Below are 49,414 nucleotides of genomic sequence, written 5' to 3'. Positions count from 1 at the left end.
GGAGCCGGGAACTGGAAGACCCCGGCGCCTGATGGGGCCCGTCACGCCGAAAGGCGGGGCGGGCTTCTTTGCCTGCGGGCCCGTTGACGTTCCGGAGGGCAGCTTAGCCGGCGGGTCGCTTTCCGGTTCCCGGGTCCAGGTCGGCCCGCGATCACCCGGACGCTGCAGTTCGTAACGAATGGTGGGCCTTATAGGGCGGCGCATTCCACGCACACCGGTCCGTGAGCCCCCCTCGTGGTCGAGTTGGATTTGGGGCCAGCCGAGGAAGCACTCGGTGCAGGTGAACTCATTGTCTTAGATCGGTAGGACCACGACGTCGAGTGCTTCGTCGACGAGGCAGGCGTCGAGTTCAAAGCTGTCGGCTGAGTCGCCGTCATAGAGGTCGGCCGCAAGGCCCGTGGCCTTCGTTGCACGAGCGTCGATCGAGACGACGTTGTCGCCGGCTTCGGGGATGTTGCTCGGCGCGTCGTCATCGGCACCCATCGGGATCTCCTCGGGTCCGGGGACATGGTCCGGCTGTCAGCCCGCCGCAACTCTAAGGGGCACGGTTCCCGTGTGAACCCCTGCCTGAGCGACTCAACGACGTGGTGTCGCTCGCGCTGGGTCGCAGAACTAAGAAGTACAGCCCGAGTTCTATGGAGGTGGCGGGGCAGAAGAGGATCTTCATCGCCGTGTGACCGCGGTCATGCCGACCGCTGCTCGGGGCGAGTGGGTCAGGCGGCCACTGTGTTTGCGACGCGGCTACGGAGGGCGATGAGGGCGTCTCGGAGTCGCGTTTTCATGGTGCCGACGGGGACTCCAGCTTGGAACGCAGCTTCCGTGTTGGTCAGGCCTTGAAAGTAGGTCAGTTCGAGGGCCTGTTGCTGGTTCGGGGTCAGGGTGCAGATCATTGCAGAGACTCGTTGATGTTCGAGGGTGATCTCGACGGTTCCTCGACGTCGTCGCGGGATGCCTCGAAGTCACGCACACCCACGGCGAGGTCGCGGTCGCGGCTCGATTGGGACGCGCGAACCCGGTCGATGGCCCGCCGGTGCGCCATCGTCAGAAGCCAGGACAGGGCTTTGCCCTTGGCGGGATCGAACCGGGACGCATGCTGCCACGCTTCCAGGTAGACGTCTTGGGTGACTTCCTAGGACTGTGCCGGGTCGATCAGAACCCGTCTCACGAGCCCGTGCAGGCGGGACGCGGTGCGCTCGTAAAACACGGTAGAGGCGTCATTGTTTCCCTCGGCGGTAAGGACGAGGAGATCGTCGTCGAATCGCTCCGTGTCGGGAGACGGTGCGGGGGCGATGCTCAAAGGGCCTCATCGGGCTGATGTTCGGTGGACACCCCAGTTGCACCCTCTCTTGACTGTAGGCGGTGACATGAACACGGGTGACCTCAGTCCGAGGGGCACGGGCCGCCCGTGAGGATTCTTCTGGCGAGCTGGCGGCTGGCTTCGTCCTTGAGATTTATTCACAGGCTTCTCCACAGCGGGAGACGGTTCTGGAGCAGTCGACCGTCGTGACGCGGCGAGAAACGGCAAGCACCGAAACCCGTACTGACCCCGTGACCCATTTCAGCCTCGAGACAGACGACTATCTCGAACAAGGCCGAGCTTTGAGCTCTGGGGCGCAAGGGGACGAGCGCCCCCGTCGCTGTGAGGTGAATGGAGCAGGCTTTTGTGACGAGCGTCTATCCCGTTAGCGCACCGCAGATCGTTTCCCGGTGGTGCCTGCCGACTCAGCGGTTCTATTCTCGCTACGAACCGCTTCTTAGCCGCCCCCTTCGCGACGAATGGAAAATGTGCCGAGCCGCTATGAGCGCGACGAGCATGTGCCTGCCGTCCGCATCGAGCACTACCGACCCCCCACACGGGACTACCCCCTGCTGCCCGGGAATCTGGAACGCGTACTGCACATGCCGCCGACCCTTGAAACACCCTCCCGCCTGAACCTCGCTGGCGACGACATCTCCTATCAGGAGCTGATCATCCGTTCCATGAAGCCCGTCGGAGGCGACGCCATCGAACAGCACGCAGAGAACCATGAGGCCGAACTCGGCTGATGACCGACTGACCCTCCTGCCGGAACGGGGGCGATCGGTCTCCTGCCCGCTGCCCGTCCTACCTTTCCGGTTCTGGCAGGGTGAGAGGCATGCCTGAAACGACACCGCCCGCCGACGAACTGATGAACGAGTTGTGGCTGCAGTCAGAGCACGCCATCCATTTGGCCCGCGCTGCCGAAGAGGCCGCCCAAGCGGTCGATCGGCTCGTCCGGACCGCGCTCGATGCCGGGGCTGAGTCGGATGTGGTCGCTGCTGCCGCGTTCATGGATGTGGAACTCATCCGCCGCATCGCTGGTGGCAGTACGACATCCGAGTACCTCCGGGAACGCGGCAACATCGACGCCGGCTCGGCGCCCGGTTCGCGGTGGGAAGAGCAGCCACCCCGATAACTGCCAACCCAACCCAGAGTCGACCGGTGGGGGACCATCCTGGTGAGCGAAGCAATAACGGGCCTGCTGACGCCGCGACTACGCGTCGAGCGTCAGACCAAGACCACGCGGAGAGACGCCTAGCTTGATAGCGCCCCTGGTACGTGGATCGGGCCGGGCGCTTGTCGTGCCCAGCCGCGGTACTTGATTGGATCCACCGAGACTGCTCCTATTCGGTTTAAAGCTCGTCTCCACTCTGGGGTCTCGAAACCCTAGGGTTGCAAGACGTCTCGTCTGTCGTTCGCTACTGTCATTTTCAGTACCCGTCTGCACGCATTTCAGCACTCGCCTGCACGCGCCCGGTTCATCGGCGTGATTACCGCGATCGCTAACAACAAGGGGGGCGTTGCAAAGACCGAAGTTACGGTCCAGCTCGCCGGCGCACTCGCTCGAATGGGGAAACGGATCCTCGTCGTGGATATGGATCCTCAAGCGAACGCCACGCGGCGCTTAGGCATCGAGTGGGATGCATCAGCGCCTATCCCGACGATGTCGGAAGTTCTGCGAGCTGATGCCGACGGCGCGGGCGCTGGTGCAGTCCTGGCCTGTGGGTGGGGGAGTCTTGAAGACCCCATTGCTGAGGCTGAGCTAATTGACGTCTTGCCGTCAAGATTCGACCTTATTAATCGAGAGACAGAGGCTGGAGTTGTCGGCGCCACGCGACGGTTGCGGCGGGCACTTTGTGGATGGACGGATGAGTACGACGCCATCCTCATCGACACTCGGCCTGATTTGGGCCACCTCGTTCAAATGAGTTTTGCTGCAGCTGACAACGTGGTGATTCCAACTGACCCCAATTACGACTCAACTGAGGGCGCCATTCGAGTCCGCGACTTCGTTGGCCGCCACGCGGTCGATCTGGTCAATCCTGGACTTTGCGTGGGGGGGAGTAGTGGTGACGCGGCGAAAGTCGACGAGTGAACACGATTTCCAACTCGAGGATTTGAAGAGCGAGTTTGGGGACCTTCTATGGAATCTTGGGGGAGTCGTCCGCCTGTCAGATGGAACGGAGATTCTTAATCCGCCGTATTTGCCGGAATGGTCTCGGTTTGCTGAAGCCGACGCTGCTGCAACCTCGCTCACGTCGTGGAATGACCGGAACAGTCGGAAGACCGTTGCCCTGTACGACGCACTCGCGAGTAAGTACGAACGTGCCTTCCTGGTGCCCGAGCGGACAGCCGCATGACTGCCCCGGTCCGCCGGCGCCGGGGAGGCGTCTCTGCGATACGGCTGGTAGCTGAACCAGAGGCAGTTAAGACAGGTGCCGATTCAGTTGAAGCGACGATGTCGCCTTCAGCCAGTGAGATGCCTGCACTTACGCCAGTAGTAAAGGCCGGTCAGCCCGCAGCTGCGCCTCAGGACGTTGTGGCTCAAGTTGAGAAGCCCATGCGGCCGCCCGAAGAGGATCGGGCCAAGGAGCAGACTTCGTTACAGCTCCGACGGGCCTTAAAGAGACGCGCGCAAACGGCTGTCCTTCGAACTGGCGGTTACGAGAACGGCTACCGATCCTTCGCTGCGTTGGTCGAGGGGGCGCTCGAGAGGGAACTTGAGCGGCTCCAGAACGAATTCAATGCAGGCCAGCCTTTCCCTGAGAACGAGGGCGGCTTCAGGATCGGGCGTCCCATGGGGTCTTGATCTGAGTGGAGCTTGTTCTCCCACTTCCACGTCTGACATTTGCCTCACCGAAAGCGCCATTACTGCGCTGACTTAGCCCAAGTCTGGATCGGCTATGGATGTATGGCTTCGTGGCGCCTTCATACGCCTGCGAGCAAAACATTTTCCCGCGATGCTCTATTAGACGATCGTATAATAGTTCTGCGCGGGCGAAGTCGCTCGCGCGTTCGGCTTGTCTTACGAAGGAGTGTTCAATGTCCGGAACTCAAATGGATGGCCGCGTTGCCATCGTGACCGGTAGCGGTCGCGGGCTCGGTCGATCGCACGCCCTGCTGCTCGGATCTCTCGGAGCGAAAGTCGTGGTCAATGACCTCGCCAGCGCTGATGAAGTGGTCGAGCTCATTCGCGCTGCCGGCGGCGACGCCGTCGCCGATAGCAGCGACATCTCGACACCCGAAGGTGCAGCCACCCTGGTAAAGGCAGCCGTCGACACCTACGGGTCTCTCGACACCGTCGTGAACAATGCGGGCGTCGGCCGCTTCACGACCATGGACGATGTGACGATCGAGGAGTACGAGCTCGTCCGAAGCTCGGGCCTGGACGGCACGTTCTACGTCACCCACGCAGCGTGGACGCACCTGAAAGCGAGCGGCCGTGGCCGTGTCGTCATCACGACCTCGGGCAATGGCCTGATCGGGGCACCGTCTTCGATCAGCTACTCCATCGCCAAGGCCGGCGTCTTTGGGCTGATGCGTGCCGCAGCGATCGACGGCGCGGAGTCGGGGATCCTCGTCAACTCCATCGGTCCGATGGCGGCGACTCCTATGTCCGTCAAGGTCGTCACCGAGGAAGTCGCCGCCCAGATGCAAGTGGATTACCCCACCGAACTCGTCTCGCCTATCGTGGCGGTTCTGGCGGGTGACGCATGCACCGTCACAGGTCACCATTTCGACGTTGGCGGAGGATGGCTCGCATCCAGTTTCGTCGGAACGACCCAGGGAATCTACGACCGCTCAATGACACCCGACAGCATCGTCGCCGACTGGTCAAAGATCCTCGACGAGGAGAACTACGTCGAGTTCCGTCAGGCCTCGGACACGATGGCTATGGTGCAAACTGCTAAAACAGGCGCATCGGTCTGAGTACGGGGAGGGAGCGCGGGAACGATGTCACAACCGGCTGACTACCGCGACCCACGCTCCCTCCGCTCGAGGGAACGCATCATCCGGGCATTACGCGCGGAGCTTCGCGCAGGACGCAGCCTCACGATCGCCGCCGTCACCGGTGAGGCGAAGGTCACTCGGCAAACCTTCTACAACAACTTCGACTCGCTCGAAGAGGCCGGCTGGTTCGCCCTGCTCGAGGACTTCAACACGCTTCTCGTCGATGACATTCAGACGAGGTGGAGCGGAGCGTCACCGGACTTCGTCGGCCTCGCGAGTCTGCGGAAGATTGTCGAGCTCCTGCGCGCAGAAAGCAGCCTGTCCCTTTTGGCCAACGGCTACCGGGACGAGGCCGGGCTCACCGGTCTTGCTGCGGTCATGCTCAGCGAGATCCGCCGCTTCCGGGCAGAGTTCGGTGACCCGGCCAGCCCCCTCGCCCAAGAAGAGGATCTCTACACGGCCACGGGCCTCTGCGGACTTTTGACGGTCGCTGCGACCGGGGACGCCTCGTCGACGTCCATCGCACGAGCTGCCTACGCGCTGCTCCCGGAATGGATGCGCCAGCCCCGCCTCTAGATCGCTCGTGTGCTCAACTGGAGACGGCCTGAAGTTGACCCATCATCTCGTCCGTGAGGGTCACGGAGCCGGCGGCCATGTTGGCCTCTAGGTGCTCGATCGACGAGGTGCCCGGGATGAGCAACGTGTTCGGGCTGTGACGAAGGAGCCATGCCAGCCCCACCTGCGCAGCGGTGACCCCCAGCTCTGCTGCGGTGGCTTGCACGGTGGGCTCGTCGGTGACCTTGCGTGCCCCGGCGAAGGCGCCTCCGAGCGGGAAGTACGGCACCCAGGCGATGCCCTCGGCCCGGCACAGCTCAACGAGCGCCTCGTCTACCCTGTCGGTGAGACTGTAAGCGTTCTGCACGCAGACGATGCCTGCCGGGATGGCCTGACAGAGGATGTCGGCGGTGACGGTGCTTAGTCCGATGGCGCCGATGAGTCCTTCGTCTCGCATGGCGACCATCTCGGCCAGCTGGTCATCCACATCCACGATCTGGTCGCTGGGTGCGCCCGTGAATCGTCCGACATCGAGGCGACGCAGGTTCACCACGGGAATGCAGTCGAGACCGAGCGCGTCGAGGTTCTGGAGGACGCTGGCTCGTAGTTGCTCGGGTCGTTGGGCGAGACGGATCGGATTCAGGCCGGGCGCGTCTGGGTCGCGACCTACCTTGCTCACGATTACGACGTCGTCTGTTGCTCCCAAGGCTTCACGGATGACCTCGTTGGAGAAGCCGGTGCCGTAGAACTGGGCGGTGTCGATATGGTCGACCCCCAGCTCCACCGCCCGGCGCACCACTTTGACGGCGGCCGCCCTGTCGCGGTGCAGTCGGTCAAGCTGCATGGCCCCGTACCCGACGCGCGTCACCGAGCGATGCCCGAGGACGGCCACCCCGCCTGGTCGAGGCGCAGCCGTCGAGTTGCCGGTCGATTCCGTCATTGTCATCCCCCGTGTATTCGGTTGTGGTGCGTGGTGTGAAGGCTTCGACCGCGACGGCGGTCGAGCGCCCTCATACCGGGAACGTGACGCCGGTGAGGTCTTCCGAGACGCTCCAGAGATGCGCTTGGAGCTTCTCGTCGTACGACTGCTTGCTGGATTTCGTGACGACGGGGTAGCCGCTCAGCTCCAGGAAGCCCTTCGGCCCGTAGTACTGCCCGCCCTTCGCAGTAGGGTCCGTGGCGGCGCGCAGCATGGGCAGGGCTCCCATCGCGGCCGACTGGCTCATCCGCGAAATGATGGGGGCGACGACCGGGTTCAGGTGCCGCTGAAGGTCCGTGTTCGCATTGCCGGGGTGTCCCGCGGTGACGATTGTGGACGTTCTGGCCTTTTCGAGTCGGCGCTCGAGTTCGTAAGCGAACAGCAGGTTGGCGAGCTTGGACTGCCCGTAGGCGCCGGCTGCGCTGTACTTGCGCTCCCACTCCAAGTCGTCGAAGTGGATCGATGCGTTCATCTTGTGCCCGTAGCTGCTGACGACGACGACGCGGGAATTCGGGGTCGCGAGAAGGTTGTCAAGCAGCAGCCCGGTCAGGGCGAAGTGGCCGAGGTGGTTGGTGCCGAACTGCAGCTCGAAACCGTCCTCGGTCACGGTCTTCGGAGGGAACATCAGGCCGGCGTTGTTGACCAGCAGGTCGATGTGCTCGAATTTCTGGTTCAGTTCTGCGGCAGCCTTCCGGATGGAAGCGAGCGATGCCAGATCGAGAGGCTGCAGCTCGACGACGGCACCGGGCGTGGCCTTGACGATCTTGTCGGCGGCCTGTCGCCCCTTGACCTGGTCGCGGACGGCGAGGACGACGCGTGCGCCGTGGGCGGCAAGGGCGGCGGCGGTTTCGTAACCGAGGCCGGAGTTGGCGCCCGTCACGATTGCGGTCTTTCCGGTCTGGTCAGGGATCTGGTCTGCAGTCCAGTTGGGCATGGCAACTCCTTGCTAGGATGAGTAAACGGGGCCATCGCCCCGGCTAGTGCCCACTATACGGAACGCACGCCCCGCTTTGTCAAGGGGTGCTGTGGATTGGAGGTCGACGTGTCGATCGAGACCACGAAGCCCCTCAGGGCGGATGCTGCGCGCAACCGCCAGCTCGTCCTCAAGGCCGCCCTCGACACCTTCGCCAGCGAGGGCCTCGGCGTCCCCCTCGACGAGATCGCACGCCGCGCGGGCGTGGGCGCGGGAACCATCTACCGCCACTTCCCAACAAAGGACGACCTCTTCCGAGCCGTCATCGGCTCGCTGCTCGCGGACATCGTCGCCGACGGCCGCGCCATGCTCCACGAGCCCGAGCCCGGAGAAGCCCTGTTCCGATTCCTGCGACTCCTGATCCTGCACTGGGGAGCCGACAACCAGGGCCTCGTCGATGCTTTTGCCACGGTGGGGCTTGACTGGGGCTCTGCCGGCCCCGTCGCCGAAGAAGAGTTCCTTGTCCTGCTCGGCGACCTTCTCCGTGCAGCACAAGACGCGGGGAACGCTCGCGCGGAGATCACACCGCTGGAGGTCAAGACCCTGATGATCGGATGCCAAGCGATGCAGGGCTACAACGCGGCCCTCGCTGAGTCGGTGACCGAAGTGGTCCTCAACGGGATGCGCCCGCGCTCGGCCTAGGCCCCTGCTTAGTACGGTCGGCACCTGGCGTTCGCCCGCGGGTGTGACGAAGGCCCCCGCTTCGGAAGTCATGTCATCTGGCACTTCCGCCGCGGGGGTCTCGCCTTTCTCGCTCGCACCCGACCGATCACAGGAGGGGGGATTCTGGAGTCAGTCAAGTGCGAGGTCTTTCGGCTGGGCTTTAGAGCCCGAGCAGCTGTTCCGCGTTCAGGTGGCTGACCTTCTCCTTCTCGAACGGACTGATCTCCAGCCCGTCGAAGAACGCCCGGCCCTGACTGTTCGGGCTGAACGGGTAGTCGACCGAGAACATGATCCGTTCGGCCCCCAAGACTTGGAGGGCGAGGAGGAACTGCGGCGAGGAGAACATTCCGCTGGTGGTGATCCAGAAGTTGGACCGGAACGTCTCTGCCACCGAGGGACCCGCGATGCCGTCGAACTTCATGGCTGGGCTCAGCCACTCGTCCGCTCGATCGATCATGTAGGGCACCATCTCCCCGAGGTGTCCGAGGATGATGTGCAGGTTCGGCAGGCTCTCAAAGATGCCGGCCGCGATCAGCCGGAGCGCGTGAAGCCCGGCCTCGGCGTGCCAACCCCAGGCGGCGGTGCTGAGCGCGTAGCCGACCGACGGGCCGAAGCCCGAGTAGAGCTCGTTACGGAGCGCTTCCGTGGGGAGTCCTGGATGCAGATACAGGGGCACGTTCAGCTCCGCGGCTTTCACCAGGAGCGGGAACAGCTCGGGGTCGTCAAGGAACTTCCCATCGGCCCGGCCGTTGAGCAAAGCGCCCTTGAAGCCGAGCTGTTTCACGGCCCGTTCCAGCTCCGTCACGGACGCGTCGACGTCGCCCACGGGCAGTGTGGCGAACGCGGCGAACCGATCCGGGTGCGCTGCGACTGCTTCCGCGGCCTGGTTATTAGCCGCCGTGGAGATGTCCACCTGTAAGGCGTGCGGGAGGGGTGCGAAGGTCGGCACGACGTGGCTGAGGACCTGCATGTCGATCCCGCTGGCGTCCATGTGTCGCAGCCTCGTGTCGGCCAGGTCGGTGAGTTCCCCTCCGGAGAGGTCGACTCCTCGCTGTCCGCCGAGGTTGATCCCGACGGTGTCGAGGAAGCGCTGTGAGACGAAATGCTCCTCGAGCGTGATGGTTCGCATGATGCGTGGTCCTAACTGGCGAAGCGGACGCTGAGGCCGCCGTCGACGTTCCAGGTGGCCCCGGTGACGAAACTCGCAGCGGGAGAGGCGAGGAACGCCACGACGGCGGAGACCTCTTCGGGTGTGCCGATGCGGCCGAGGGGATGGACCTCTTCCAGGCGCGCCCAGGCCGCTTTCGGGTCGGGGCGGGAGTTGTAGAGGTTCTCGATGGGTGGGGTGCGGATGTAGCCCGGCGAGACGGCGTTGACGCGGATGTGGTCCGCGGCAAGGTCCAGAGCCATCGAGCGGGTCAGGCCAAGGATCCCGGCCTTCGCTGCCGCGTAGGGGAACATCCCGGCGCGGGTGAGGGTGGCATGGATCGAGGAGATGTTGACGATCGCCCCACCGCCGAGCTCACGCATCTGCGGGACCGCGAACTTGGACATCAGCCACGACCCTTTCAGGTCGACGCCGAAGAACGCGTCCCAGTCCTTCTGCTCCAACTCGGCGACATCGGCGGAAGAACCGACGCCGGCGTTGTTGACCAGCACCGACACACGGCCCAGTTTGGCGGCGACCTCGGCGAGAGCCGATTCGACCTGCGCCTCGTCGGCGACGTCGGCCTGGACGTAAATGTGGTCCGGGCCGAGCTCCTGGGCGATGGGGTCGCCGGCGGCGGGGGAGCGGGTGCCGAGGATCGCGACCCGGTGGCCGGCGGCGGCAAGGTCGCGGGCGATTGCGAGCCCGATTCCCTGCGCGCCACCGGTCACGACGGCGGACCCGGTGGGGTCCGTCATGCTGCGGCCCCGGCTCGAAGCTCGGCGACGTCCAAGGGCGTCGCGGTGAACAGCGAGATGCTCATTCCTGTGGTGAGCGCATGCCATGCGGCCAGTTCCGGGGCGTCGTGCGCCACGGCGACGTGGGCGTTCAAGGTAGCGGCATCGCGCCACACCTCGACGCCGAGAAGGACACCGGGCCGGTCGTCGGCGAAGGACAGCTGGAAGTGCTCATTGCCCTCGAACTGCCTGGAGAACGCGTCGACGTCGGGCACGAGGGCCCGCATCTCGGCGTCTTTGTCGACCGGGTAGGTGTATTCCATGTGGGCGACGATCATCAGGCGCCGGCCGGGAAATCCGTCAGGGCAGCGGAGTCCTTCTGCGACTGCACGTCGGCGAGGCGGGCGGTCAGGGCGCCGGAGATGATGCCGAACGAGTCCGAGCCGAGGACGACGCGCTTCGGGGCAGGGTTCTGGTCGGCGCTGTCGATGATGGCGGCGGCGATCTTGGCGGGGTCGCCGACGGCGGGGGTGCCGCCGGTGGTGATCATGTTGCGGGCGAACGCTGCGGGAGTGGCGGCGTAGGCCTCGATCGCGGGGCCGAGCTTGGCCGAGCCGTTGCGGAACTCGGTGCGAGCTCCGCCGGGCTCGACGATGGTGACGCCGATGCCGAGGGGTGCGACCTCGATGCTGACGGCCTCAGCGAAGCCTTCGACGCCCCACTTGGTGGCGTGGTACATCGACCCGCCGGGCATGGCGGCCTGGCCACCGAAGGTGGACAGCTGGATGATGCGGCCGGCGCCCTGAGCACGGAGGTGCGGAAGCGCGGTGCGGATGATCTGGATGGAGCCGAGGAGGTTGGTGTCGATGGCGTGCTCGACCTGCTCGTCGGTGAGCTCTTCGGCGGCACCGAAGAGGCCGTAGCCGGCGTTGTTGACGATCACGTCGACCGTGCCGAGGTCGGTGAAGGCCTGGTCGACGACGGTGCGGATGTCGGCGGTGTGGGTGAGGTCGAGGGAGCCGACCCAGAAGTTCTCGCCGTACTTGTCGGTGAGGTCCTTGACGGAGTCGACGTTGCGGACGGTGCCGGCGACGCGGTCGCCGCGCTCGAGCAGCTGCTCGGTCATGGCACGGCCGAAGCCACTGTTTACTCCCGTGATGAACCAGGTGCGCTGAGGCATGTTGTTTCCCTTTTCTCGGATGACACTGTCTTGGATGAAGGCGGCGGCTCCGCCCTCTGGCCTAAGTGTTCGGCCGAACTGAGAAGTTAGCGATTGCCCTGGTTAGACCTGCCCTGACAGGGATACCCAGAGATCCCCTGAAGTGCTTACGGTTGCGCTATGACCTCGAATTTGATCGGCGACTACCTTCGCGCACGGCGCGAACAGGTCCGCCCCGAAGACGTAGGCCTGGTGGACAACGGCCGACGCCGCGTCAGGGGCCTTCGCCGTGACGAGCTGGCGATGCTCGCCGGCATCAGCACGGAGTACTACACCCGCCTTGAACAAGGCCGCGACCAGCACCCCTCGACCCAGGTGCTCGACGCCGTCTCTCGCGCTTTGAACCTGGATGAAGACGGCCGCACACACCTGTACCTGTTGGCGAGCCCGAAGCCTGGAAAGAGCCGCGTGGTGCGCCGCGCCGAGCGGGTGCGCCCGAGCGTGCAGCAGCTCCTCGACTCGTGGACCGACACGGCGGCGTACGTGCACGACCCGCTGCTGAACGTCGTCGCTTCCAACGCCCTGGCGCGTGCGCTGTCGCCGATGTTCGACCCCGGCGAGAACGTGCTGAAGTCGACGTTCCTTGACTCAGCGGTGCACGAGCTGCTGCCCGACTGGGAGACCAAGGTCGTGACGCTTGTGGCGGCACTTCGCGCGATGGTCGGCCCCGACGTCGAAGACGTCCGCCTCACCGAACTCGTGGGAGAGCTTTCGGTGAAGAGTCCCGTGTTCGCGCGGCTGTGGTCGCGGCACGACGTGCGCCCCCAGTCCGGCGACGGGCAGCACATCATGCAGCACGAAAGCGTCGGCGAGCTGAAACTCACCTACGACAAGTTCCAAGTCGGCGGGACCGAAGGCCAGACCCTCGTCATCTACCACGCCGACCCCGGCAGCGGCACCTCCCAGGCCCTCCGCTTGCTGTCGACTCTTGCCGCCGATGCCGAAGCACCGGCAGACCCGACCAGAAGCCCTGCCAGGGCTGAAGAGCAACCCAACTAGCGCACGCTCCGTCGCGCTGACGTCGTGCACCACGGGCTCGAGCTCGTGGTGCACGACAGATTTCGGCGCGCCATCAAAGCACTGCTCGAAGAGAGGCACACCTCATGGCCACCTGGCCAGCCGAACAATTCCAGGCGATCACCCGGCACCGCGAGATCCAGATCCAGCCCTTCGGCGGATCCGATGCCCCGGTGTCATCGACGACCACCTGGATGGTGGCCGTCGATGGAGCCTTGTACGCGCGGGCGTACCGAGGCCAGGGATCCCGTTGGTACCAACGCGCGTTGTCGCGAGGCCTCGGCCGGATCAGCGCCGGGGAGCAGCGCTACGACGTCTCGTTCATCCGAATGGACCAGTCGTTGAACAAGGAGATCGACAGCGCCTACCGAAAGAAATACCGATTCAGGTTGCATCTACGAACGACGCTGAGCGCCACGATGCAAGCTGCGACAGTTCGCATCGACCCTCGGTAGGAAGCCTCCTCGTCCCACGTTGCCGGACGGACAGTCTCGACAGCCCGCGCGAGCGCCGACTCGCATTCGAGCTGCCAGCACTCTGGGGTCGCCGGTGTCTTCGCGACCTCAGACCATGACGGTCATGCCGCCGTCGACCACCAGGTTGCTGCCCGTGATGTAGCCCGCTTCGTCCGAGAGCAGGAAGATCGCTGCACCGACGACATCGTTGGGCTCGCCGGCCCGCCGGACGAAGGTCTTCTCTGCCATCGACTCCAGGGGGTTCGGGCTGCTGCTCATGATCTCTGCAATCGGAGGCGATGCGATCAGGCCGGGAGTCAGGGTGTTGACGCGAATATGAGACGCGGCGCCTTCAGCGGCGAGTTGCCTGGTCAACGCCAGCACGGCGCCCTTGGTTGCGGAGTGTGCCGCCTGGGGTAGATCTCGTGAGCCGATGAGGCCTGCCTGAGAGGCGACGTTGAGGATCGCGCCGCCGCCGCGAGACACGAGGTGAGGCCACACGGCCTGCGTGCAGTGCCAGACAATGTCGAGCTCGTTGTGGATCGTGTAGTTGTAGTCCTCGACCGACATCACCGGGAACGGCACGAACCGCGGCGCACTGGCGTTGTTATAGAGCAGATCGATGCCACCGAACGCCTCGACAGCACTTGCCACCCACTCCTGAGCTCCCTCAGGCGTGGACAGGTCTACGGGTGCGAGGGACTTCATCGTGTAGCCGGCCGCCTCGACCAAGCGCACGGTCTCGTCCGCGTTCTCCTGACTCCGGCCGGAGCCGACTACCAGTGCTCCCTCCCGGGCGAACGCGAGGGCCGCAGCGCGGCCCAAGCCACCCCCGGTGCCCGAGATAAGAGCGACTTTTCCTTCCAACCGTTCAGACATGATGATGCCTTCCGTTCGCGAAACGGGGCGGTTGCCCCGTTTACCGAACTATACGGGTCGTGCGCCCCGTTTTGTCAAGGACGGGTTCTGCTAGGAGCCATCTGAAGGGATGGAGGCATGCATCGAACGGCCGCCCCACAAGGACACAGCAGGGCGTGCCGGGCTTCAGTTGCTTAGGTTCGGCGAAAGCCCTCGATGATGTACTCCACGAGGCGGTCGGCTTGGTCGCGCTGGGTCGGGCGTCCTGCCACGACCGCGATGCCGGCGAGGGCTGCCAGGACATCATCGGCTCGGGCATCCTGACGGATCTGCCCCGCAGTCTGCCCGGCTTCCAGGAGGGCGGTCACTGCGCCCGTGAGCCTGCCGATCGAGCCCACTCGCGAGTCGATGTCGTCGGTGAGCAGGGTCCGAATGGTCTCGGCCATGCCACTCTTCTGGCTCATGTAGTCGAGGTACCGGCCCATCCAGCGCCGTGTCGCCTCGAGCGCGGGGTACTTCTCGAGCAGGTTGTCGGCAGCGGAACAGAGGTGTTCCAACGAGTTGCTGTATGCCTCCTCGACCAGATCCTCGCGCGTGGGGAAGTGGCGAAAGAGCGTGGCGATGCCCACGCCCGCGTCACGGGCGATGCTCTTGAGGGTCGCATCCGGCCCATCCGTCGCGAAGGCCCGTGCTGCCGCCTCGAGGATCCGGTCGCGGTTGTGAATGCCGTCGGATCGCGGTGCGCGCCTGCGCTGCGAAGCATCCGCCATCGTCGGCCCCTGTCCTTCTCGTCGCGCTTGCTTAACGGAGTGGACTTCGTTTAAAGTCGCACTTACCGGAGTTTACTCCGCTTAGCGAAGCGATATGGAAGAAGCAGCGATGAAGGGCAGGATCCTGGGTGCGAGTGGCATCTCCGTGAGTGAGATCACCCTCGGTGCGATGATGTTCGGCGCCGTGGGCAACGACGACCACGACGACTCCATCGCGATCATTCGGACAGCACTCGACGCGGGAGTCAACCTGATCGACACCGCCGACGTCTATTCGGGTGGCGAATCAGAGGTGATCGTCGGGAAAGCACTCAGAGGCCGACGCGACGACGTCGTGATTGCGACGAAGTTCGGACTCCCCACGGGCGATGACGCGAACCAGCGGGGGGCATCCCCGCGATGGATCCGGCGGGCGGTCGAAAACAGCCTTCGTCGGCTCGACACCGAGTGGATCGACCTCTATCAACTCCACCGCCCGGACCACGCCACGGGAATCGACGAGACCCTGGCGACGCTGTCGGACCTCGTGCGCGAGGGGAAGGTCAGAGCCGTCGGGTCGTCGACCTTCCCGGCGGAACTGATCGTGGAGGCCCAGTGGGCCGCCGAGCGAGGCGGGCACCGGCGGTTCGTCAGCGAGCAGCCGCTCTACTCGGTCTTGACGAGGAGCATCGAGCGCGCCGTCCTTCCCACCGCGCGCCGACATGGGATGGGTGTGATCAGCTACAGCCCCCTGAACGCCGGTTGGCTCTCCGGGCGCAGCGACCCCGCAGGCTCGCATCGAGCGGGGAGTCGCCCGAGCATGTACGACCCGGCCGTTCCCGGCAATCAGGCGAAGGCGGAGGCGGTCAGGCAGTTGACCCTGCTGGCGACCGAAGCCGGTATTCCCCTGCCGCATCTCGCCCTGGCCTTCGTGCTGGCGCATCCCGCTCTTACTTCGGTGATCATCGGCCCACGAACTCACGACCAGCTCACGAGCCTGCTCGGTGCCGCGGACGTCATCCTCGCCCCCGACGTCCTCGACCGGATCGACGAGATCGTCGCGCCGGGCACCGACCTCAACCCCGACGACAACTACAACGCCACCCCACCCGACCTTCTCGACGCGGCGCTCCGCAGACACCTCAACTAGGCCCAGATGGCTGGAAGACGCGCGAAATGCTTCTGCCAGCCATCTCGTTGCGCCCTTGTCGTTTTCAGAACCCGTCTGCACGGATTTCAGCACTCGCCTAGCGCCGGAACGATCAGCGGTAGGGGAACGAACGGGAACTCTGAAGGCACTAAGGTCTGCCGTCAATCTCTTAGGGCGCATGGACTGGCTGCAGACCCTTGTACCTCTGGAGGTCGATGCGTCTAAAACTCGAGGATGCTCCGGCCCCTTAGGCTGCCCTCCTCAAGTCGCCGGTGTGACTCGGCCGCATCCACGGCAGGATAGCGACCAGCCACACGGAGCGAGATTTTCCCGTCACCCGCTAGGCGCGCTAGGCGCTCGATAACGTCATGGCGCCGGCTGGATTGCATGACGTAGGAACGGAAGACGGAGATCCCACGGCCGGGTTCGACGTCCGTCGGGAGGAAGAACGCAATCTGTCCGCCGTCTGTAACGGCATCGATGACCTGATCGGTCAGGATCGCCGGATCGGCGAGAGCATCGACACCAACACCTTCTGTTGCCACACGAACGCCGGCAGCAAAGTCCGCATCGCGGTCAAGGACGATGCTCGCTCCGAAGCCTTGCACGAGGTCCTTCTCGGCCGCCGACGCCGACGCGATGACGACTAGACCGCGTTGCGAGGCGAGTTCGACGAGGTAGCCGCCGACGGCACCGGTCGCACCGGTGACGGCTAGCGTGGCACCGGGTTTGAGGTTGAGGGCTTCGAGGGCGATCTCAGCCGTTAAGGCATTCGAGAGGAATGACGCCGCCTCGGGGAAAGTGAGTGTCGGAGGTTTGCGCGTCAGGGACTCGGACGGGAGGACGATCTGCTGGCTGTAGCCGCCGTGAGTTCCGTCGGGGACGATGAACCCAATGACGGGGTCGCCAACCTCGAGGTCAAACCCGGCGGGTTGGTCGGGTCCGATGGCGTCGATGGTCCCGGCGACGTCCATCCCGGGCACGACGGCTACCGGAATCGCTCCGTCTTTCCCAGCGAAGTGGCCGGCGCGGATGATCGTGTCGACAGGATTGACCGCTGCGGCACGTACCCGAATCCTGACCTCGCCGGGACCGACCTCGGGAAGCGGCAGCTCGATGGGGCGGAGAACCTCGGGTCCGCCGTAGTTGGTGAGGCCAATGGCTTTCACAAGTCGCCTTCCATGTGGGAGCTGACGGACGGTCGCGTTACTTGGCGTCGCCGATGACGGCGGCGAGCGGGGCGCCACCTTCGACGGTTCGGGCACGCTGAGCCGCACCGAACGGCCCATACGGGTACTGCCCGACGCGGGGAGCGCTGATCTCGTCGAGCCGGTTGCGGACGGCGGCGTCGAGATGCAGGTCGGCGGCGGCGAGGTTGTCGTGCAGTTGGTCGACGTTGCGGGCACCGATGATGGGCGCGACCAGGCCGGAGCGGTCGTGCAGCCAGCTCAGGGCGACGCGGGCGGGGCTTGCTCCGACCTCGTCGGCGGCTTTCACGACGGCGTCGACGATGTCCCAGGTGCGCGGGTCGGCAGCCCGGTAGCCGGCGGTGAACTGGTAGATGGGGTTGTCGGATCCAGCGCGGGTGCTGGAGGTGGGGTTGTCCTCTCGGCTGTATTTGCCGGTGAGGAACCCATCGGCCAACGGCGACCACGCGAGAAGACCCACGTGGTTGTAGGCGGCACCGGGGAAAACATCGGACTCGCTCTCGCGGGAGAGGAGGCTGTACTGCTGCTGCAGCGTCACCGGTGCCGCGACTCCAAGAGCCCGGGCGGTCGACACCATGAGCTGGAGCTGCCAGCCGGTGAAGTTTGAGATGCCCCAGGAGTGGATCTTCCCGGCGCTGATGGCGTCGCCGAGGAAGGCGACGGTCTCCTCGACCGGGGTGAGCGGGTCCCAGGCGTGCAATTGATACAGGTCAACGTTCTCGCGACCGAGGCGGCGAAGGGACTGGTTCAGTTGGCGGTCGAGGTGTCGGCGCGAATTGCCCTGGTCATTGGTACCGTCGCCCGCGGGGGAGCGGCCTTTGGTGGCGAGAACCACGGGTTCTGTGGTGTCCGCTGCTCGAGAGGCGAACCACTTGCCGAGGGTCTTCTCGGAGGCGCCGCCTCCGTAGACGTCGGCGGTGTCGATGAGGGTGCCGCCGGCTTCGACAAACGCGTCGAGGACGTTGAAGGAGTCGTCTTCGCTGGTCATGGTGCCGAAATCCATGGTGCCGAGCGCCATGGAGGAGACGATGGTGCCGGAGTTTCCGAGGGTGCGGTTTTGCATGTCATTTCCTTTCGGGAGTCTGTTTTGAGCCAACGCCTCCTGTGGGGCGACTGGGATGCCCTGTCAGGGCATCCCTCATGACGTGGGCCTGGTGTTTTCCGTCGCCGGGCGGATGAAGACGGCGGCGATCGCGGCGGCGAGGATGACAGTTCCGGCGACGATGAAGCTGGTTTGCATCCCGGCGACGAAGTGGGTGCGGTCGGCGATGAGGACGCCGAAGACGGCGATGGCGACCGCGCCACCGACCTGACGGAACGTGTTGAACACGGCGCTGGCCGTCCCCGAACGTTCGGCTGGGACGCTGGCGAGGACGACGGAGGTCACGGGAGGCATGGCCACGGACCCGCCGGCGCCGGTGAAGATCGAGCCGACGAGGATCGGCCAGGGCGATCCGAGAGGAGCCGTGAGGACCAGGATCACCAGCCCGGTAACCATGGTGAGCAGGCCGAAGACGACCGGGACACGGGCGCCGTACCGGTTGGCGAGGGTGCCGCTGATGATGTTGCCGGTGACAGCGAATGCGGCGGACGGTAGGAAGACGAGCCCGGCGAGAAGGGGTGTCATGCCGAGGTGTTGCTGCAGGTAGAGGCTGTTGACGAACACGGTGCCGAAGTTGCCCACCATGAAGGCGAAACCGACCAGCAGGGCAATGCGCATGCCTCGCGGGCGGAACAGCGGCAGCGGCATCATGGGATGCCGTATCCGGCCCTGGATCACTAGAAACACGACCAGTCCTGCGGCGCCGACGATGAACGCGCCGATGACTAGTGGGGAGCCAAAGCCGAGGGAGCCTCCTTCGATGAGGCCGAAGACGAGACCTCCGAGGGTGGCGAGGGCGGCGATCTGGCCACCCCAATCGAATGGTGTGGGTCGGGCGGCAGATTTCTGCACCGAGCGGAGGAGGACGAGCATGACGACGCAGACGGGCAGATTGATCGCAAAGACGAGTCGCCAGTCGAGAGTGGTCAAGGCGCCGCCCAGGACCGGCCCGACGGCTCCAGCGACGGCGCCGCCGACGGCCCAGATCCCGAGGGCGTGAGCGCGCTCCTTCGCATCCTGGTAGGCCTCCCGGATGAGGGCCATCGATGCCGGAAGCATGATCGCAGCCGCCGAACCCTGGACGACGCGGGCCGCGATCAGGACACCGAGTGACGGTGCGACGGCGCAGCCGATGGAGGCGACCAGAAACCCGGCGATACCCCAGCCAAGGGCTTTCTTCGCCCCGATGCGGTCGGACAGGTTCCCGGCAAAGAGCAGCAGCGAGGCGAACATGAGCGTGTACGCGTCGATGACCCATTGAAGGCCCGATGTGCTGCCGCCGAGGTCCCGGCCGATCCTGGTCAGCGCCACGTTGACGATGAGGATGTCGAGGGTGATGAGGAAGAACCCGAGCGAGGCCAGCGCCAGGGTGCGGCCCGCGCGCGTCGTCGCGGTCGTCGTCGATGTCATGCCGCCAGCATGACCCGTGCGACGAGCGGGAGGGGTGCCCTGACGAAAGGTGTACTGGTAGGGCATCCCAGACACCGGATCACGCTCGTACGCTCGGGGCATGGACAATTCCGAAGAGGTGCGCGAGTTCCTCACGAGCCGCAGGGCGAACGTGACACCCGCACAGGTGGAGCTGCCGAGCGGCCCGAACCGGCGCGTGCCGGGTCTTCGTCGCACGGAGGTCGCCATGCTCGCCGGAGTCAGCGTCGAGTATTACTCCCGCCTCGAGCGCGGCAGCCTCGCCGGCGCATCCGATGGTGTCCTGCACGCCCTCGCACAAGCGCTGCTCCTGAACGATGACGAGAGATCGCACCTTCTTGACCTGGCCAAGGCAGCAAATGCGTCGCCGATCCCCTCCAAGCGCCGCAGCACGAAAGTGCAGAACGTGCGCCCGAGCCTGCAGTTCATTCTCGACGCCATTACCGGCGGACCCGCATTCGTCCGAAACGGCCGGCTCGACATCCTCGCCTCCAACGCGCTGGGCAAAGCCGTCTACGCGGACCTCTACGAAAGTAAAGAAGCAACCCTTCCAGGTAAGCCGATGAATCTTGCCCGGTACTGCTTCCTGGAGCCAGAACGAGCCGACCGCTTCTACCCCGACTGGGGAATCGCTGCCGACCAGACCGTCGCGATCTTGCGAACCGAGGCCGGCCGGGATCCCTACGACAAAGACCTCCAGGACCTCATCGGCGAGCTGTCGACCCGCAGCGAAGCGTTCCGAGCCCGCTGGGGCATCCATGATGTTCGCCGTCACGCCAGCGGGATGAAGCACTTCATCCACCCGATCGTCGGTCCCCTCGACATGATCTTCGAGGGAACCGACCTGGTGGCTGACCCTGGCCTGAACCTGATGATCTACACAGCCGAGCCGGGTACCCCCACCGCCGAAGCACTGAGCCTGCTCGCGTCCTGGACCGCCACCCCCGCCTCCTCGAAGGCGCCCTCGGCCGAGACACTTACCAAGGAGAACGACTGATGGAACGATTGATCAAACCGCCGACGTCAAAGAACCCGCCGACGCAGTTCACCGGTGACGTCTGGGTCGACGGCATCGCCCGCCCCCAGGACGACGGCCAACGTGCCAGCGCGGCAAAGGTCCGCTTCTCCCCGGGGGCCCGCACCAACTGGCACTCCCACGCTCTCGGCCAGACCCTCTACGTCACGGAGGGTGTCGGACTGGTGCAGAACCGCGGCGGCGAGATCCTCGAGATCCGCCCGGGCGACAGCATCTACACCCTGCCGGGCGAAGAGCACTGGCACGGCGCCACCCCGGACGACTTCATGGAGCACCTCGCGGTGATGGACATCCCCGACGACCCCTCCACCGCGACGACGTGGCTGGAGCCCGTCACCGACGAGCAGTACCACCGCCCCTAAGTTTTCCCTGATCTTCAGCACCGCAGCGAAGCGGACCCGGTGCCACGTGTGCCGAGGTCCGCTTCCTTTGTTGCGCCCGAATACGGGCCATCCCCCTCGTGAAAGGAACATCTCCATGCGTGGAGCAGTCATCAACGCCCCCGGCGACGTTGAGGTCATCGACCGCGACAAACCGACCATCCAAAACCCCACCGACGCCCTCATCAAGGTCGTGGCCGCCTGCGTCTGCGGCTCAGACATGTGGCCATGGCGCGGCGTCGAGAAGATGCCGCACGCCACCCCGATGGGTCACGAGTACGTCGGCATCGTCGACGAGATCGGCTCCGACGTCACGAATATCAAGGTCGGCCAGTTCGTCGTCGGCTCGTTCATGTTCTCTGACAACACCTGCGAGATCTGCGAGTCGGGCTACCAGTCAAACTGCATTCACGGCGGCTACATCGGTATGAACGGTGCCCAGTCCGAGTATCTCCTCGTGCCCCAGGCCGACGGCACCCTCGTCGCCACGCCGGAGATGCCGGCTGCGGACAAGATCCCCTCGCTCCTGGCCGCTTCCGACGTTCTCGGCACCGGCTGGTTCGGTGCCAAGGCCGCGGAGGTCGGCCCCGGCAAGACTGTCGTCGTGGTCGGCGACGGCGCCGTCGGGCTTCTCGCGGTGCTCGCCGCCAAACAGCTTGGCGCGGAGCGGATCATCGCGATGAGCCGCCATGAGTCCCGCCAGAACCTCGCCCGCGAGTTCGGCGCCACGGACATCGTCGAAGAACGCGGAAACGAAGGCGTGGCGAAAATCAAGGAGATGACCGACGGTCTCGGGGCGCACTCCGTCATCGAGGCGGTCGGCACGCAGGAGTCGATGATGCAGGCCATCCAGTCGGCCCGCCCCGGCGGTCACGTCGGCTACGTGGGTGTCTCCCACGACGTCAGCCTCCCCGGCGACGTGCTCTTCCCCTCGCATGTGCACCTGCACGGCGGACCCGCCCCCGTCCGCCAGTACCTGCCCGAGCTGATCGACCTCATCTGGACCGACAAGATCAACCCGGGTCGCGTCTTCGACTTCGAAGTCGGCATCGAGGACATCACCGAGGGCTATGAGGCCATGGACGAACGCCGCGCCATCAAGGCCATCGTCCGCTTCTAAACACCCATGAACCGGCTCTCCGCGCAGTATGTCCCAGCCGGTCAAGAGCCACCTCGTCAGAAAGCGACACCATGAGCAGCTGGAACCCCGACACCATCCGTGCCATCGCCGGAAGCGACGATCTGCACATCTCCCCGTTCCGTGCCGACGGCACCACCTACGGCACGCCCACCTGGATCTGGTCCGTCGTCGTCGGCGACAACCTCTACGTCCGTGCGTACAACGGCACCAACGGGCGCTGGTACCAGTCCGCCATCGAGCAGAAAGCCGGCAGGATCCGCGCCGCCGGGCAGACCCACGAAGTGCTGTTCGAACAGGCCGACCCGGCTGTGAATGACGCCGTCGACGCGGCGTACGAGGCCAAGTACAAGGGCAGCCAGTACCTGCCACCGATGGTCACCGCCAAAACCCAGGCCGCAACGGTCAAGATCAGCCCGCGCCCATGAGCACCACGGCCGCATCATCTACGTCGACCGGCACGACGGGACGGCTGCCGTTCGTGGTCCCGCTCCTCGCGGTCGGCACGTTCCTCATGTGCACCAGCGAGTTCATCGTCGCCGGGCTCCTCCAGCAGATCTCGACGGGCCTCTCCGTCAGCGTCTCCCAGGTGGGCTTGCTCATCACCGCGTTCGCGATCGGAATGGTCGTCGGCGCACCGGTCATGGCCGTCGCGACCCTCCGACTGCCGCGCCGGGCAACGCTTGTCCTCGCGTTGCTGGTCTTTGCGCTCGGGCATGTCGTCGCCGCCCTCAGCGGCAGCTTCGCCATCGTCCTCGGCGCCCGCGTCCTCACGGCAGTCGCGACCGGCGCGTTCTGGTCGGTGGCATCCGTAGTCGCAACCACCGCCGCAGGCCCTGCCCGAAGCTCACGCGCATTGGGCGTCATGATGAGCGGCGTCGGCCTTGCCACCGTCGCCGGTGTTCCACTCGGCTCCTTCGCCGGGCAACTCCTCGGCTGGCGCGGTACCTTCTGGGGACTCGCTGTCCTCGCCGGGATTGCGGCGGTCGTCATCCGCCGATTCGCCCCTGCCGACGAACAACGTCCACCCCAGTCGGCCCGGTCCGAGATCTCCGCCCTGGCAAGCGGCCGCACCTGGCTCCTGGTCGCGGGCACGGTCCTCGTCACCGGTGCCTACATGGGCGCTTTCAGCTACATCTCACCCCTTCTGACCCGCCGCACCGGCCTGCCCGAATGGGCGGTCCCCCTGGTGCTCGTCTGCTTCGGTATTGGGTCCCTCATCGGAACCAACGTCGCCGGCCGTCTCGCCGATCGACGCCCACTACGCACATTCCTCACCGCGACCATCGGCGTCGGCATCGTCTTGGCCCTCCTGCTCCCGCTGTCAGCCCTCCCGGTACCGACGGTCGTTCTCGTCGTCTTGCTCGGCGTCGTCGGAATGGCGGTGCCGCCGGTCGCGACCGGCCTTGCTGTCCGCTTCGCTCCGTCGGCACCAACACTCGCAGCAGCTCTCGCCGTCGCCGCATTCAACGCCGGAACCGCCATCGCCTCCTGGATCGAAAGCGACGCGCTCAGCGGGCCGTTGGGCGTGACCGCCCCCGAGACCATCGGCATCGTGATGGTGGTCCTCGGAGCTATCCCGCTCACGATCCTCGCCGTACGACACACGACCAGCCCCGCCGAATAGGAGCACCACATGAGCACCCGCGCCAACGCCCTCACCGAGTTCCGCACCCTCTTCCCAGGCGGCGAATCCTCACTGGCGACCACCGACCCGGACTTCTGGGCTTTCTACAGCGACTTCGCCTTCGGCGAGACCCTGTCCCACTCCTCTCTCAGCAGGCACGACCGGCTGATCTACCAGCTCGCCGCGACTATCGCCATTGGCGCGCTCACCGAATTCAGAGCGTTGCTCGGCGCCGGCCTCACGAACGGGGTCACTCCTGTCGAGGTCAAGGAGCTGACCTACCAGGCCGTCGCCTATGTCGGCGTGGCCCGCGGCATCGACTTCATCTTCGCCACCAACGAGGAATTTGAGTCGCGCGGCATCGCGGTCCCGGTCGCGGCGCAGAGCACCACGGAACCCGCAACTCGCCTCACCCAAGGCCTCGCCACCCAGAAGCGGCTCGTCGGCGACGAAGCCGTCGACGGGATGCACGCCAACGCTCCGGCCGACGCCCGGCACTTCCAGGAGTTCCTCTCCGGCAACTGCTTCGGCGACTACTACACCCGCTCAGGTTTCGACCTGAAGCAGCGCGAACTGATCACCTTTGCTCTCCTCGTCGCCCTCGGCGGTGCCGACAATCAGGTGCGAGGCCACGTCGCCATGAACCTCAACGCTGGCAACACCCGCTCCGACCTGCTCGACGTGCTGACGGTCCTCGTGCCGTACATCGGCTACCCTCGCACCCTCAACGGCCTCGCACAGGTCAACGACGGTGCACCCGCCACGGCTTGACCGCCCGTTCCACCTCAACGACGAAGGACATCATGAAGACACGCACCCTCGGACCGAACGGACTCACCGTCTCCGCTATTGGACTCGGCTGCATGAGCATGACCGGCGGGTACAGCGGCAACCCTGACGGCACCGAGATGATCTCGCTGCTCCGCTCCGCCATCGATCTCGGCGTCACCTTTTTCGACACCGCCGAGACGTATGGGCCGCACCGGAACGAAGAACTCCTCGGCGAAGCACTAGCCGGACGCTTCAACGAAGTCGTCGTCGCGACAAAATTCGCGAACCACATCGACCCCGGCACCCACAAGGCCACGGGTCGCCTCCTCCGACCCGACGAGGTTGCCGGCGCCGTCGACGGCTCCCTGTCCCGCCTGGGCGTCGACGCCATCGACCTCTACTACCAGCACCGCGTCAACCCGGACTACCCCATCGAAGAGTTCGCGGGAGCGGTCCGCGACCTCATCGCCGCGGGGAAGGTCAAGAACTACGGCATATCGGAAGCCGCAGCCGACACCATCCGTCGCGCCCACGCCGTCCAACCCGTCACGGCCATCCAGAGCGAGTACTCCCTCTGGTGGCGGCGACCCGAAGAATGCGTGCTCGACGTCTGCCGAGACCTCGGTATCGGGTTCGTGCCCTTCAGCCCCCTCGGCAAGGGCTTCCTCACCGGGACCATCGACACCACCACGGCGTTCGAAGAGGGCAACGACCTCCGAGCGAGCATTCCACGATTCGAAGCCGATGCGCTCGCCCAAAACGCAGCTCTCGTAGATGGCGTGAAAGCCATCGCGGCAGAGAAGAGCGTCACGGCGGGGCAGATCGCGCTCGCGTGGCTTCTCAACCGCCAGCCGTGGATTGTTCCCATCCCGGGCACCACGAAACTGCACCGGGTCGAAGAGAACATCGCTCCGGCCGACATCGAGCTGACCGAGGACGAAGCTTCCCGCCTCACGGCCATGTCTGACTCCATCGAGATTATCGGGGGCCGTTACCCCGACTTCCTCGAAGCACAAACGAACCTCTGATCGGACCGGAGAACACCGTGACCGAGTCATTTGCCGGCAAAGTCGTCATCGTTACCGGGGCCACATCCGGTCTGGGCTTCGCCACCGCAAAGGCATTCGCCGAGGCCGGTGCCAGCGTCGCCCTGGCCGACCTTCGCACTGACGAGTTGATCGCTGCCGCGAACCGTCTGTCCGCCACGGGCCTGACAGTGACAGCTATCGCGTGCGACGTGGCGGACGACGCCCAGGTCGCCGCCCTCGTCGCCGGAACCGTTGAGAGATACGGCGCGGTCGACATCGCCTTCAACAACGCCGGCATCCAGCCCGACGGGCAGAACACCGCTGACGTGTCAGCGGAGACCTTCGACAAGGTCATGGCTGTGAACCTGCGTGGCGTGTGGTCATCGATCAAGCATGAAGTCATTCAGATGCAGAAGCAGGGAGGAGGCGTCATCATCAACAACTCCTCCATCGGCGGAGTCGTCGGCGCCGTAGGACAAGCCGCCTACCACGCATCCAAACACGGTGTCCTCGGCCTCACCAAGAGCGTCGCCCTCGAATACGCGACAGAAGGTATCCGCGTCGTCGCTATAGCCCCCGGGACCATTGACACGCCCCTCGTCGCGAACATCCGCGACAACGACCCGGATACCTACGACCGGATCATGAAGGGTACGCCCATGGAACGAGTCGGCTCGGTCGACGAGATCTCGTCGGCCGTCCTCTGGCTCGCCAGTTCCGGCGCCGCATACGTCACGGGCACCACCCTCGTCATCGACGGTGGCATCACGGCTCAGTAGCACCACACGGTCACCTGCGGCGGACGCGGGCGGGGCTCTTTACTGGCCGCACTCACACCTCATCGGCGTCGGCTACTCGAGTAACGACTGGAAGACATCCCTTAGTCGACGAGCGGCGTCCTGGTCCACCTACGCTGTTGGGTTCAGCGCTCTGCGCGGTGTTCCGTGACCACCAAACAGCGGGGGATTGCCCCGACGCAAGGTTCAACGTTCGGTGGCTGCAATTGAGACCTACGTATCGGTCTTCTCGTGGCCCTTCGGAGTCTGCCGATGGCCGGGGAGGTGGGCTTTCTCGCCGTCATGGTCGAAGATTGTGAGGATTTCGGCGGGACCTTCGTGCGCATGAATCGAATGCGGAGTCATTGTCGGGAACTCGGCCGCTTGGCCCTCGTGAACCAGAATGGTGCGCTCTCCCAGGGCGAGTCGAATGGTGCCGCTGAGAACGGTGAACCATTCGTAGCCGGGATGCACGCCGGGCTCGCCCGTCTCACGCTCAGGGGTGATGCGCATCTTGGCGACGGTGACACCCCGGCGGTCCCGCTCCCGCGAGAGCAGCCACGTCGTTGAACCGGGGCGGGCCTCGGGTTCGGGCCGGATAACCACGTCGTCGTCGCCCTCAGGCTCAACGAGTTGGTCGAGCGTCGTGCCGAGTGCGGCAGCGATGGGCACAAGTTGGTCAAGAGCGATCCGTCGGTGGCCTGTCTCGATACGGCTCAGCGTTGATGCCGAGAGGTAGCAGCGATCCGCCAGCGTATCGAGAGTCCACCCCCGAGCGACTCGCAGGCCACGAATACGCTGCCGTACGACTTCATCAAGCAGTTCTTGCGTCATACGCAACAGCCTATTCGTTTAACGCATTTCGTGCTTACCCTATGAGCATGACCTCAACGACACCGGCCGCTCACGACCACCATCACGCCCGCCCAGGGCACGGACCAGCGCCCGAGAGCGACCGCGAGTTCGCCGAGCTTCTCGATCTGGACGCTGTCCATGCGGCCCCGTTCCTCCGCGAAGCCCTCCTGGCCGCGGCGGCCGCCCTGGGCCGTGAACCACGCGAGATCGTCGACCTTGGTGCCGGAACCGGAACCAGCACCGTCGCCCTCGCGAACCATTTTCCCGAGGCACGAGTGCACGCCCTCGACGCGTCGCCGGGCATGCTCGAACGCCTCCGCGCATCCTCCATTGACACGGGTGTCTCCTCACGGGTCGAGACGCACCTCCTTAACCTCGACGACAACTGGCCTTCGGTCCTGCCAGGGTCGGTCGACCTCGCGTGGGCTGCCCTATCGCTTCATCACACGAATGACCCCGCGCGGGTGTTGCAACAGACGTTCGCCCTCCTGCGGCCCGGCGGCGTCGCCGTCGTGAGTGAATTCACCGGGGCGACCACCTACAGCCCTGCCGACTTAGGAACGGGCCGCCAGTCGCTCGCCGATCACCTGGTCAAGGCTCTGGCGGCCCGCGGCTACCCGGTGGCCCCCGACTGGTCGGAGGCACTCACGGAGGCGGGCTTTGCCCGGATTCAACGGCAGGAGACGACCATTTCCGTCTCGTCGGCGACGCTTGACGGCGCACGGTTCCTTCAACTGCAACTCACGCTCAACCGACAGCTACTCGCCAACGACCTCGGCTCTGAAGACCTCGTTGCCGTCGACGCAGCGATCGTCTCGCTCGCCTCCGACCGTCCCGCGGTCGCGCACAAGTACTACACCTCGGGTCGTGTCTTTTGGGTGGCGGTCCGCCCGGACGGCCGCGGAGCAGACACGGCCGCGACAGGAGTCGACCGATGAGCGACACAATCCGGGCCGACGTGGTCGTAGTCGGAGGTGGAGCTGCGGGATTGGCCGCGGCCGTTGCGCTTGCCCGCTCCCGACGCAGCGTGGTGGTCATCGACGCGGGGCAACCCCGCAACGCAGCCGCAGCAGAGGCGCACAACATTCTCGGACAGGAGGGAGTCGCGCCCACGGAACTCCTTGCTCGCGGTCGAACGGAGGCCACGGCCTACGGAGCACGCATCGTGTCCGGAGTCGCAACCGGAGCCTCCGGCGCAGTCGACGAATTCGTGATCGAGGTGGACGACGGCCGGATGCACGTCTCGGCCCGCCGGGTTATCCTCGCCACCGGCCTCGTGGACGACTTGCCCGACGTTCCCGGCGTCGAAGCAGCGTGGGGGCGGACTGTGCTGCACTGCCCGTTCTGTCATGGCTGGGAAGTGCGCGACCAACGCATCGCCGTGCTCGGCCGCAACGAGAACGCGATCCATCAGGTGATCCTTTTCCGGCAGCTCAGCGACGACGTCACGCTGTTCCTTCACGAGGCCCCCGAGCCCAGTGACGAGCAGTGGGAGCAGCTCGCTGCCCTGAATGTCCGAGTCGTCACACCCCGAGTGGAGCGATTGCTGGTGGACGGCACGTCGGTCCGAGCCGTCGCGATCGAGGGCGGTAAGACGTTCGAGATGGACGCGGTCGTAGTCGCCCCCGTGTTCCTCGCACGGACCGAACTGTTCGAGGCCCTCGGAGGGGTCCCTTTGGCGACGCCGTTCGGTCAACAGATCACCATCGATCTCCGCGGGCAGACCGCGGTGCCGGGCGTGTGGGCGGCCGGGAATGTGAGTGACTTGTCGGCGATGGTCGTCGCCTCGGCCACGGCCGGCCTCATGGCCGGCGCGGCCATTCATGGCGACCTCGCCATGACCGACCTAGCGCTAACCGTCAAGGAACGACGCGAACCGTTCTCCGCCGCTCGAGAGGCCGAGAACTGCGAGCGGATCCTCGGCGACCGCCGGCATGGGCTCTGATCGACCGAGAGTACGGAAACAATGGAGTCCTGCCCGACGGGTGCGAAGACCGCCTTTTCAGAAGCCGAGTCGGTACGGGGACATTGCCCGAAGTCTTTTCACTCGAAACCGGCAGCCCTGTGGAACACCGTCTTGGTTCCGCGTGTGACGCAATAGTCAACTCCCCCCAAAGCCTTAGCCGTCGAGCCAGGTCGCCCCGTCGATATGTGTCATGGCGCAAACCGCTGGAAGTCTTGCCACGGCAACTTCGAGATGTCGTATTTCCTTAGCTGACGACAGGGAGCCACTAGGAACACTGCTCAGAGTCATCCAGTTCACCGCGCGTGCTCTCCCAACTGAAGGTGCTCCTTTGAGGTACACCTTTTGCGACATGAAGGAGGTTGCTAAGGGCGGCTCTTGGCAGTGCATCTGCTATTTGCGCCATTGCGCCGTAACGCGTTGGGGCGCACCCGGATGAGACAGGCGCGCCTCCCTGGCAGAGGAGTCGTTCCTGAGGTATCGCGATCGGCCAGTCGTGGCCCGCAAAGATAGGTGTTTGGCCCGTTTGGACGGCCAGATGGGCCGCACGTCTTAAAGGAGGTCAGCTGTTCATCGGTCGGGTCGTTGAGGCTGAACTCGCCGAAACATGGCTCCGCCCGTCGTCTCAAAAACTGTGAGCCCTGAACGCTGTTTCGTAAAAGACAGCGTTTAAGAATGAACAGTGTTTAATTTGGTGTTACGCTCGGATCATGACCGGAAAAGATGCAGCACCCACCACGTCGCGTGCACGGTGGGTGGAGCAGATCGCGGCGCTTGACGCCCCTGCAGCAGCTGTACGAAAACGTCGTGAGCCATTGACCGTCTCCCGAATTGTTGAGGCCGCACTCGCGATCGTCGAGGCGGAGGGGTTTCCTGGGGTGACCATGCGTCGCGTCGCGAGTGCGCTCGGAGCCACGCCGGGTGCCCTCTATGCGCACGTCCGCGACAAGTCCGAACTCGACGACCTCATGGTGGGGCGTCTCTGCGCCCGCGTTGAGCTCCCCGAGCCGAATGCGGCGATGTGGCAGGAGCAGATCCTGGACGTCTGCCGGCAGCTGCGCGACCTTTACTTGCAGTACCCCGGTATCTCGCAAGCGGCCCTGCAGGCCGCCCCGCGGAGCCTCGACACTCTCCGCATCAACGAGGGCCTGCTCGCCATCCTGATCGACATCGGCGTCACTCCACGAACTGCGGGCTGGGCCACCGACGCGCTGTTTCTCTACATCGCCGCCTACAGCGCGGTCTCGCTTCGGCGGCACTCCGACGGCGACGAGGCGGCGGAAGCTGCTGACCGCGAAGAAGTCCTCGAACGGTTCCTCATGCTCCCCGAAAGCCGTTTCCCGAACACGGTGACGCATGCCGCCGAGTTGACCGCGGGGGAGGGGCATGACCGCTTCGACTTCACCGTCACGATGATCCTGGGAAGCGTCGACCCGCAGCACTAAGCCACCGGGCGCACACGCCCGTCACACGAACCGTTACAGCTACCCGAAGCGACCCTTGTCGCGCCCCTCACGGGTGCCTTCGCCGTGCCCGGCGACCGTCGGGTCTTGTCTCCGCGCCGAAAACCGATCGTCGCGACCCCAGTCAACATTCACGGAAGGTCTCATGAACTCCGCCGCCTCACCCCAACCCGCCACTGGAACGCCTACCGGCGGCCGTGCCTCGGCATTGCCCTCCAGGTGGATCGCACTCATGGTGCTCAGCCTGGCGCAGCTGATGGTCATCCTCGACTCCACCATCGTCAACATCGCCCTCCCCACTGCCCAACGAGACCTCGTCTTCTCCAACGACGATCGCCAGTGGGTCGTGACCGGGTACGCCCTCGCCTTCGGAAGCCTGCTGCTTCTCGGCGGCCGGCTCTCCGACCTCTTCGGCCGGAAGCGCCTGTTCGTCATCGGCGTGATCGGTTTCGCCGCTGCCTCCGCTATCGGTGGCGCGGCGGTTGGATTCGATATGCTCCTCGTCGCCCGCGTAGCCCAGGGTGCGTTTGCAGCCCTTCTCGCACCGGCCGCGCTGTCGCTTGTGTCTGTCACGTTCGCCGACAACGCCGCTGACCGCGGACGCGCCTTCGGTGTCTTCGGTGCCGTGTCCGGTGCCGGTGGCGCTCTTGGCCTGCTCCTCGGCGGCATCCTCACCCAGAGCGTGTCCTGGCGCTGGTGCCTCTACGTCAACTTGATCATCGCCGTCATCGCCCTTGTCGGCGCGCTCGTCTTCCTCCGCGAAGGCGAGAAACCCTCCCGAGTGCGCCTCGACATCCCCGGGACCATCACCGCCGTCCTCGGCCTGGTAGGCATCGTCTGCGGACTCGGAAACGCTGCCTCTGCCGGATGGACCGACGGCTGGACCCTCGGCAGCTCCATCGGCGGGCTCATCCTGATCGTGATCTTCATCGTCATCGAACGCCGCGCAGCCCACCCGCTCCTTCCCCTCGGTGTCCTCCTGGACCGCACTCGGGGAGCGGCTTACCTTGCCATCGGGATCTCCGGCATCGGGTCGTTCGCCGTGTTCCTGTTCCTCACCTACTACCTCGAGGACACTCTCGGGTTCACGCCGATCCAGACCGGCATCGGCTTCCTGCCGATGGTCGGAATGCTCATCGTCGGGGCCGGGGCCGCGGGAGCCGCCCTCATGCCCCGCTTCGGCCCGCGCCCCCTCGTCGCCGCCGGCTGCACCCTCGCCGCCATTGGCATGGCCATCCTGACCACGATCGGCATCCACACCACCTACGCCGGCGGTGTCCTTCCCGCCCTCCTCATCCTCGGCCTGGGCCTCGGCCTCGTCTTTGGACCCGCCCAGAACGCCGCGACCAGCGGTGCAAAGTCCGACGAAGCCGGCGTCGCCTCAGCCCTCGTCAACACCGCCCAGCAGATCGGAGGTTCCATCGGCACCGCCGTGTTCAGTGCCCTCGCCGCCTCGACCATCGCCAACTACCTCCACGACCACGCCGCCACGGCGCGGCAACCAGCCACCGTTACCGCCGCGACACTCTCCAGCTACCACCTCGTGTTCTGGATCGCTGCCGGCACGTTCCTTCTCAGCGGCATCGTCGCCGCCCTCCTGTTCCGCAGTGGACCTCTTCCCGTCGCCCCTGACGCCGAGTCATCCACCGCGGCATAATCACCACTCACCCCAGAAAGGACACACCCTCATGAAGGCAGTGCAGTTCCACGAATTCGGCGGCCCCGACGTCCTGAAGATCGTCGACCTCCCCGACCCGCACCCCGCCCATGGTCAGGTTCGGATCAGGGTTCACGCCGTCGGCATCAGCGCATCCGATCCGAAGATCCGCTCCGGCGCACTCTCGTTCGGTGCCCCGCTCCCGCAAGGCACAGGACGCGACGTCGCCGGTGTCGTCGACGAACTCGGCGAAGGCGTCACCGACGTCAAAGTCGGCGACCGCGTGTTCGGGATCTCGGACGACGGATACGGGGCCGCCGACTACGCGCTCCTGAGCATCTACGCGGTCATCCCGGTCTCGCTCGGTTTCGTCGACGCGGCAGGCCTTCCTGTCGCACTCGAAACCGCCACCCGGGGCATCGACCAGCTGAACGTCACCGATGGCACCACTTTGTTCATCAACGGCGCCTCGGGCGGCATCGGCAGCACCGCCATCCAGTTGGCCGTCGCCCGCGGCGCGCGGGTCATCGGAGCGGCCAGCGCAGCGAACCAGAACTATCTTGCGCTCCTCGGCGCAGAACCTGTCGTCTACGGGGATGGCATGGTCGACCGCGTCCGCAAGATTGCCCCCGATGGCGTCGACGTCGCACTCGACGTCGTCGGCAATGGAATCCTGCCCGAGCTCATCGAGTTGACCGGTACCGCACAGAACGTCATTACCCTCGCCGACTTCGACGGCTCCAAAAAATACGGCGTCCACTTCAGCAATGGCTTCGAAGACGGCCACGGCTTCCATTCGCTCGCGACCATCGGCGCACTCATCGAAGCGGGAAAGTTCTGGCTTCCGATCGACAAGACATTCCCCTTCACTGGTATCGCGGAAGCGCACCGAGTCAGCGAAACCGGCCGTGTCCGTGGACGACTCGCGGTCATCGTCAACTGATGGCAGCTCTAGCGTGCGAGAAACAGTGGTCCCATGACGACGAGGCCGACGAGGCCCTTTCACGCACCTGACGCCACCACGAAAAGGTCGGATCACGTCACGAGAAGTCGTGACGTCGATTCCTCCGGCCCAGTCGAATAGCCAAGCCATATGCACAACGAGAGGTCAGCCCCCGATGACTACGTTTGATTTGCCCGATCTCACGACCGTCAACGAGACGGCCCTGCTGGTCGCTCTGCGCCGGGCCAGCGAGTCGACGCGTCACGACGCCATGTTCCATGACGTCCTGGCCGAAACCGTCGCTGCCCTCATCCCTGATTTGTCGATGTCGCCGGCGTTTTGGCAAGCCGCACACGAGATGGAGGAACTCAGCGGAGACGCCGTCGCCCTGCGCACACAGCACTTCGATGAACAGATCCAGCGTGCAGTACGCAACGGAGTCCGGCAGGTCGTCATCCTCGGAGCCGGGCTGGACGCACGATCCCACCGCCTGAACCTCAACCCCCACACGCGGTTCTTCGAGATCGACCAACCCGCCGTCCTCAACGCACGACACGCGCTTATCGACGCAGCAGAACTCACACCCAAATACCGCACCCGAACCATCGCGGCCAGCATTCCACGCGACGACCTCAAGGAGAAACTGCGACTCGAAGGGTTCGACCGAGCAACACCGACGGTGTTCGTGGCAGAAGGTCTTGTTTTCTACCTGTCTGCTGACGACCTCAGACGGCTCCTCATCGACATCAGTGCTTTGTCGGCACCGGGAAGCCACTTGCTGGCCGACTATCCCGCCGACCGCCCACTCCACACTCACGACGACGGCGCCGAAACGTCCGTGACTGCCACCTTTGACAAAGATGCCAAATCCGGCCCGTGGGAGCTGTTCGAATCAGCTGACTGGCTACTGGGCTGCCGGTCTCTGACGAATTTGGCCGCCACCTACGGCCGTGCGCTTCCCAGGGAGATCGACGCACTGCGCGGCGGCGCGCGGTGGTGGTACGTAGGCGCCACTCGGGTCTGAACCCGCCCCGCGAGAACCCTCTTGCGAAGTTGCTCATGCGCAAACGCGCCACCCCCGGTGGCGGGCACGGACAGCGAGGACTACGCCCTCGATCGGGAAGACAAGGTAGCCGACCAGGACGGCGACATGTGAACCGGTCGTCTGCAGAGATGCCAGCAGGAGCGAGAGGGCAAAGACGAGGACCGCGATGACAATCGGCGCGAACCATGCGGTCGCTTTTTCACGACGTGTCCAAGCACGGGCCGAGCTGACCCAGACAAGACCGACGATGGCGCCGACGAAGGGAACGACGATCGACCCGGCAACCAGGACTACGACCGCAGCAATCGATGACGCGCGCCCTGGCGCGGATTCCCTTTCAACAGATGCCTCGTCCATACCGGTACCAGCTTCGGTCCTTGCCTCGGCCGCAATGAAAGCCGGGTCACCGAGCTCGCTGATACGGGCGTGCGCCGCCGCAGCATCAAGACCCAGCAGTTCCTCCCGAACGCCGGCGACGATGTCGTTCCGCACCTCGGGAGCAACACCATCGAGCTCGTTTTCGAGCTCTGCAAGGTAGGCGGTGACGTTCTTGGGGGTGGTGTCGGTCATGAGTCGTCCTCTCCGACGAGTCGGTGCACGGTGGCGGTGAAGGGCCCCCACTGGAGGCGAAAGGCCTCGAGTCGGGTAGTCCCGGCTGGCGTCAGGCGGTAATACTTGCGGACCGGGCCCGCCGCGGACGCCTCGTCGTACGCGGTGGCAAGACCCTGGGTGCGGAGGCGGCTGAGAATCGGGTACAGCGTGCCGATACTGGCGATCATGCCAGCCTGCACCAGGCGCTCCGAGAGCTGCCAGCCGTACATCGGCTCGCCTTCGAGCAGCCCGAGCACGCAGTACTCGACCACACCCTTCCGCAGCTGCGCTCCCACATCTACTGTCATGCATGGCAAGATACCTTGCACTGCACGCTACCGCAAGGTCACGCGGTTGCCGGGGTTTTCGTCACACCGTTCAGGAGCCAGGAAATGCTCGTGGCGACGAGGTTTCGTGCAGGGCCAAGGTGAGGCTCGTCGAGCAGCTTCGCTCCGTGCGTCTGCAGCACGAAGGCGGCGAACCCAATGACGTGCACCAGGAGAATAGGGACGGCTGCATCGGTGCCCGCGGCGGCGACGCCGTTGTCAATCAGGAGTTGCCGGACCTTCACCCGGATCCTGGTCGCGTTCGGCCCCGGTGACGCCGCTCGATCCAGAAAGAGTGTCGCCAACTCGGGTCGTTCCATGATCGCATCGAACGTGTCGAGCAGAAGCTTCGTCAAGCGGCCTCTCTGATCAGAGTCGTCGGTAGTCGACAGGGGAGAGACGCCAACGTCTTTCAAGGCATCGTCGACGAGGGCGTCGAGGAGCGCGGTCTTGCTCGCCACCCATCCATACAGCGCGTTCGGCGCCACCTCGAGACGCTTGGCGAGGGATCTCATCGTGAGGTTCCCGAGTCCCTGCTCGGACGCAATGATCCGCGCGGCGTCGAGAACGCTTTCGCGGGTCAGGCCGGCGTGCTGACCGAGATCTCGAGGCATATTCCGATTCTACCCAAAAGCTGGACGCTGTACATCGCGAGGTGTACAACGTACAAGTAGCCGGAAAATCCTTCGGCACGGACAGAGAAGACCTCCCATGAAGATCACCGCTCTCGAAGAGCACTTGATGACCCCTGCCATCGTTGAGGCGTGGAAGACCGCCCCGGATGAAGCCCGCGACCAGTACGCCACCTTCAATTCACGAGGCGTCCTCGGTGAACGGCTTCTCGATGTCGGTCTGCGCCGCATTTCCGACATGGACGACCAGGGCATCGACGTCCAAGTGCTGTCGGTGACGACACCGGGCGTGCAGAATCTCTCGGCTAAAGAGGCGGTCCCGTTGGCACGTGAGGCGAATGACGCCATCGCCGCCGCGGTCCGCGCGCACCCGGACCGGTTCGAGGGCTTCGCCACCCTGCCGACCCCGGACCCCGAAGCCGCAGCCGCGGAACTTCGCCGGGCGGTGACGGAGCTCGGGTTCATGGGAGCGATGGTCCACGGCCGGACCGGTTCGAAGAACGCCGACGATGCCATCCACGAGCCGGTATGGAGGGCCGCCTCCGAGCTGCGCGCCCCGATCTACCTCCACCCGCAAATGCCCGTCATTCCTGTCCGTGACGCTTACTACGCCGACCTCGACCCTTTCGCCTCGTTCGCGCTCGGCGGGCCAGGCATCGGGTGGCACTACGAGGCCGGGATCCAGGCCATCCGCATGATCCTTGGCGGCGTCTTCGACCGGAACCCCGGACTCCAGGTTGTCCTCGGTCACTGGGGCGAAGTCGTCCTGTTCTACACGGAGCGCATCGAAAAGCTCCAGGACTGGGCGAATCTCGGCTTGAAGAAACCCATCCTCGAATACTTCAAAGAAAACCTGTCGTTCACCGGCAGCGGCGACCTGAGCGACCGGTACCTCGCCTGGACCAAGGACGTCGTGGGAACCGATCGCATCCTCTACGCCACCGACTACCCCTTCATCGACACCGACAAAGGCCGCGCCCGCGCCTTCCTCGAATCCGCCGACCTCACCGAGGCGGAAAAATCGGCCGTCGGCGCACGAAACTGGGAACGCCTCACCGCGCACCTCCGCTGACCAAAAGCCCCACGCGCCTCTCGGCCTACAAGGTGCATAGCTCACGCGAATTGCAGGGGCGGCGCTGCTTACCTGGCGCTGCCCTTCTCCATGTCGGACGTCGCGGCCGGAGGATGGGGCTCCTGGTGCTCGAGCGCCGCTCGGATCTCAGCCAGGAGGGGAAGGATGTCGCGGACCGTACGCTGCTGGACCGATGTCAGGTCTTCGAGGAGCCCCACCAGCAGGCTTTCCGCCGCCTCATCGTAAACAGCCAGCTGATCCCGAGCGAGATCCGTGAGGCCCACGAGCATGCTCCGAGCGTCTGCTTCGTTCGCTTGACGTGCGACGAGCCCGTTCTTCTCCATCGCGGCAACGAGATTGCTGACCGTCGGGCGCGCCAGTCCCAATTGACGGCCGAGCGACGTAGGGGTCTCCCAGCGGTGGGGCAATAGCCGGCGGAGCACCTCGATCTGCGCATCCGGTATCGAGGGCAGGCCCGCGCGCATGCGTGAGCCGTTCAGGAGCGTCCTTCGGAAAGGGCCGATCTCCTCGCTCAGGCGCCGAGCAACCGCGCTCAGATCAGACCGGCTTTGAGAATCATCCACGCCCAAAGGCTAACCGCACCACAAGTACGTTTGCAACAAACGCAATTGTGGGTGATAGTTGCTTCATGAGCATTCACACCAGCGTCGACAGCCCTGCACCTCAGCAGGATCTGAACGCGATCATCGGACACCGGTTCATCTACACCTACGCCAACGGCTGGCAGTACGAGATGTACGTCAAAAACGACACCACGATCGACTACCGGATCCACTCCGGCATGGTCGGCGGCCGTTGGGTCAAAGACCAGAACGTCGACCTCGTGGGCCTTGGCCGCGGCGTTTTCAAGGTCTCGTGGAACGAGCCGACCGGCACCAGCGTCGTGGTGAACATCGTGCCGGAGGACAGGGTTCTGCACGGCACGATCTTCTTCCCACACTGGGTCGAACTCGACGGGTCAAAGACGGTCCTTTACCAGAATGACCACCTCGAACGCATGCGGCAGTTCCGCGACGAAGGCCCCACCTACCCCATCTACGTCGTGCCCGAGTTCGCGCACATCACCCTTTTTGAGTTCGTCGGGGTCGACGACGAGACTGTCATCGACACCGCGCCGGCAGACCTGCCGGCGGGCTTCGCCGACAGGAGCAACTGAGATGGGTACGGCAAATCCCGATGCCACCCCGGTGACCCTCGAGCATCGAGGTCAGCTTCTCCGGGGCACCGAGTACCAGCCGGGAACCGGTACGCAGGTGTCTCCCTCTGTTCTTCTCGTGCATGGCTTCAGTGATTCCAGTGTTGGCCCGCAACGACTTTTTGTTCAGATGGCGCGGCAGTTGGTGTCGAGAGGCGCTGTGGTGCGTCTCTACGACCGTCTGGGGCAAGGACTGAGCGACGGGGAATTCGAAGACATCACCCTCCGCGACGAGATTGAGCAGGTGTCCCGGATGATCGAGGCTTTTGCTCGTGATTCGGGCGGGGCCATTCATGTCATCGCCCACAGCTTAGGAGCTGTGGAATCGGCGATCGCCGCCGCCCGACACCCGGCACTTGTTGCAAGCCTCACCCTGTGGTCCCCGGCGGGCGTGGTCGTTGACGACATCACGGTGAAAAACGAAATCCAAGGGCAGTCCCTCACGTCAGTCGCAGCCAATGGCGGCTTCGATTTCGGAGGCATGTGGCTTGGGCAAGCGTTCATCGACGATGTGCGGAACAATCTGGACGTCTATCAAGAAGCTTCTGGTTATCCGGGCCCGGTAAGGGTTTTGCACGGAACCAAGGACCGCATCGTGCCCACCGAGTACGGTCGCCGCTACGCCGACCTGCTGCCCGATGCGACCTTCATCGCCGTTCCAGGTGCCGACCATGCTTGGTCGCGGGTGACTTGGCGAGAAGAACTGCTGCGACACCTCGTCGCCCATCTGATGCTGCCCGAGCCACAGCCATTGTGATGCCATTAGGCGTCCTGCGGGTTTCCAGGTTGACTCAGCACCGACTCCCGGTCGCTGGCGTCGCCGGGCATCTATCTACCCTCGGCTCTTATTACGCCTCGTTGAGTCGATTGTTCGGCATGTTCAGATGACGGCGGTACCTCGAAAAAGCGTCATGGTGCGCCCGCCAACCCACACTCGCCCGTCTTCATCGGGCATGATGCGGATGGTCCCGGCCCTACCCAACCGTTGGCCCTGTGACACCTGGTACCCACTCGTGAACAGTCCCTCGCCGATGAGCCATTGCCCGATGGAGGCATTGATCGAGCCGCACACGGGATCTTCCGGGACACCGATTCTGGGGGCGAACGCACGGACCTCGAACGTGTCAGCGGAACTCGCCGGGTAGGCGCCGATCACGCCGACCATCGCGTCAGGAAGAGACGACAAATCTGGCTCCAGCTTCAGGACCTCTTCTGCTGTGGCGAGTTGGATGACGCACCAGCCGGGCCCGTTGTCCACCCACTGATGGGCGACGACGTCGTCGACGGAGAGACTGAACGACGTCGTGATGTCTGCCAAGTAGCCGGCCTCGATCGGGCCGGATCGCACCGTCGGTGGCGCTTGAAAAGAGAGAGCCCCTTCGTCCCGGCGCAATGACACCAGACCCGCTTGGCACTCCTGCACGATGACGTCTGGCCGCTGCGGAACACCGCCGTTCTCCACCCACGCATGCGCTGACCCAAGAGTTGGGTGCCCAGCGAACGGCAACTCACCACCAGGCGTGAAGATACGAACACGATAATCCGCATCCGAATCGGTCGGTGTCAGGAGGAAGGTCGTCTCGGAAAGGTTCGTCCACTTCGCCACGCGGAGCATTTCTTCCTCGCTGAGTCCGTCGCCATCGAGAATCACAGCCACGGGGTTCCCTAGATATGGAGTCGAGGAGAAAACATCTACCTGAGCGAACGCTCGACTTTTAGTCATGCGCCAATCGTTTCATGTCCGCGCCGGTTCTGGTGTTGCTCTCCGGGCGCCATTATTGTGTTGCGCTAGGTACACCTCAAAGCGATCCAGTCTGCGGGCCCGATTGGCGTCGCTTTGGAGTCCAGAATCCTCACTTGCGACAGATCTGATCAGCGGTCTGGAGGAGTCGCCACAGGGGAGTTCCGTTCTTCATTCCCGGAAGCCATGCGTTTCGGCACAGTTTGTTATGAGATCCCGGCAACGAGCTTCACGCGACATGACGAAAGCCCAGGCGGGTTAGGTCTGGGCTTTCGTAGTCGTGCTTGTTACGCGACTTCGAGTTCTTCTTCCGCGTCGGCGAGGTCGACCTCGGTGGGGGTAGATTCATCGACGATGGGTGCCGTAGCGGCGACTCCGGCGACCTGCGTGAGCTCGGCACCGTTGGTGGCACCGGGCCAGCCGATGGCTTCGTCGGCGCCGCGGAGGTTGCGGAGCCACCAGGCCCAGTCTTCGGGAACGAGGCTGAACGGGTCGGCGTAGCCGAGCAGGCGCGCGGCGTACACAGGCCAGTGGGCGTTCGCGAGTGCGGGGCGGCCGAGGTAAACGAGGTCGAGCAGCTCGTTCTCGATCACGCGGTTGGCGATCTCGGGCTGGCCGAGGTTCCAACTGGTGGCGACAGGGATCCCGACTTCCTCCTTCACGCGGGTGGCGTTCTTGACCATGCCGCCGAGGGTCCCGATGGGGATGTCGCCTTGCATGTCGTCGGTGTTGAAGCCGATGCTGAGGTCGGCGAGGTCGAGGCCGTGCTCCTTCATCCAGCCGATGGCGGTGATTGATTCGTCGACGGTGGCGCCGCCCGGGTGCAGGTCGTCGATGCCGAGGCGCATGGTCAGCGGGATATGGTCGGGCAGCACGGCGCGGACGGCGTCGAGTGCCTCCAGGTGGAATCGGGTGCGGTTCTCGAGGCTGCCGCCGTATTGGTCGGTGCGGTGGTTGGCGAGCGGGGAGAAGAACTCGCTGCCGAGGTAGCCGTGGGCGAAGTGCATCTCGACCCACTCGTAGCCGGCCTCGACGGCGCGGCGGGCGGTGTCGGCGTAGTCGTGCATGAGCTGGGCTATTTCTTCGACGGTGAGTGCGCGTGGCACATAAGGCATGTCGCCGCCGTAGGCGATGGCGGAGGGAGCGCGGGTCTCCCAACCGGCCTCATGCTCCGGGGGAAGCATGTGGCCGCCCTCCCACGGGGTGACGAGGCTGCCCTTGCGGCCGGTGTGGCCGAGCTGGATTCCGGCGACGCCGCCCATCGACTTGATCATGTCGACGACACGCTTGTGGCCTTCGATCTGGTCGTCGTCGTAGAGGCCGGCGCAATGCGTCGTGGTGCGGCCGTCGGGGGTGATGGCGATCTGCTCGGGGAACACGAGACCGAATCCGCCGGCGGCGCGCGCGCCGAGGTACATGAGGTGGAAGTCGTCCAACTTGCCGTCGGTCGAGCGGTACATGGTCATCGGGGACATCGCGATGCGGTTTCGCAGCGTGACGCCCTTCAGCGTGTAGGGCGTGAAAAGGTTCGGCATCGGGATCCTTTCGAGGGGGCGAGGGTGAGAGTGAAATCAGTGGACCATCAGCGAGTGCCCGCGACGATTACGCGGCCGTTGCCGATCGGTAACTTTTTGCTCACGCACGCCGGCGGCGGGTGAGAGGTAGGCGGACACGAGCGTCCCAGTGGAGAGCTGCGGCTTCCGCGTAGCGGTCAAGTACCACCTCGACGAGTTCTTGCGGCGCCTGACCCTTCGTGACCAGCAGGGGATCGCTCACCAGGTCCGCGTCCATCGCGTGAGCGAGGTCGTTGAAGTAGCCGGGGGCAAGCAAGTACGTGCTCACGGCGACTCGAGCACCAGGGTCTCCCTCCCGGGCGTTCCTGATGGCGTCCGCCAGCGGTGGCTGAGCCGCGCTGATGAACCCGACCCCCACGTCCCGGTGGATCAGCGCTCCCAGGCGCCGTGCCATCTCGAAGCAGTCCTCGACGGCGCGGGCGTCGGTCGAGCCGGCGCAGGCAAGCACCACACGATCGTCCCGGCGGAGTCGTGCCTGGCCGAGTCGCCGCGCAAGGAGCCGAGCGATGCGGTCGTCGGGCCCGAGGGCGCGGGCGATGGCGACATCGCGGTCGACTTTGTCGGCCTCGTTGACGAGGTCGACGTGGACGTGGAATCCGGCGCTGAGCAAGAGCGGCACGATGACGGCGTCGTCGTCCGGCGGAAGCGACGACAGCACGGCGGGCACGTCGGGCATTTGTACGTCGACGTGGCCGCCCCGGACCGACGCGATGGCAACCCTCGCGACTGCAGCAACGAGGTTCTCGACGGCGAGCTGGCCCGCGGGCGAGGACGTTCCGTGTGAGATGGCGAGCAGGGCGGGCGGGCTCGCAGCGAGGGAGAGCGTCACGGCAGCTCGATCTCGACCATGCCGTCGACGATGCGGCTCGGGTAGCTGTCGATGCTGAGGCCTGGGTGCGAGAGGCCCGCTCCGGTGCGGAGGTCGTAGACCTCCTTGTGGAGCGGCGAAGCAAGAGTCGGGGCGTCACCGCGGGAGCCGACGATACCGCGTGCCATCACGAACGCACCGGTATGCGGATCCTGATTTCCGACCGCGTAGAGCTCATCATCCGAGACTTTGATGAGCGCAATTTGGTGGCCGTCGAGCAGGACGGTCTCGCCCCAGAGCGGCTCCAACTCGGCGGCCGGGCAGGCCATAGTCCAGGTCATGCACCGACGGTACGGCGGCCGTGTTTCAGCGAGGGCCGAGTCGCGTTACGCGCGCGTGAAACAGCCCTCACACGCCCGGCGGGGCAGCGTGGGGTGGTTGTAAAGACTTCGACACACAGCAGAAACGGCACCGTCACGGCCCTCACGTAGCGTCGGCGTCTATGACGACCACGCGCGAGATCCTCATCATCGGAGGAGGCCCGGCCGGCCACCGCACGGCCGACGCCCTCCGAGCTCGCGACCCGGAGCTTGCCACTCGCATCACAGTGATCTCCGAAGAAAGCCATGCGCCCTACGACCGGGTGGCCCTCAGCCGGCGACTCCAGGCCGACGTGGACCTCTCGCTGGTATCGCAGACCGAGTGGCACCCCGATCACGTCGCCGTGCTCTCCGGAGTGCGCGCGACCGCGATCGACACCGCCAACCACGTGGTCGAGACCGATGACGGCCGCCGACTGGCTTATGACGAGCTCGTTCTGGCCACCGGTTCCTCCGCTCCTGTGCCCGACATTCCCGGAAGCGAACAGATCCGCGTCTATCGCACCATCGATGACGTCGACTGGCTCCGCGCCGAGGTCGACCGACTTGCCACCGCTTTCGACCGGCCGCCGCGCGTCGTCGTGGCCGGAGGCGGGCTGCTCGGGCTGGAAGCCGCGGGCGGACTCGCCGCGCGAGGCGCTCAGGCCGCACTTGTCCACTCCGGGCCGTGGCTCATGTCGGCTCAGCTTGATCAGGGCGCCGGTCAGGCGCTCGGCCGGGTGATCGCCGGCAAGGGAATAGCCCTGCACCTCGGCACAAGACCCCGCGACCTGCAGCTCGCGGAAGACGGTGTGACGGTCACCGGAGTGAGGCTGAACAACGGGCAGAAGCTCGAAGCTGACCTCGTTGTCTTTGCCATCGGCATCACCCCGCGCGACGAGCTAGCGCGGGCCGCAGGGATCGAGCTCGGGCCGCGCGGCGGAATCGCGATCGGCACCGACTGCCGCACGTCTGTACCGGACGTCTTCGCGGTCGGGGAGGTCGCCTCATTCGAGGGCCGCTGCACCGGCCTCGTCGCCCCGGCGAACGCGATGGCGGAGGTCGTCGCCGATCGGCTGCTGGGCGGCTCGGCCGAGTTCACCAGCATCGACGACGCCACGAAGCTCAAGCTCGCCGGTGTTGACGTGGCCAGCTTCGGAGATGCGCTCGGTGTGACCGAGGGGGCGTTGGAGGTCGTTTACGCGGACCCTGTGCGGGGTGTCTACCAGAAGCTCGTCGTGACCGACGATGCGAAGACCCTGCTGGGCGGGATCTTCGTCGGCGACGCCAGCCCCTACTCGTTGCTGCGTCCGCTACTTGGCACTGAGCTCGCCGACGAGCCCGGCGCCTACTTATCGGCCGCCGGCGGTGACGGCCCGGCGAACACCGATCTGCCCGACGCAGCGCTCGTGTGCTCCTGCAACAACGTCACCGCGCACACCATCCGCGACGTCGTGCATGGCGTGGGCACCCCGGACGGTGAGGCCTGCACGGAACTTGGGCCTCTGAAGACGTGTTCGCGGGCGGGGACGCAGTGCGGCTCGTGCGTCCCCCTTGTGAAGAAAATCCTGGAGACCGAACTGCTGAAGTCGGGCATGGCGGTATCGAAAGCCCTGTGTGAGCACTTCCAGCTGTCGCGCCAAGAGCTCTTCGAGACCGTCCGCGTTACCGGCCTCACCTCGTTTGACGAGATTATCTCGCGCTACGGCACCGGCCGTGGCTGTGACGTGTGCAAGCCCACCGTTGCCTCCGTGATCGCGAGTCAGCATCAGGGCTACATTCTTGGCGAAGGTCGAGCAGGTCTGCAGGACACCAATGATCGCGCTCTGGCCAACATGCAGCGTGACGGCTCGTACTCAGTCATGCCGCGCATGGCCGGCGGGGAGATCACGCCCCAGAAGCTGGCCGTCCTCGCGCAGGTGGCCATCGACTTCGGTCTCTACACAAAAATTACGGGCGGGCAGCGCATCGACATGTTCGGGGCCCGACTGGACCAGCTGCCTGACATCTGGAAGCGGCTCGTCGACGCCGGGTTCGAGTCCGGTCAGGCATATGGCAAAGCGCTTCGCAACGTGAAGAGTTGTGTTGGCTCGACCTGGTGCCGTTACGGCGTTCAAGATGCTGTGAGCATGGCCGTGATGCTCGAACACCGATATCGGGGTCTTCGTGGCCCCCACAAGTTTAAGTTCGGTGTGTCAGGGTGCGCACGGGAGTGCGCTGAAGCTCGCGCGAAGGACGTGGGGATTATCGCAACGGAGCAGGGCTGGAACATGTACGTCGGCGGCAACGGTGGTTATCAGCCCGCCCATGGTCAACTTCTTGTTGGTGACCTCGATGACGCCACCCTCATCAAGTACATCGATCGTTACATGATGTATTACATCCGTACGGGTGATCGGTTGCAGCGCACCGCCCGCTGGATTGAAGAGATGGAGGGCGGCCTCGAGCACGTCTACGACGTCGTGGTCAACGATTCTTTAGGACTCGCGGATGAACTCGAGGCGGCGATGGCAAAGCACACCGAGAACTATGAGGACGAATGGGCTGCGACACTGCGCGATCCCGAACGGCTCCGCCGCTTCCGCACCTTCGTTAACGCCCCGCACGAGCCTGACCCGAGCCACCTCCGAGTGCCCGAGCGTGGGCAGGTGCGCCCGCCGACTGATGAGGAGCGTGCTGACGGTAAGGGCGTTCTCCTCTCCGGCCCGCGCATCCCTATGCGGGGCGAACTGTGACATCTGGCCGCGTCGTCCTGGTTGGTGGCGGACCTGGCGATGAGGATCTTCTGACCGTCGGCGCCGTCAAAGCCTTGGCCCAGGCGGACGTGGTGCTGTTCGATCGTCTCGCTCCGCATCGGCGTCTCGCCGAGCTGGCGCCGCACGCACGACTTATCGACGTGGGTAAGACGCCGGGGCACCACCCGATACCCCAGGACGAGATCGAGAAACTGCTCATTCAACACGCTCATGCAGGATCTTTCGTGGTCCGCCTGAAAGGAGGCGACCCATTCGTCTTCGGTCGCGGTGGAGAAGAAGTGCTGGCCTGTCGCCGGGCGGGCGTGGAGGTCACTGTGATTCCCGGCGTCTCGAGTGCCGTCGCCGTCCCGGCCGCCGCCGGCATCGCCGTGACGCACCGCGAGGTGAGCCGCATGTTCACCGTCGTCTCAGGTCACGCGCCCCTGAACGAAACCGAGCTCGCTGGTCTCGCTGGTCTCGCGAGCACCATCGTCGTGTTGATGGGAGTGTCGAACCTGCCACAGATTACCCAGGGGCTGATGCGTCACGGCCTCCCGGCGTCCACTCCAATCGCCGTGATCGAACGCGGCTACACCATCGAGCAGCGCTCCCTCTTTTCATCGCTTGACCGGATCCTCTACGACGCGGCCACAGCCGGTGTCACCTCGCCCGCGGTCCTTGTCATCGGCGAAGTGGTAGCTTTCGCCAATCGGGAAGACCCGAACTCCGCCTTCGTCCTTGACGCGGCGGCCTCGCTCGCTCCGCTGGAATAGCGCCCATGAACGACGTTCCCCCCGGAGCCGAATCGCCGGCGGTCGGCTTCCGCTCTGACCAGCTCGACGGCTTCCGCATCGGCGTCACGAGTGACCGCCGATCGGCGGACCTCATTGACGCCCTTAAGCGCCGCGGGGCGACCGTCCTCCACGCACCCACCCTGACGATGGCCGATCGGGTCAATGACGATCCGATCCTCGCCGACACCCGCACGATGATCGACGCCCGCCCGGACGTCCTCCTCGCCACAACGTCGTACGGCATCCGACGTTGGTTCGAAGTCGCCGACGCGGGAGGTCTCGGCGACGACCTGCTCACCGCTCTGGCCGACACCACCATCTTGGTCCGCGGCCCTAAAGCGCGGGGCGGTATCCGTGCCGCTGGCCTGAACGACACCGGAATGAGCGACCAGGAGACGACCGCGAGCCTCGTCACCAAGACGCTGGCCGACTTTCCCGAGCCGAAGACTGTCGCCATCCAGCTTCACGGCTACACCGATGAGCACCAGCTCGACCGGCTGCGGGCCGCCGGGCACCGCGTCCTCACGGTTGCCCCCTACCGCTGGCTCAGCCCGGACACCTCGGACGCCCGCGTCGAGCGGCTCATCGAAGCGATCGCGGGGCAGCAGCTCGACGCAGTCACATTCACCAGCGCGCCCGCCGTCGACGCCCTCTTCAGCACCGCCGAGGCCCTCGGCCGACTCTCGGAAGTCGCCGAGGGATTCCGCTCGGCCGTCCTGGCAGCAGCGGTCGGTCCCGTAACAGCCAGCCCGCTGATCACCCTCGGAATCCCCGTGATTCAACCCGATCGGTTCCGCCTCGGCGCCCTCATCAAATTGGTGTGCGATGAGCTTGAAACAAACCGTGTTGTCCGACTTACTACACAGCACGGCGAACTCGAACTCCGGGGAGCCGTCCTCCTCGTCGACGGAACGCGCGTCGTTCTCCCACCCACATCCTTATCGATCCTGCGCACGCTAATCGCTGGCCGAGGCGACGTCATCTCGCGCCCAATTCTCGCAGCAGCAACGCCAGCTCTTCTCGATGACCACGCTCTAGAAGTCGCATTCAGTCGATTGCGGCAGACGCTTCAACGTCCCGGTCTTATCGAAACCGTCATCAAACGTGGCTACCGGTTGTCCATCTAGGCGAGGCTGACGGTACAAGAAGGTGTTAAAGACGTCGACGTCATTCTGGGCAATCTGCCCTCGCACCCTGCGCGACGCCCACGTCTTCGCTCAAGAACGCTCACGGTCGTAGGCGCCAGCCGGCTCACCGAATAGAGACGATGCGCGGTAAAGGGGCGGGGGGTTCAAACTACTGCTGTGTCTCGAAACCCTAGTGTTTTGGACCGTCTCAGGGAGAGCTGCCCTGAGTGCTGTGGTTCCGGGGGAGTGAGTGTCTCGTATCTATGTCCCATGAGCGTTGCAGTGTTTGTTGAGTTCGGGGTGTGTTGTGGGATGGGTCGGCGGGGCGGATTTGACCCGAATCAGTACCGCCCCGCCTGGAGTTGCCCGGTGGGGTACAACTCCTGCCGGGAGGTGTGCCTCGACCGGAGTGGCTGACACGGTAACAGCGTGGGGGACGGTTGTCCGGCGGGTGTGTGGGCGACGAGATAGATGACTCGGGTCAGAAAAATAGGCTGCGTCCGTGGTGTAAAGCCCCCGTTGTGGGGGGCCCTGTTGTGGTGTCAGCGTTTAGGAGGACACGTACAGTGAATTTAGTTCCAGTTGTGGGTGAGATGTTCTGACCCGACCTGGTGGGGTGATTGGAATCGTCCCACCATGGCTCACCTACGCTGGGTGTCACTCGGGGCGTCGATGGAGATCGGAGTGCCGCCGCATCGACCCGAATCGGTGCGGCGTTCCCCTCCCTTTCCGCTGAATCGTGGCGGGCTTCCCGAGGGACATGGGTTCGACGTCGATGACGGATCTGAGTCTCGGACAGCGTTTACCGGCGCTCGGGTGTGGCATCTGGAACTGGCTTTCGATGTTCTTGCACGACACCGTCAACTTCTAGGTCGACACTGCCTCGTCCTGAGGGGCCTGTCGGGTCCATGGTGGGGACCGTGTGCTGAGCGGTGAGTCGTGAGTCCGGCCAGGGCCGGCTGGTTGTGCGGCTGGGGGCCACGAGGTCGTTCAAGGTGTCCTGAACCCGTTGAGACATCTCCCCGGCGGCGTGCGTCAGGACATTCTGGAGTTGGTCTCCAATTTCGGTGAGGATCTTGTCGGCGGTGAGGCGGTGGGGTCGAATGCTGTCGAGGATCGCGACGCGATCGTGGAAGTAGTTGTAGACGGTCCCGATTGATACGCCGGAGATCTGGGCGACGTCGCCGGTTGTGAATCGTTCGATCCCGAACTGGGCGATTGCTTCTTCTGCTGCATCCAGGACAGCGGCGACGGTTTTCCGTGACCGTTCTTGTCGAGGGGGTTTGGGCAGGGCCGCCATTTCGTTCTCCCACCGCCCGGCGGGAGTGAGGCATTCCCCATCTCGACTGATGGACGTCCCCGTGAGGGGGTTGCCGGGCGGAGCTGACTTGCTGGTCATTCTCATCTCTCGAGTCGGATGCGTGGGTGGGGCTAGGAGGCAGTGTCTAGCTCGTGTCGGAGGTTGATGAGGCCGTCCCTGAGACGAGTTTTGATCGCGCCGGCGTTCACGCCGAGGGTGTCGGCGATGACGGTGCTGGAGAGCCCGGCGTCGTGAATGAGTTCGACGGCTTGCCGTTGTTTGGGAGTCAACCGTTTCATGGCTAATCGGACGCGCTCGTGCTCGAGGATGATGTCGACCGTTTCGCTGACATGGTCGAAGGGAGCTGGGTGGTCGCGGACTCCGATGAGAAGGTCCCTGTTCCTGTCTGCCTGGGACGTTCGGACCCGGTCGATTGCGCGACGACGAGCGAGCGTATAGATCCAGCTGCGGGCATGGCCCCGGGTTGGATCAAACCGGGCGGCGCTCTGCCAGATGTCGAGGTAGACGTCCTGGGTGACTTCCTCGGCCTGGGACGGATCAATGAGCACACGGCGGATGACGTCGAAGGTCGATTGCCTCGTTTGGCGGTAGAGCGCATCGAACGCGTCAGTGCCACCTTCGGCTATCCGCATGAGTAGCGCGTCCTCAGCCGCGGCATCGAGGTTGTGGGGGACGGCCTCAGGCATGGATGTTCCTTTTGAAGGGGCTGGGGCTGGGCCGAGAGTTATCGCCAAGCGGTGACGTGATCTGAAAGTTCATCAAAGTCCGGCACGAAAGTCAGTCGGCATTTCGGGGTACATGCGGGGTGGCGGTGCCCCCCGTTCGGGGCGAACGGCGCATCGGACCCAACCGCTGGGGGCAGGGCGTCGAACACCTGTCATCGGGCAGACGCCCACAAACCTTCCACCAAAGGATCACCAAATGTTCAAGATCTCCAAAGCCGGA

At 64.9% G+C, this 49,414-nt stretch carries 54 protein-coding genes; 29 read left to right on the top strand and 25 right to left on the bottom strand.

Annotated elements, in window-relative coordinates:
• Positions 1-294: 294 nt before the first annotated feature.
• The 3 genes from ABEA39_RS15470 to ABEA39_RS15460 all read right to left on the bottom strand — a co-directional run bounded on the left by ABEA39_RS15470 (position 295) and on the right by ABEA39_RS15460 (position 1,108).
• Positions 295-483, bottom strand: a complete 189-nt coding sequence (locus ABEA39_RS15470) for a hypothetical protein (protein WP_345376852.1) — start codon at positions 481-483, stop codon at positions 295-297.
• Between the two features lie 230 nt (positions 484-713).
• Positions 714-890: a sigma factor-like helix-turn-helix DNA-binding protein gene (locus ABEA39_RS15465; protein WP_345376851.1), complete on the bottom strand. Its 177-nt coding sequence runs from the start codon at positions 888-890 to the stop codon at positions 714-716.
• The gene (locus tag ABEA39_RS15460; RefSeq protein ID WP_345376854.1) at positions 887-1,108 is read right to left on the bottom strand and encodes a sigma factor; all 222 of its coding nucleotides are present in this window, start codon (positions 1,106-1,108) and stop codon (positions 887-889) included. Before ABEA39_RS15460 ends, ABEA39_RS15465 begins: the two co-directional genes overlap by 4 nt.
• A 677-nt stretch (positions 1,109-1,785) precedes the next feature.
• On the opposite strand from ABEA39_RS15460, the gene ABEA39_RS15455 reads away from it, so the two are divergent.
• The 5 genes from ABEA39_RS15455 (at position 1,786) to ABEA39_RS15435 (ending at position 5,827) form a co-directional block, all read left to right on the top strand.
• Positions 1,786-2,046, top strand: a complete 261-nt coding sequence (locus ABEA39_RS15455) for a hypothetical protein (RefSeq protein ID WP_345376850.1) — start codon at positions 1,786-1,788, stop codon at positions 2,044-2,046.
• An 89-nt stretch (positions 2,047-2,135) separates the two neighbouring features.
• The gene (locus ABEA39_RS15450) at positions 2,136-2,435 is read left to right on the top strand and encodes a hypothetical protein (RefSeq protein ID WP_345376849.1); all 300 of its coding nucleotides are present in this window, start codon (positions 2,136-2,138) and stop codon (positions 2,433-2,435) included.
• A gap of 351 nt (positions 2,436-2,786) precedes the next feature.
• On the top strand, positions 2,787-3,395 hold the full coding sequence (locus ABEA39_RS15445) for a ParA family protein (RefSeq protein ID WP_345376848.1): 609 nt from the start codon (positions 2,787-2,789) through the stop codon (positions 3,393-3,395).
• Between the two features lie 947 nt (positions 3,396-4,342).
• Positions 4,343-5,230 (top strand): SDR family NAD(P)-dependent oxidoreductase, encoded by an 888-nt coding sequence (locus ABEA39_RS15440; protein ID WP_345376847.1) that lies wholly within the window; start codon positions 4,343-4,345, stop codon positions 5,228-5,230.
• 24 nt (positions 5,231-5,254) lie between these two features.
• Positions 5,255-5,827, top strand: coding sequence for a TetR/AcrR family transcriptional regulator (locus ABEA39_RS15435; RefSeq protein ID WP_345376846.1), 573 nt, complete (start codon positions 5,255-5,257; stop codon positions 5,825-5,827).
• A 13-nt stretch (positions 5,828-5,840) separates the two neighbouring features.
• On the opposite strand, the gene ABEA39_RS15430 is transcribed toward ABEA39_RS15435, so the two are convergent.
• Positions 5,841-6,698 carry an aldo/keto reductase gene (locus tag ABEA39_RS15430; protein WP_345376845.1) on the bottom strand — a complete coding sequence of 286 codons (858 nt, stop codon included), beginning with the start codon at positions 6,696-6,698 and terminating at the stop codon, positions 5,841-5,843.
• 118 nt (positions 6,699-6,816) lie between these two features.
• Positions 6,817-7,719, bottom strand: a complete 903-nt coding sequence (locus ABEA39_RS15425) for an oxidoreductase (protein ID WP_345376844.1) — start codon at positions 7,717-7,719, stop codon at positions 6,817-6,819.
• 108 nt (positions 7,720-7,827) lie between these two features.
• Here ABEA39_RS15425 and ABEA39_RS15420 point away from each other — a divergent pair, with 108 nt between their 5' ends.
• A complete protein-coding gene (locus ABEA39_RS15420) occupies positions 7,828-8,400 on the top strand; it encodes a TetR/AcrR family transcriptional regulator (protein WP_345376842.1) in 573 nt (190 codons plus the stop codon).
• 181 nt (positions 8,401-8,581) lie between these two features.
• Here the strand turns inward: ABEA39_RS15420 and ABEA39_RS15415 are convergent, their stop codons facing one another.
• From ABEA39_RS15415 to ABEA39_RS15400, 4 genes are read right to left on the bottom strand one after another with little or no spacing between them, the layout of a single operon-like run.
• On the bottom strand, positions 8,582-9,550 hold the full coding sequence (locus ABEA39_RS15415; protein ID WP_345376840.1) for an amidohydrolase family protein: 969 nt from the start codon (positions 9,548-9,550) through the stop codon (positions 8,582-8,584).
• A gap of 11 nt (positions 9,551-9,561) precedes the next feature.
• Entirely contained in the window at positions 9,562-10,326 is a 765-nt protein-coding gene (locus tag ABEA39_RS15410; RefSeq protein ID WP_345376838.1) for an SDR family NAD(P)-dependent oxidoreductase, read from the bottom strand.
• On the bottom strand, positions 10,323-10,643 hold the full coding sequence (locus tag ABEA39_RS15405) for a putative quinol monooxygenase (RefSeq protein WP_345376837.1): 321 nt from the start codon (positions 10,641-10,643) through the stop codon (positions 10,323-10,325). Before ABEA39_RS15405 ends, ABEA39_RS15410 begins: the two co-directional genes overlap by 4 nt.
• Entirely contained in the window at positions 10,643-11,485 is an 843-nt protein-coding gene (locus ABEA39_RS15400; protein ID WP_345376835.1) for an SDR family oxidoreductase, read from the bottom strand. Before ABEA39_RS15400 ends, ABEA39_RS15405 begins: the two co-directional genes overlap by 1 nt.
• Before the next feature lie 171 nt (positions 11,486-11,656).
• Between ABEA39_RS15400 and ABEA39_RS15395 the strand changes: the two genes are divergently transcribed.
• Together ABEA39_RS15395 and ABEA39_RS15390 are read left to right on the top strand one after the other, a co-directional pair.
• Entirely contained in the window at positions 11,657-12,523 is an 867-nt protein-coding gene (locus tag ABEA39_RS15395) for a helix-turn-helix transcriptional regulator (RefSeq protein WP_345376833.1), read from the top strand.
• A gap of 104 nt (positions 12,524-12,627) precedes the next feature.
• On the top strand, positions 12,628-12,996 hold the full coding sequence (locus ABEA39_RS15390; RefSeq protein ID WP_345376831.1) for a DUF2255 family protein: 369 nt from the start codon (positions 12,628-12,630) through the stop codon (positions 12,994-12,996).
• Positions 12,997-13,104: 108 nt separating this feature from the next.
• On the opposite strand, the gene ABEA39_RS15385 is transcribed toward ABEA39_RS15390, so the two are convergent.
• Together ABEA39_RS15385 and ABEA39_RS15380 are read right to left on the bottom strand one after the other, a co-directional pair.
• Positions 13,105-13,875 carry an SDR family NAD(P)-dependent oxidoreductase gene (locus ABEA39_RS15385; RefSeq protein ID WP_345376829.1) on the bottom strand — a complete coding sequence of 257 codons (771 nt, stop codon included), beginning with the start codon at positions 13,873-13,875 and terminating at the stop codon, positions 13,105-13,107.
• Positions 13,876-14,048: 173 nt separating this feature from the next.
• A complete protein-coding gene (locus tag ABEA39_RS15380; protein ID WP_345376828.1) occupies positions 14,049-14,624 on the bottom strand; it encodes a TetR/AcrR family transcriptional regulator in 576 nt (191 codons plus the stop codon).
• A 94-nt stretch (positions 14,625-14,718) separates the two neighbouring features.
• On the opposite strand from ABEA39_RS15380, the gene ABEA39_RS15375 reads away from it, so the two are divergent.
• A complete protein-coding gene (locus ABEA39_RS15375; protein WP_345376827.1) occupies positions 14,719-15,753 on the top strand; it encodes an aldo/keto reductase in 1,035 nt (344 codons plus the stop codon).
• Positions 15,754-15,974: 221 nt separating this feature from the next.
• Here the strand turns inward: ABEA39_RS15375 and ABEA39_RS15370 are convergent, their stop codons facing one another.
• From ABEA39_RS15370 to ABEA39_RS15360, 3 genes are all read right to left on the bottom strand, one after another.
• Positions 15,975-16,922: a quinone oxidoreductase family protein gene (locus tag ABEA39_RS15370; protein WP_345376826.1), complete on the bottom strand. Its 948-nt coding sequence runs from the start codon at positions 16,920-16,922 to the stop codon at positions 15,975-15,977.
• Positions 16,923-16,959: 37 nt separating this feature from the next.
• Positions 16,960-18,024, bottom strand: coding sequence for an aldo/keto reductase (locus ABEA39_RS15365; RefSeq protein WP_345376825.1), 1,065 nt, complete (start codon positions 18,022-18,024; stop codon positions 16,960-16,962).
• A gap of 75 nt (positions 18,025-18,099) precedes the next feature.
• Positions 18,100-19,473 (bottom strand): MFS transporter, encoded by a 1,374-nt coding sequence (locus ABEA39_RS15360; RefSeq protein WP_345376824.1) that lies wholly within the window; start codon positions 19,471-19,473, stop codon positions 18,100-18,102.
• Positions 19,474-19,573: 100 nt separating this feature from the next.
• Here ABEA39_RS15360 and ABEA39_RS15355 point away from each other — a divergent pair, with 100 nt between their 5' ends.
• The 8 genes from ABEA39_RS15355 to ABEA39_RS15320 all read left to right on the top strand — a co-directional run bounded on the left by ABEA39_RS15355 (position 19,574) and on the right by ABEA39_RS15320 (position 26,250).
• Positions 19,574-20,488, top strand: a complete 915-nt coding sequence (locus ABEA39_RS15355) for a helix-turn-helix domain-containing protein (RefSeq protein WP_345376823.1) — start codon at positions 19,574-19,576, stop codon at positions 20,486-20,488.
• Complete coding sequence (locus tag ABEA39_RS15350) at positions 20,488-20,889, top strand: (R)-mandelonitrile lyase (protein ID WP_345376822.1); 402 nt, start codon at positions 20,488-20,490, stop codon at positions 20,887-20,889. Before ABEA39_RS15355 ends, ABEA39_RS15350 begins: the two co-directional genes overlap by 1 nt.
• A gap of 115 nt (positions 20,890-21,004) precedes the next feature.
• Entirely contained in the window at positions 21,005-22,027 is a 1,023-nt protein-coding gene (locus ABEA39_RS15345; protein ID WP_345376821.1) for a zinc-dependent alcohol dehydrogenase family protein, read from the top strand.
• A gap of 71 nt (positions 22,028-22,098) precedes the next feature.
• Positions 22,099-22,473, top strand: coding sequence for a DUF2255 family protein (locus ABEA39_RS15340; protein WP_345376820.1), 375 nt, complete (start codon positions 22,099-22,101; stop codon positions 22,471-22,473).
• Positions 22,470-23,672, top strand: coding sequence for an MFS transporter (locus ABEA39_RS15335; RefSeq protein WP_345376819.1), 1,203 nt, complete (start codon positions 22,470-22,472; stop codon positions 23,670-23,672). The genes ABEA39_RS15340 and ABEA39_RS15335 overlap by 4 nt, the downstream gene beginning before the upstream one ends.
• 9 nt (positions 23,673-23,681) lie before the next feature.
• The gene (locus tag ABEA39_RS15330; RefSeq protein ID WP_345376818.1) at positions 23,682-24,443 is read left to right on the top strand and encodes a carboxymuconolactone decarboxylase family protein; all 762 of its coding nucleotides are present in this window, start codon (positions 23,682-23,684) and stop codon (positions 24,441-24,443) included.
• Between the two features lie 32 nt (positions 24,444-24,475).
• Positions 24,476-25,471 carry an aldo/keto reductase gene (locus ABEA39_RS15325; protein WP_345376817.1) on the top strand — a complete coding sequence of 332 codons (996 nt, stop codon included), beginning with the start codon at positions 24,476-24,478 and terminating at the stop codon, positions 25,469-25,471.
• A 17-nt stretch (positions 25,472-25,488) separates the two neighbouring features.
• Positions 25,489-26,250, top strand: coding sequence for an SDR family NAD(P)-dependent oxidoreductase (locus tag ABEA39_RS15320; RefSeq protein WP_345376816.1), 762 nt, complete (start codon positions 25,489-25,491; stop codon positions 26,248-26,250).
• 231 nt (positions 26,251-26,481) lie between these two features.
• Here the strand turns inward: ABEA39_RS15320 and ABEA39_RS15315 are convergent, their stop codons facing one another.
• Positions 26,482-27,081 carry a helix-turn-helix domain-containing protein gene (locus ABEA39_RS15315; protein ID WP_345376815.1) on the bottom strand — a complete coding sequence of 200 codons (600 nt, stop codon included), beginning with the start codon at positions 27,079-27,081 and terminating at the stop codon, positions 26,482-26,484.
• Between the two features lie 47 nt (positions 27,082-27,128).
• Here ABEA39_RS15315 and ABEA39_RS15310 point away from each other — a divergent pair, with 47 nt between their 5' ends.
• The 6 genes from ABEA39_RS15310 to ABEA39_RS15285 all read left to right on the top strand — a co-directional run bounded on the left by ABEA39_RS15310 (position 27,129) and on the right by ABEA39_RS15285 (position 34,152).
• Positions 27,129-28,040, top strand: coding sequence for a class I SAM-dependent methyltransferase (locus ABEA39_RS15310; RefSeq protein ID WP_345376814.1), 912 nt, complete (start codon positions 27,129-27,131; stop codon positions 28,038-28,040).
• The gene (locus tag ABEA39_RS15305; protein WP_345376813.1) at positions 28,037-29,047 is read left to right on the top strand and encodes an NAD(P)/FAD-dependent oxidoreductase; all 1,011 of its coding nucleotides are present in this window, start codon (positions 28,037-28,039) and stop codon (positions 29,045-29,047) included. The genes ABEA39_RS15310 and ABEA39_RS15305 overlap by 4 nt, the downstream gene beginning before the upstream one ends.
• Before the next feature lie 728 nt (positions 29,048-29,775).
• Positions 29,776-30,510 (top strand): TetR/AcrR family transcriptional regulator, encoded by a 735-nt coding sequence (locus tag ABEA39_RS15300; protein ID WP_345376812.1) that lies wholly within the window; start codon positions 29,776-29,778, stop codon positions 30,508-30,510.
• A 250-nt stretch (positions 30,511-30,760) separates the two neighbouring features.
• Positions 30,761-32,185: a DHA2 family efflux MFS transporter permease subunit gene (locus tag ABEA39_RS15295; protein WP_345376811.1), complete on the top strand. Its 1,425-nt coding sequence runs from the start codon at positions 30,761-30,763 to the stop codon at positions 32,183-32,185.
• Positions 32,186-32,216: 31 nt separating this feature from the next.
• Positions 32,217-33,128: an NADP-dependent oxidoreductase gene (locus tag ABEA39_RS15290; protein WP_345376853.1), complete on the top strand. Its 912-nt coding sequence runs from the start codon at positions 32,217-32,219 to the stop codon at positions 33,126-33,128.
• Between the two features lie 175 nt (positions 33,129-33,303).
• Complete coding sequence (locus ABEA39_RS15285) at positions 33,304-34,152, top strand: class I SAM-dependent methyltransferase (RefSeq protein WP_345376810.1); 849 nt, start codon at positions 33,304-33,306, stop codon at positions 34,150-34,152.
• 33 nt (positions 34,153-34,185) lie between these two features.
• Here the strand turns inward: ABEA39_RS15285 and ABEA39_RS15280 are convergent, their stop codons facing one another.
• Genes ABEA39_RS15280 through ABEA39_RS15270 form a run of 3 tightly spaced genes read right to left on the bottom strand, consistent with a single transcriptional unit; the run spans position 34,186 to position 35,704 of the window.
• Positions 34,186-34,743 carry an HAAS signaling domain-containing protein gene (locus tag ABEA39_RS15280; protein WP_345376809.1) on the bottom strand — a complete coding sequence of 186 codons (558 nt, stop codon included), beginning with the start codon at positions 34,741-34,743 and terminating at the stop codon, positions 34,186-34,188.
• Complete coding sequence (locus ABEA39_RS15275) at positions 34,740-35,072, bottom strand: PadR family transcriptional regulator (RefSeq protein ID WP_345376807.1); 333 nt, start codon at positions 35,070-35,072, stop codon at positions 34,740-34,742. The genes ABEA39_RS15280 and ABEA39_RS15275 overlap by 4 nt, the downstream gene beginning before the upstream one ends.
• 38 nt (positions 35,073-35,110) lie before the next feature.
• On the bottom strand, positions 35,111-35,704 hold the full coding sequence (locus ABEA39_RS15270) for a TetR/AcrR family transcriptional regulator (protein WP_345376805.1): 594 nt from the start codon (positions 35,702-35,704) through the stop codon (positions 35,111-35,113).
• Positions 35,705-35,801: 97 nt separating this feature from the next.
• On the opposite strand from ABEA39_RS15270, the gene ABEA39_RS15265 reads away from it, so the two are divergent.
• Entirely contained in the window at positions 35,802-36,794 is a 993-nt protein-coding gene (locus ABEA39_RS15265; protein ID WP_345376804.1) for an amidohydrolase family protein, read from the top strand.
• A gap of 68 nt (positions 36,795-36,862) precedes the next feature.
• On the opposite strand, the gene ABEA39_RS15260 is transcribed toward ABEA39_RS15265, so the two are convergent.
• Positions 36,863-37,378 (bottom strand): MarR family winged helix-turn-helix transcriptional regulator, encoded by a 516-nt coding sequence (locus tag ABEA39_RS15260; protein ID WP_345376803.1) that lies wholly within the window; start codon positions 37,376-37,378, stop codon positions 36,863-36,865.
• Positions 37,379-37,443: 65 nt separating this feature from the next.
• On the opposite strand from ABEA39_RS15260, the gene ABEA39_RS15255 reads away from it, so the two are divergent.
• The gene (locus ABEA39_RS15255; protein ID WP_345376802.1) at positions 37,444-37,971 is read left to right on the top strand and encodes a phenolic acid decarboxylase; all 528 of its coding nucleotides are present in this window, start codon (positions 37,444-37,446) and stop codon (positions 37,969-37,971) included.
• 1 nt (position 37,972) lies between these two features.
• Positions 37,973-38,767, top strand: a complete 795-nt coding sequence (locus ABEA39_RS15250; protein WP_345376801.1) for an alpha/beta hydrolase — start codon at positions 37,973-37,975, stop codon at positions 38,765-38,767.
• 123 nt (positions 38,768-38,890) lie between these two features.
• On the opposite strand, the gene ABEA39_RS15245 is transcribed toward ABEA39_RS15250, so the two are convergent.
• From ABEA39_RS15245 to nirD, 4 genes are all read right to left on the bottom strand, one after another.
• Positions 38,891-39,733 (bottom strand): PhzF family phenazine biosynthesis protein, encoded by an 843-nt coding sequence (locus ABEA39_RS15245; RefSeq protein WP_345376799.1) that lies wholly within the window; start codon positions 39,731-39,733, stop codon positions 38,891-38,893.
• 305 nt (positions 39,734-40,038) lie between these two features.
• Positions 40,039-41,286 carry an NADH:flavin oxidoreductase/NADH oxidase gene (locus ABEA39_RS15240; RefSeq protein ID WP_345376798.1) on the bottom strand — a complete coding sequence of 416 codons (1,248 nt, stop codon included), beginning with the start codon at positions 41,284-41,286 and terminating at the stop codon, positions 40,039-40,041.
• Positions 41,287-41,386: 100 nt separating this feature from the next.
• The gene (locus ABEA39_RS15235) at positions 41,387-42,154 is read right to left on the bottom strand and encodes a sirohydrochlorin chelatase (protein ID WP_345376797.1); all 768 of its coding nucleotides are present in this window, start codon (positions 42,152-42,154) and stop codon (positions 41,387-41,389) included.
• Positions 42,151-42,474 (bottom strand): nitrite reductase small subunit NirD, encoded by a 324-nt coding sequence (nirD, locus tag ABEA39_RS15230; RefSeq protein WP_345376795.1) that lies wholly within the window; start codon positions 42,472-42,474, stop codon positions 42,151-42,153. Before nirD ends, ABEA39_RS15235 begins: the two co-directional genes overlap by 4 nt.
• Before the next feature lie 161 nt (positions 42,475-42,635).
• Between nirD and nirB the strand changes: the two genes are divergently transcribed.
• From nirB to ABEA39_RS15215, 3 genes are read left to right on the top strand one after another with little or no spacing between them, the layout of a single operon-like run.
• Positions 42,636-45,227 (top strand): nitrite reductase large subunit NirB, encoded by a 2,592-nt coding sequence (nirB, locus tag ABEA39_RS15225; RefSeq protein ID WP_345376794.1) that lies wholly within the window; start codon positions 42,636-42,638, stop codon positions 45,225-45,227.
• Positions 45,224-46,000: a uroporphyrinogen-III C-methyltransferase gene (cobA, locus tag ABEA39_RS15220; RefSeq protein ID WP_345376792.1), complete on the top strand. Its 777-nt coding sequence runs from the start codon at positions 45,224-45,226 to the stop codon at positions 45,998-46,000. Before nirB ends, cobA begins: the two co-directional genes overlap by 4 nt.
• Before the next feature lie 5 nt (positions 46,001-46,005).
• Complete coding sequence (locus ABEA39_RS15215; RefSeq protein WP_345376791.1) at positions 46,006-47,148, top strand: uroporphyrinogen-III synthase; 1,143 nt, start codon at positions 46,006-46,008, stop codon at positions 47,146-47,148.
• A gap of 802 nt (positions 47,149-47,950) precedes the next feature.
• Here the strand turns inward: ABEA39_RS15215 and ABEA39_RS15210 are convergent.
• Positions 47,951-48,547, bottom strand: coding sequence for a TetR/AcrR family transcriptional regulator (locus tag ABEA39_RS15210; protein WP_345376790.1), 597 nt, complete (start codon positions 48,545-48,547; stop codon positions 47,951-47,953).
• 32 nt (positions 48,548-48,579) lie between these two features.
• Positions 48,580-49,155: a sigma-70 family RNA polymerase sigma factor gene (locus tag ABEA39_RS15205; protein ID WP_345376789.1), complete on the bottom strand. Its 576-nt coding sequence runs from the start codon at positions 49,153-49,155 to the stop codon at positions 48,580-48,582.
• Positions 49,156-49,414: the final 259 nt, after the last annotated feature.

The sequence above is a fragment of the Frondihabitans cladoniiphilus genome, assembly GCF_039544345.1.
GTDB classification, from domain to species: domain Bacteria; phylum Actinomycetota; class Actinomycetes; order Actinomycetales; family Microbacteriaceae; genus Frondihabitans; species Frondihabitans cladoniiphilus.
The sequence above is the reverse complement of the archived record's forward strand: the minus strand, read 5'-3'. Positions and strand labels throughout refer to the sequence as shown.

Coding starts and splice junctions, on each gene's coding strand:
- ABEA39_RS15470 (WP_345376852.1), bottom strand. CDS start 483: ATGGGTGCCGATGACGACGCGCCGAGCAACATCCCCGAAGCCGGCGAC.
- ABEA39_RS15465 (WP_345376851.1), bottom strand. CDS start 890: ATGATCTGCACCCTGACCCCGAACCAGCAACAGGCCCTCGAACTGACC.
- ABEA39_RS15450 (WP_345376849.1), top strand. CDS start 2,136: ATGCCTGAAACGACACCGCCCGCCGACGAACTGATGAACGAGTTGTGG.
- ABEA39_RS15440 (WP_345376847.1), top strand. CDS start 4,343: ATGTCCGGAACTCAAATGGATGGCCGCGTTGCCATCGTGACCGGTAGC.
- ABEA39_RS15435 (WP_345376846.1), top strand. CDS start 5,255: ATGTCACAACCGGCTGACTACCGCGACCCACGCTCCCTCCGCTCGAGG.
- ABEA39_RS15425 (WP_345376844.1), bottom strand. CDS start 7,719: ATGCCCAACTGGACTGCAGACCAGATCCCTGACCAGACCGGAAAGACC.
- ABEA39_RS15415 (WP_345376840.1), bottom strand. CDS start 9,550: ATGCGAACCATCACGCTCGAGGAGCATTTCGTCTCACAGCGCTTCCTC.
- ABEA39_RS15410 (WP_345376838.1), bottom strand. CDS start 10,326: ATGACGGACCCCACCGGGTCCGCCGTCGTGACCGGTGGCGCGCAGGGA.
- ABEA39_RS15405 (WP_345376837.1), bottom strand. CDS start 10,643: ATGATCGTCGCCCACATGGAATACACCTACCCGGTCGACAAAGACGCC.
- ABEA39_RS15400 (WP_345376835.1), bottom strand. CDS start 11,485: ATGCCTCAGCGCACCTGGTTCATCACGGGAGTAAACAGTGGCTTCGGC.
- ABEA39_RS15390 (WP_345376831.1), top strand. CDS start 12,628: ATGGCCACCTGGCCAGCCGAACAATTCCAGGCGATCACCCGGCACCGC.
- ABEA39_RS15385 (WP_345376829.1), bottom strand. CDS start 13,875: ATGTCTGAACGGTTGGAAGGAAAAGTCGCTCTTATCTCGGGCACCGGG.
- ABEA39_RS15380 (WP_345376828.1), bottom strand. CDS start 14,624: ATGGCGGATGCTTCGCAGCGCAGGCGCGCACCGCGATCCGACGGCATT.
- ABEA39_RS15375 (WP_345376827.1), top strand. CDS start 14,719: ATGGAAGAAGCAGCGATGAAGGGCAGGATCCTGGGTGCGAGTGGCATC.
- ABEA39_RS15365 (WP_345376825.1), bottom strand. CDS start 18,024: ATGCAAAACCGCACCCTCGGAAACTCCGGCACCATCGTCTCCTCCATG.
- ABEA39_RS15360 (WP_345376824.1), bottom strand. CDS start 19,473: ATGACATCGACGACGACCGCGACGACGCGCGCGGGCCGCACCCTGGCG.
- ABEA39_RS15355 (WP_345376823.1), top strand. CDS start 19,574: ATGGACAATTCCGAAGAGGTGCGCGAGTTCCTCACGAGCCGCAGGGCG.
- ABEA39_RS15350 (WP_345376822.1), top strand. CDS start 20,488: ATGGAACGATTGATCAAACCGCCGACGTCAAAGAACCCGCCGACGCAG.
- ABEA39_RS15345 (WP_345376821.1), top strand. CDS start 21,005: ATGCGTGGAGCAGTCATCAACGCCCCCGGCGACGTTGAGGTCATCGAC.
- ABEA39_RS15340 (WP_345376820.1), top strand. CDS start 22,099: ATGAGCAGCTGGAACCCCGACACCATCCGTGCCATCGCCGGAAGCGAC.
- ABEA39_RS15335 (WP_345376819.1), top strand. CDS start 22,470: ATGAGCACCACGGCCGCATCATCTACGTCGACCGGCACGACGGGACGG.
- ABEA39_RS15330 (WP_345376818.1), top strand. CDS start 23,682: ATGAGCACCCGCGCCAACGCCCTCACCGAGTTCCGCACCCTCTTCCCA.
- ABEA39_RS15325 (WP_345376817.1), top strand. CDS start 24,476: ATGAAGACACGCACCCTCGGACCGAACGGACTCACCGTCTCCGCTATT.
- ABEA39_RS15315 (WP_345376815.1), bottom strand. CDS start 27,081: ATGACGCAAGAACTGCTTGATGAAGTCGTACGGCAGCGTATTCGTGGC.
- ABEA39_RS15310 (WP_345376814.1), top strand. CDS start 27,129: ATGACCTCAACGACACCGGCCGCTCACGACCACCATCACGCCCGCCCA.
- ABEA39_RS15305 (WP_345376813.1), top strand. CDS start 28,037: ATGAGCGACACAATCCGGGCCGACGTGGTCGTAGTCGGAGGTGGAGCT.
- ABEA39_RS15300 (WP_345376812.1), top strand. CDS start 29,776: ATGACCGGAAAAGATGCAGCACCCACCACGTCGCGTGCACGGTGGGTG.
- ABEA39_RS15295 (WP_345376811.1), top strand. CDS start 30,761: ATGGTGCTCAGCCTGGCGCAGCTGATGGTCATCCTCGACTCCACCATC.
- ABEA39_RS15290 (WP_345376853.1), top strand. CDS start 32,217: ATGAAGGCAGTGCAGTTCCACGAATTCGGCGGCCCCGACGTCCTGAAG.
- ABEA39_RS15285 (WP_345376810.1), top strand. CDS start 33,304: ATGACTACGTTTGATTTGCCCGATCTCACGACCGTCAACGAGACGGCC.
- ABEA39_RS15280 (WP_345376809.1), bottom strand. CDS start 34,743: ATGACCGACACCACCCCCAAGAACGTCACCGCCTACCTTGCAGAGCTC.
- ABEA39_RS15275 (WP_345376807.1), bottom strand. CDS start 35,072: ATGACAGTAGATGTGGGAGCGCAGCTGCGGAAGGGTGTGGTCGAGTAC.
- ABEA39_RS15270 (WP_345376805.1), bottom strand. CDS start 35,704: ATGCCTCGAGATCTCGGTCAGCACGCCGGCCTGACCCGCGAAAGCGTT.
- ABEA39_RS15265 (WP_345376804.1), top strand. CDS start 35,802: ATGAAGATCACCGCTCTCGAAGAGCACTTGATGACCCCTGCCATCGTT.
- ABEA39_RS15255 (WP_345376802.1), top strand. CDS start 37,444: ATGAGCATTCACACCAGCGTCGACAGCCCTGCACCTCAGCAGGATCTG.
- ABEA39_RS15250 (WP_345376801.1), top strand. CDS start 37,973: ATGGGTACGGCAAATCCCGATGCCACCCCGGTGACCCTCGAGCATCGA.
- ABEA39_RS15245 (WP_345376799.1), bottom strand. CDS start 39,733: ATGACTAAAAGTCGAGCGTTCGCTCAGGTAGATGTTTTCTCCTCGACT.
- ABEA39_RS15240 (WP_345376798.1), bottom strand. CDS start 41,286: ATGCCGAACCTTTTCACGCCCTACACGCTGAAGGGCGTCACGCTGCGA.
- nirD (WP_345376795.1), bottom strand. CDS start 42,474: ATGACCTGGACTATGGCCTGCCCGGCCGCCGAGTTGGAGCCGCTCTGG.
- nirB (WP_345376794.1), top strand. CDS start 42,636: ATGACGACCACGCGCGAGATCCTCATCATCGGAGGAGGCCCGGCCGGC.
- ABEA39_RS15215 (WP_345376791.1), top strand. CDS start 46,006: ATGAACGACGTTCCCCCCGGAGCCGAATCGCCGGCGGTCGGCTTCCGC.
- ABEA39_RS15210 (WP_345376790.1), bottom strand. CDS start 48,547: ATGACCAGCAAGTCAGCTCCGCCCGGCAACCCCCTCACGGGGACGTCC.
- ABEA39_RS15205 (WP_345376789.1), bottom strand. CDS start 49,155: ATGCCTGAGGCCGTCCCCCACAACCTCGATGCCGCGGCTGAGGACGCG.